The sequence below is a fragment of the Extibacter sp. GGCC_0201 genome (genome assembly GCF_017566055.1).
Taxonomy (GTDB): domain Bacteria; phylum Bacillota; class Clostridia; order Lachnospirales; family Lachnospiraceae; genus Extibacter.
On record NZ_JABFCH010000009.1, the window covers coordinates 1 to 57,671 of the forward strand.

The window sequence follows — 57,671 nt, forward strand, 5'->3', positions numbered from 1 at the left end:
CTCTTTTCAAGAAATCTTCAGGGTCGTTGTCTATTGTTTAATTATCAAGGTGCTTTTGCGTCCCCGTTTGGGTCAGCTCAGATATAGTATCATTTTTTGGCTATAAATGTCAAGTGCTTTTTTATCTTTTTTTAACTTTTTTTAAACAAGCTCTTAACAGATACTATACCTTGTACAATGCAAAGCAGTTTCTACTATATATAATAGTTAAGATACCGCCTGCACAATGGCCATAAAAAACTGTCTGAAACTTTAGTCCCAGACAGCCATTCATGACTAACGGAGAAAGAGGGATTTGAACCCTCGCGCCGGTTACCCGACCTACACCCTTAGCAGGGGCGCCTCTTCAGCCTCTTGAGTATTTCTCCAGCACGGATTATTATACTAAAGGAAACCTGCATTGTCAATGCTTTTTTGAATTCATCCAGTTAATAATATATTCTTTTGCTTCTTTCTTTGTCTTTATTCCATTTAATACACTTAATTCTGTATCTGTAAGATATGAAGTGACTTCTTTCCAATCACTGAATACATATTCATCCATATCGATGCTTTCCAGTATTTCAATGATTCGGGGCGACCATTGCTCCTGTCTGAGCCGCAGATCCGACAGACAATCACATCCGGCTTCCTGAGCTAGATATTCAAGAAAACTTCTCTTTTCCACATCTGTCCCTCCTTTATATGTGAAGAATACTGTTTATAAAAGTAGACTTTTTTGAACAAAAAGCGTAAATTCATTTTATTGTATATGTATTCGCGATTCTTCTGTTTCTCTACAAAATTCTCTTTTTTTTACCGATAATTTTATTATATATGAAGCGTCCAATAAAGTCTACTTTTTTATTCTGTCAGAACTTCTCTCCGCATAGCCGGACCATTTCATAAAGGTGGTATAAGATACGCCGAGCTGCCTGGCTGCCTCCCTGCCGCTTATTTTGCCATATCTCCACCGGCTGTATACTTTATAGAAATTATGGGGCACTTTCTTGTTCGGCCTTCCAAACTTTACACCTCTTGCTTTTGCAGCGGCAATCCCTTCCGCCTGCCTCTGCTTTATGTTTTCGCGCTCCGTCTCGGCAACATAGGATAACAGCTGTAGTACGATATCGGCAATAAGCGTACCAATCAGGTCATTGCTCTTTCTCGTATCAAGAAGCGGCATATCCAGCACTACGATATATATTTCCTTTGATTTGGTCAGATACCTCCACTGGTCCAGTATTTCTTTATAATTCCTGCCTAGACGGTCTATTGATTTGATAACCAGGATATCCTTCTTTTTCAGCCTTCTCAGCAGCTTCTGATATTCAGGACGGTTGAAATCTTTTCCACTTAACTTGTCCATATATATGTTTTCAGGCAACACGGGAAAATGATGCAGCGCAATCATCTGCCTGTCTTCGTTCTGTTCTCTCGTCGATACTCGTACATATCCATATGTCTTGTTCATTCCTTCACCCCACTGATTTTGAAATTGCATACCATATTGAACATTAGTAGTTCAATAAGTATAAATTGATACGTCGACTGTATTAAAAAGAGAGGATGAGCATCCTCTCTTTATAATCTTATCATTACCTTTTTATTTCATTTTCATAAATCGTTTGGCTGACCCACGTTTTTCCTCTTCTGTGATAATCTTATATTATATACCACCATTACTATAATACAATAAAATGATGGAATTACAATACATTTATACTTTTTATAAACTTTTTGCTTCTTTTTGTTCTTTTATGCTCTTTTTTGAAATTTTCTATTGACCCCTTTTCATTTTTTAGATTATAATGATTACAGTGTCAAAAGTCTTTTTGACACGCCTCACAATGAGTATGAAGTGGGGCGGATGCCCCCATGAGAATACGAATTGTGGGAGTGCGAAGCACGTAGTAATCCGTTAATCTGTGGTTAGGGTGTTTTGACACCCTAACCTTATAATTAAAAAAATACATTTAGTCTGGAGAATTTATATGTTAGCATCAGAACGAGAAAAAATGATATTGGAGTATTTGAACTCCAATGAAATAGCTACGACGAGATTTCTTTGTGAGTTGACAGGTGCATCTATTGCCACTATAAGAAGGGACTTGAACCAGATGGACCAGCGTGGGTTATTGAAAAAGACACATGGGGGGGCACAGAGCATCTCTCCCAGGTCTTATCACGGATACCCGAGCCCATCATTAGATTATGACCCATTTTTGAAATCAAAAGAGCAGATAGCGAAAAAAGCGGCCGAGTTTATCTCCACAGGAGACATTATATTTATCGGGGCCGGCATGACATGTAATCTGCTGAGTAAATATATTAATGAAAAGGAAAATATCACTGTTGTGACGACAAATTTGACTGCTGTTATGCAGTTCGTATCCAATCCGAACATCTCTATACTGCTTCTGGGGGGAAATGTGCATATTGGAACGAACCATATCGAGACGCTGGACGAGTATACAGTCCAGGCACTGGACAAGCTCTACTTTGACAAGGTATTTTTTACGGTGGACGGCATAGAGCTTAACAATGGTTATTCTATCATCAGCAGAGCACAGCTGCCGCTTTATAACCATCTGATTTCAAATTCAAAGCTCATCTATCTTCTTGCCGATGAAGGCAAGTTCAACAAGCGTACCTTTACCCATCTGTGCAACTTGGATGAGATACCGAATATTATAACAAACGCCTCTACCGACCAAAAATATATCTCCTATTATAAAGAGCATGAAATCGGTGTGTTTACAGTATAGTCAGACTTCCGTCCCGACACATGACGCAGTTATTCATGCCCGGCAGGCAAAGCGCAATACCGCGGTTGGAGTAAGCTGTCAAAGTGCATGGCGGCAGTTCGTAAGATAAATGGGAGCAAATCGGTGCAATAGGAGTAGCGGGGGACTACGGTTTTACTACGATTGAGAGACTTAAAATAGAGAAGTGTAAAATGCTTGTCTGGAGGAGAAAAACATATCCTCCAGATTTTTTTTGCATTATTCCGATAGGTGAAAAACATTATTCCTATGGCATTGCTATTGTTCCGGAAACAGGGTATACTATTACTTAAAGTGAGGTGCAGAATGATGTATATATCCGTAAAACAGGCAGCAGAGAAATGGGGCATTTCAGATAGACGAGTACGCATCCTGTGCTCGGAAGGTAAAATTTCAGGTGTTATCCGTGAGGGACGTAGTTGGAGGATTCCAGCAGAGGCTGGGAAACCGGAAGATGGACGCTATAAGTCCGCAGAAAATCTTCTTGAGAGCATTGACAGGAAGAAAACGGAATTGGATTCCAGACGTCCCTTGACGGAGGGAGAAGTGGAACGGCTGACAGAGGAATTTGTGGTGGAATATACCTATAATTCCAACGCCATCGAGGGAAATACGCTGACGTTACGTGAAACCGATATGGTGCTGCGCGGCCTGACTATTGATCAGAAGCCCCTGAAGGATCACATGGAGGCGGTCGGGCATAAGGAAGCTTTTGATTTTGTACGGGACTTAGTGAAAGAGCAGACACCGCTTTCGGAGAGTGTTATTAAGCAGATTCATTATCTGGTGTTGGCTGATAAGAGAGAGGATAGAGGTGTTTATAGAAAAGTCCCGGTAAGAATTATGGGGGCAAAGCATAATCCTGTACAGCCGTATCTAATCCAGCCCCAAATGGAGCAACTGCTGGAAGCGTATAGAAACAGCACAGAGCATATCATTCCACGGCTTGCACGGTTTCACATCGAATTTGAAGGCATTCATCCCTTCATCGACGGCAATGGCCGAACGGGACGGCTGCTTGTAAATCTGGAATTGATGAAGGCAGGATATCCGCCGATTGATATTAAGTTTACAGATAGGATTGCGTATTACAACGCCTTTGATGAATACCATGTGAAACACAATTTGGGGGCGATGGAGAAATTATTTGCAGGGTATGTGAATATAAGGTTGGATAATTATCTGGCAATGTTGGAAGGATGAAAAAATTGTGGCGGTTTGGTAGCTACTCATAAAACAGTATCACAACAAACTGAAACAGGGTAGCTGCCATACAGGGTGCAAAGCAAAACGGGCGTATCGTCTAAACGGCGATATGTCCGTTTTGTTACGCAGTAGAACGCCATTTTGAGGGGTATGAGTATAAAACCCTTACCGCCCCTCATTTTGCCTTTGCAAAGCCGCATGAATACAGGATTTTTCAACCCCTATTGCGTGACAGAGAACCCCATAATTTAGAGAGGGCGCAAGCGGTCTTTCCGTTTGCGCCCTCTTGATTACCCTTTAGCAAAGACGGAAACAGCCGTCAAGGACGCGAAGCGCGTAGTTTATCCTTGACGGTTGTTTCTGGCTTTGCTATTTGCTCGGCGGCTGATACTCTAATCGGAACTTCAAAACAGCCATAAGCAGCTTTGCGTTTAACCGTTCTTTCATATCGACATTCCCTCCGCTTAGCCTACCTATGTAGGCTTTGTGTCGTTCCTGTACCGCAAGGAGCGCGGCGGTATCTCCTGCGATTGCTCTTTCAATCACTTCGTAGGGAACAAGGTTGTATTTGCTATTCTTCATCATTCATCTTCTCCATTTCTGTCCGCAACTGTTTCAATGCTGCGTTTTTCTGATAGTTGACGGTTGTGCGCGGCTTTCCCAATAACGCCCCAATCTGCTTATCTCTTAATTGCAGATAATAGCGCATAAGGATAATTTTCCGCCGACGCCCCGATAGGCACAACAAGGCTTTTGCTAACTTCTCGCTGTCAACAATAACCGTCTGCCCGTTGACTGCAAAGGCAGTCGGCTTGTCCTGCAAGACAAAGTATTCATCTACGCTGTGCGGCGCAAAAGAAGTGTTCTCTTGCAAGTATTCATAAGAAATTTCATGCTTTGCCTTGCGTTTCCGCCCCCTGTAATAATTACAGGCTTCATTGTGCAATACGGCTTTGCAAAATGCGTGAAACCGGCGTTCAATACTTTCCCTGTATTCAGTGGATGACATCATGTTCACCCCCTTTCCGTTTGGAATGAGGGCTATAACAAAAACCGCCTGTGCAGCGCAAAACTGAACAGACGGCTATGCTATATGATGTGATAGAGCATTTATGATGATGTGTGAGTTCCTCTTGATAGCCGCAATATCCCGTAGGCAGGAATGGGCTTTTTTTAATTGGCAACCGTTAGGCGGTATAGAGAAAATACAAAAGGACATGTCGATACCTCCTTGATACCGCCATATCCTCAAAAATGGGCGACTTTATCACACCCCCCGCAAATCCAATTTTACAAAAGGAAAACGGCGGCTTTATCTTCATAAAACTGTCGCCTAAGTTGCAATCTGTCAGCAATCGCATAGGTTGTCAAAAAAAGAAAGAGCCGATAACCGCATTTCAAACCTGCGTGTTATCGGCTCTGCGTCTGTGCGTCTGGCTCTTTGATAACTAATATATTCATTTGCTGTACGTTAATAAGAGTTTCCTGTTTGCATTTCGGGCAGTATAGGGGAAAGTTTTTCAGTTCGGTATCGCCCCGTATTCTCAACCTTGTTTTGCTCTGACATATGGGGCATTTTATCCATTCAGTATTCATGCTAAATGCCCCAATCTTGACTAATCATTTGCAGCTTTACCATGTGGGGATAAATCTTACCTGTGTTCATCAGGTCCCCCGGCGTTCCCTGTTCGGCAGCAGAACCGTCTGAAAGCACAACTACTTTATTCGCGCCGCTTACGGTACGCATACGGTGGGCGATAACAAGTACGGTCTTATCCTTTATCAGCCTTGACAAGGCAGCCTGTATCAATGTTTCATTTTCTACATCAAGGCTTGCCGTTGCTTCGTCAAGTAAGATGATAGGAGAATTTTTGAGGAAAGCGCGGGCGATTGAAATACGCTGCCTTTCACCGCCGGACAGTTCGCAGCCGTTTTCACCAATCATACTGTGATAACCGTCCGGGAGCTTTGCCGCAAACTCCTCACAATTTGCCAATCTTGCCGCTGCAATCACTTCTTCATCTGTGGCGTCTTTTCTACCAATTCTGATATTCTCCATGATTGTATTGTTAAACAGCGTCACATCCTGAAACACGATAGAGTACAGCGACAGCAATGTTTCCGGCTCTATTTTTGATATATCCATACCGCCGACAGTAATTTTGCCTTTGCTTATATCCCAAAACCGCGCGGCAAGGCGTGATACCGTAGTTTTACCGCCGCCTGACGGGCCGACCAATGCGGTAACTTCTCCCTGTTTTGCCGTAAAGGACACGTCTTTCAAAACGGTTTCCCCAGTGTTATAAGCAAATCCTACATGGTCGAATACAATGTCATAGCCTTTATTTGTTACATGTTTGCTGCCTGTTTGAATGGGCTGGTCAAGGATTTCGTTCATACGGTTTATGTTCGTTTTGGTGGAGATTACCGCAGCAAGATTTTGTAATGCGCCCTCAAGCGGGGCATACAGCCTTGAAGCTACAAGTAAAAACATAAAGAACAGCGGAATATCAATCTCCCCACGAATAAGTAGAGCTGAGCCTACAAGCGCAACCGTAGCAATCCCGAACTTTAATATCAACGTAGAGGAAACAACGAAAAGGGCAGTCCCAAGCTCTGTTATAATATGCCGCTTTTCCACATTATCAATTTTCTTATCCAGCCCTTTCAGATAACTTTCTTCCGCATTGTTCGCCTTTAAGTCCTGCAAACTCTCGATACACTCCTGTACGCCGCTTTCAAGCGCGACATTTGCCGCTACGGATTTACGGTTAAAGTATTCCTGTATGCGGGCTGAAAAGAATGTAATTGTAAATGCTATCGGCAAAACCCAAACAGCCGCAAGAGCCATACGAAAGTCTATAGCAAACAGACAAATCGCAATCAGCGTTGTTGAAATAAGGGAGCCTGCCAAAGCGGGTACATAATGGGAAAATGCCTGTTCAAGTGTGGCACAATCGCCCATAATGGAGTTTGTTAAATCGGCAAGGTCTTTTTTTCCAAAAAAGGATAAAGGGATTTTGCGGAGCTGCTCTGCTAACGAAATGCGTCTTACTCCGCTTTCCACATAAGTCGCTAAATAGGTGGCGTTATATTGAAACCAAGTTACAACAAAGATAAGGCATAAGCAAACCAAAGCGCCAACCCCATAGAAAGCAATGCGGCTTCCATTTACGCCCCCGTTCATGGTGTCAATGACAAAATTATAGAGCAGCCCCACCGGAAGCATAAAGGATATGTCCTGCAAAACGCAAGCAATACAGCCTTTTATTAAATCGACAGCTCCTTGTCTTGATAACGCAAACCGTCTTTGCAATGTCTTAATCATGCTGTTACCTCCTTTGCAATTTTCCATTCTGCCGCTTCGGAATAATTCCTCCACATTCTTGTAAATACGCCGTTTCTCTCCAACAGCTCATTATGTGTGCCACTCTCGACAATCTCACCGTCTTGCATAACATAAATACAATCTGCACCTGTGATTGACGACAGCCTGTGTGCAATCATGATAACCGTTTTTCCTTTTGAAAGGGCAGACAAAGCCTGTTGTACGCGCACCTCATTGTCGGGGTCTGCAAACGCGGTCGCTTCATCAAGAATTAGGATAGGCGCATTTTTCAAAATTGCGCGGGCAATCGCTATTCTTTGCTGTTCACCGCCGGACAGGTACACGCCGTTTGTACCCACAACCGTATCAATGCCATTCGGTAATTTTTCGATAATATCCAAGCATTGTGCAGCTTTCAACGCATGGGTGATTTCTTCGCGTGTAGCGTCAGGCTTTGCCATACGCACATTTTCCACTATGGACGCTTTGATAAGGCGGCTATTCTGAAAAACAAAGGATACCTTATTCATCAATGTTTCCTTTGGAATATCGCGTATGTCGATATTGCCAATCAGTATGCGCCCTTTTTGCGGGTCAAAAAATCTTGTTACAATATTTGCAAGTGTCGTCTTGCCTCCGCCAGACGCACCTACCAATGCAATCACCTGTCCCGGCGCAACCCGAAGCGATACATCATTCAGCGCGTTTTTTTCTCCGTCATGGCCCAGGCCACCCTCTCTGCCTCCTTCGGAGTCATTCACCTTGTAGCTGTAACTAACGTGTTCTAATGTAATTCCATTGTCTTTAGGGATATTATTCACGCTGCTTTTAGACAATGGCTTTTCGTTTAGCACTTCATCAATTCTGCCTAACGCGTCCCCTACAATCATTGAGTCCTCACTCATAAACATAATTTTTGTGAGTGTTGTACCAATGACAGGAGTAATCACAATATAGAAGATAAGGTTTAGGAGCAGTTCATTTGTTACGCCGCCCCTTGTAAAGAGAATACCTCCAGCAATCAGAAACGCGAATACGCCGTTGATTGCCGTTGTATAGAACATCATGGGCAGACGCAACCCCTTTGTGTACGCAATTACCCATGTTTCGTAATTGTCTATCGCATCTTTGAAGCGTTTGAAAGAAAAGATTGTCTGCCCGAACGTCTTTACTACGGGTACACCCCGTACATATTCAACGGCCTCATTTGACATATCGGAAAGTGAATTTTGGTATTGTTCCATTCTCTGCGCCATGTCTTTTCCGGTCATTTTCATCATAATCAAAAAGCCAAGCACAACGGGAACAAGGCTCAAAAGCCCTAACCGCCAATCGAAAGCAAGCAGTAGAAAGAGCAGCCCTATGGGGGTAACAATCGCTCCCGCTTTGTCGGGGAGCCTGTGTGCGAGATAGGTTTCCGTTGCGGCGCTTGAGGTGTTGACAATCCTTCGCAGATTGCCGCTTCCGTACTTTTCCGTTACCCCCAGCGGCAGGGCTGTAATGTGCCGCATAAGCTCTTTTCGGATATTGGCGGCAACCCGGAACGCGCTCATGTGCGAACACATCAGACCGGCGATATAGACAACAATAGAGAGTACCGCAAACAATACCGCAGACCAACCGTAGCTTGCAATATTCCCCGCCCGTGAGAAGTCCGGGGAAACTTCCAGTATGTCGTGAACAATACGCCATATGTACCAAAATGGCACAAGAGCCAACAGCGCACTCATGACTGACAGTATCCATGAAAGATAGGTCAATATCTTATGCCCTCCGGCATAACCCATCAATCGTGATAAGTTAGACTGTTTTTTCATTGAAAAAAACCTCCTTAATTTTTTTGTGTATGATAAAAGGGCTTATGATAAACCGCAAATATCCAATTTGATAGTTAGCGTTAACTAACTCATGTGTAAAAATTATAGGGCTTATTGCCCCATAATTTTCATCCACCCGGCGGTGTAAAAGGCTCGCATTTCTTTTAGATAATGCTTTGCTTCTTCAAGCGGCATTTCATGTATAATCAATTCAAAAAAAGTGTTGAACATTCCTGTAATCAAGATATGCTCTAACCGTTTATCAATCGAGGAAACCGGCCTGCCCAACCTTTCAAGCACCTTGAAATAATCATGTGTTGCGTTTGTTTCTATTTCCACCATTTCGTCAATCAACTTTGAAAAGCGCGTTCCCTCGGAACAACAAAGAATGAGCTTAAATTCATTCAAGTGTTCATAAGCGTACAAAAGCATTTCATACATACATTCACCGGAAGTAGAGGTAAGATTGTCGGGCTGTTCCTCCGGCGGGATTTCTGCAAATTCTTTTTGCGCCTTGCGAAAGCAATCTAACAGAAAGTTGTAATGTTCGCCGACCAACGCTTCAAATAATTTTTCCTTGCTGTCATAGTAGCCATAAAACGCCCCAGTTGTCACGCCCGCCGTCTTGACAATATTCCGCAAAGAAGCGGACTTAAAGCCTTTTTCAAGAAATTCTTGCATAGCGGCTAAAAATATCTGGTGTAATGTCGTCTGCTCTACTTCATTCATTAACTCACTCCTCGCATATAACAGTGCTATATAACACTGTTATATGATACAGCAAAGAGGGTGCTTTGTCAATAGTTTAAAATTTTTTGCATTATAGAATTGGCATTTTTCGATTTTTCTTGTACTAAGAAGTGAGAAAACTTTTTGAAAAATTTTCTCTGAAACTTTGGCAAAATCGACCCCTGTGGTGTTGTAGGTAGTAAAAGGGTTTTTTCCAAAAAGCTGGCAGAAATGCCGTATGTAAACGTCTTATTAGCGAAAGGGGGCAACGCATGGAAAACAGAAAACGGAACGTGCAAATCATTGTACGGGTAACAGGGGACGAACGGGCGTTGATTGAGGAAAAAATGAAGCAGATACCGACGATAAACCTATCTGCTTATTCCCGTAAAATGCTCATTGACGGGTACATTATTGTTTTAGATTTGCAAGAGGTTAAAGCACATACGGCGCAGCTTCAGAAAATCGGCGTGAATGCCAACCAGATTGCAAGGCGTATCAACGAAACAGGGCGTATTTACGCCGACGACATGGACGAGATAAAGCGGCTCATGGATGAAGTTTAGAGATTGGAGCGTCGGCTGCTTCTGCAATTCAAGGGGCTTACAAAATGAGGGTTTGGGATACTTCCCAACAAGCAAAATGCAGCGGCGACAGACGGGCATTTTACGGGAACGGCTATCCGGTTCCTATGCTTGCTACGAAACTGCAAACCCCGATTTCAAAAGAAAGGACGGAAAGGAATGGAACGGAAACGAATTATGAAAAACGGGCATATCGTGGTAAAAAATCCGCTTGCCTATGAACTACCAAAGCGTGAAGTCGTGATAAAGTCGGGCAGGACGCTCTACCGTTTTACGGGCAGCTATGACGGACAAAGGGCGTTGCCGAGCAAGGTTTTACGGCTTATGGGGCAGGATAATTTACAGAAAGATATTGATAAAAAAGACGGGAGCCGATAAAATGAGAATATGCAATCCTGTATTGGCAGACTGCCCGCCGATAAAGGAGGAACATTCTATGTTAAGGCAGTCTGACAAAATTACCGCCCTCTATTGCCGTTTATCACGCGATGACGAATTACAGGGCGACAGCAACAGCATTGTAAATCAAAAGGCGATTTTAAGTAAATACGCAAAGGAAAACGGCTTCAAAAACACCTTGTTTTTCGTGGACGACGGATATTCGGGTACGAACTTTGAACGCCCCTCGTGGACGGAACTTATTGAAAAGGTCGAGAACGGCGAAGTATCAGCCTTGATAGTCAAAGATATGTCGCGGCTTGGTCGTGATTATCTAAAAGTGGGCTTTTATACCGAAGTCCTGTTTGTGGAAAAGGGCGTTCGGTTTATCGCTATCAATAACGGTATCGACAGTGCGAACCAACAGGACAGCGACTTTACCCCTTTTTTGAACATCATTAACGAGTGGTATGCAAAAGACACAAGCAAGAAAATCCGCGCTGTGATGAAGTCCAAAGGGGAAGCAGGTGAACATCTTTGTACCAACCCGCCCTACGGTTACATGAAAGACGCTGACAATCCCAAACAATGGATTGTGGACGAAGCCGCCGCCGAGGTAGTTAAGCGGATATTTGCTCTCTGCTTAGAGGGGTACGGGCCGTCGCAGATTGCCCGTATTCTGAAAACAGACAGGATAATCACGCCGACTGTTCACTTTCAGCGGACAGGCAGAGCAACGAGAAACACGCCGCCGGACAATCTGTATAACTGGACGGGTGACACCATAGCCGACATTTTAGAGCGTCCAGAGTATCAAGGGCATACGGTAAACTTCAAGACCTACAAGCAGTCGTACAAGAGCAAAAAGACCTGTTACAATCCCAAAGAAAAGCAGCTTGTGTTTGAGAATACCCATGAAGCAATCATAGACGCTGATACATGGGAACGGGTGCAGGAATTGCGGAAGAATAAACGCCGCCCGACGAGGACGGGCAAGACCATTTTGTTTGCTCTACTTCAAGGCTCAAAGGGAAAGAAGTTTGCCCGACGCACTTTATCCGCGCCGTTGTATTGGAACAAGGCGTACTTGCTCATATGCGCCTTGTGATTGCCTGTGTGTCTACCCATGAGGAACGGTTTAGAAAAGCTATGGGGGCGAAACAGAAAGCCGAAGCAAAAAGGGAACTTGCGGCGAAGAAAAGACAGCTTACACAAGCGGAACGGCGCATTGAAGAATTGGACAGGCTATTTAAGCGTATTTATGAAGATAACGCCAACGGAAAACTTTCCGACAGCAGATTTCAAATGCTCTCTGACGATTACGAGCAGGAGCAGGAAGAATTGCGGGAAAAGCTGTTGCAACTGAATGAAGAAATTACACAGCAGGAAGAACAGGCAGAAAACATTGACAGGTTTATCGGTAAGGTACGGAAGTATCTCGATTTGGACGAGCTGACGCCCGCCATTCTGAACGATATGGTAAAGGCGGTATATGTTCACGCTCCTGACAAGTCAAGCGGGCATAGGGAACAGCAGATTGACATTTCCTATGACCTTGTGGGTATACTCCCCGTTTCCTTACTCTATGACCTGCAAAACGGAGAAACGGCATAGCCGAAGCTACGCCGTTTCCCGAAAACAATCCTATGCTGTTTTATGAGTACCGCCCTTTTGGGAATGTTTTTTTCAGAATATTTTGTGTAGACGATGAATAGCGTAGAGATGGAAACTGCAATCTGTGTATCGGGTCTTTTGCTGCCGCGATGACCAAGGTCTTACAGCCGATCAACTTCAGCAATAATCTGGCCACTTCAGGCGCCTTCTTATTCAATAATCGGTAGTTCTCCCATTTTATATATATGCCTGCTAATTCCGCCAGTATAATCCAGGAATACATGTCTTCCCTGTGCACAAGCCTTGCCTCCCGTATAAATCTCCTGGCATTCTTCTACCGTAACGCCCATGGGCTTCTCTACGAAGACATGCTTTCCTGCCAGGAGCGCCTGCCTGGCAGATCATGCCGCAGCCGAGTATGCCTAGCCGAAGACACCGTTTTTCTTTTATATGCAATATCCCGGACCTCCCTTACCTCATCAGCCCCTTTGCAGCCTGGTACAGCTGCTGATATTTCCTGTGCTGTTCTCGGTACATATCCTTCAGGCGTTCTCTCGGCTCATATGTGTCGCCACGAAAGCTGACATATCGCTTTACTCCTTCTTCCGTACTCTCAAGCATCCCCGTTCCGGCACCCGCCAGGATGCACGCGCCAAGACATGCCTGCTCCTTCACTGCGCTCACGCAGATCTCCTTTTCCAGAATATCCGCCTGAATCTGCAGCCAGATAGGACTCGCCGCACCGCCGCCGGATGCGATGATACGGTCTGCCCGAAGGCCCATCTGTTCAAATATCTGCAGAGAATCCTTGAGGGAATATACGACCCCTTCCATCACGCTCCGCACAAAATGCCTCCTGTCATGTATCAGCCGCATACCGAAAAACATGCCGCTGGCTCCCGCATCCATATGTGGTGTCCTCTCTCCTGTCAGATAGGGAAGGTAGAGAAGCCCTCCGGCGCCAGGTTCGGTCTCGGCTGCCGCATCGCCCAGTTCCTGATAGCTTTTTGCTTCAAGAATCTTGTCTTTCAGCCAGTTCATGGACATGCCGCTGCAAAGTGTAGCGCCGAATATGGTATATGCCCGGTTCAAGGCATGGCAGAATGTATGGATGCGCAGCTTTGGATCGTAGATGTCTGTTGCCGAGTAGGCAGAAATCTGCCCTCCTGTACCTATGTTGCTGATGATGAGCCCTTCCTTAACCGCTCCGTTTCCAATGCTCTGGGCCGGCTGGTCCCCGCTGCCGTACACTACCGGTATGCCCTCCGGCAGCCCTGTCTCTTTGGCACATCGCCTGGTGATATATCCTGCGGTCTCTTCTGCTTCATGGACAGGCGGAAATATGCCCTTCGGTATGCCGTATCGTTCGATTATGTCATAAGCCCATTCCCTCTTCCCCGTATCCAGAATGCAGGAGGAAGAAGCATCGGATGCGTCCGCCCCAAGCTCTCCTGTCATACGGAAGCGGATATAGTCTTTCGGCATAAGAATGCTATTAATTTTAGCAAATACCTCGGGTTCTCGTTCTTTCACCCATAGAAGAGAGGGAAATGCAAAGCCGGAGAATGCCCGGTTGTGGAAGATTTCCCCCATCTGACCCATTCCAAGATTTTCATGCATCTGCTTGGCCATAAGGTCCGACCGCTGATCCAGCCAGATGATTGCCGGCCTGAGCACTTCCCCGTCTTTTCCAGTCAGAACGAGACCATGCATCTGTCCGGAAAATCCTACGGCCCGGATGTTCTGGAACATGGACGGGCATTTTGCCTTTAATTCCTGTATCGTATGCTTCACAGCATCCCACCAGACTATCGGAGACTGCTGGGCATACCCCGGCTGCGGGATATTCACGGCATAAGCACATGCCGCAGTATGGACCGGCCCTTCCTCTTCTTCCAGCAGCATAGATTTGACACTTGATGTACCAAGGTCTATTCCTAATATACAAGCCATGATATTTCCTCCTGATCTCAGACAGAAAACGCTGTCTTGTGATACGGACAGCGCCCCCATTCTTTTCTTGCCTCTATCCAAAGATATCCTGGATATAATGAAGCCCCTTCTTCAATTCTGCACTGATGTGCTCTTGTGACACATCAGCCATAAGATTTCTCCATATATTCACATCCCGGCCCACCGGTCCGCCTTTTATGACAAACGGTTCCATGACAATCCGTCCTTCATAACCGATATCCTTTACCGCCTGTCCGACTGCATCCCACGGAACGTTGTCACAAGGTGCGGGAATCTCTCTGTTGTTCTGGCAGACATGCAGATGTGCCAGGCTCTTTCCCGCCTTACGGATTGCATCCGGCGTACTCGTCTCCTCGATACCCATGTGGAACATATCGAGGAGCAGCCGGCAGTTTGAGGAATCCACCTGCCCGATGAACCTGAGCCCTTCCTCTACACTGTTCAGTACAAACTGTTCAAAGCGGTTGACCATTTCGATGGCGTATACGATTCCATAGTCTTCTGCCGTCTTCACACATTCCCTTACAGACGCAAGCGCCAGTTCCCATGTGCGCTCCTTGTCAGGAAGATTGCTGAAATCATAAGGCCAGCTTGAGTAGAGTATTCCGCTTAAAATCTTCCCGTCCAGCATATGGATGGCCTCCAGCATGTGCTTCGTATATTCAATGCCCTTTCTTCTGACTGCAGAATCTTCGCTGGCCATGTCGTATTCCTTAGGGAATCCGATACACCAGCTCATCTCGACACCATACGCTTCTGCACATTTCTTCAATTCGTTCATCTTCTCGATATCCATAGCCGGAACATAGTCGGGCGGAGTGACCTCCAGATTGTCGAAACCGGCCTCCGCTGCCAGACGGATTCTCTCTTTCATATCCACATCCCACTCATTTCCCCATACGGCGTAGTGGATTCCATATTTATGCTTCATATCAGAATTACCTCCTTAGTGGTTTGCCTTGTACTTATTCTTCAGCGCATCGATGATGACTGCAATCATAATCATCGAACCGCCCGCCGTATTGATTAGATACGGGTTGATGCCAAGGATATTAAGTCCTACCTGGAATAATGTGATGAGCAACACTCCGCCCAGGACCCCATTCACCTTACCGACACCGCCCGTCAGGCTGACACCTCCGATGACCGCCGAGGCCAGGGCATACATCTGCATATTGTCACCGAACGAAGCGGGCACCGCCCCCATGTAAGCGGAATACATCCATCCGGCGAGGGCGCATAGCCCGGAAGAGATGACAAAAGCCATGATTTTGACCCAGTCCACATTGATGCCGCTCGCCTTCGCACAGCTGATATTGCCGCCCACGGCAAAGAGGCTCCGTCCAAATGTAGTCTTGTTCCAGAGAAAGCCGATGCACAGGAATACGAAGACGAGCAGAACAGACATAAGCGGTATGCCTGCGATGTTTCCTTTGCCTACATAGTTGTATTCCTGCGGGAAATTGGTAAATGTACGGCCCGCTGTAAGCGCGAGCAGACCTCCCATGAGAATCAGGTTCATAGCAATCGTCTCGATGAGAGAGGCGGCCTTGAGTTTTGTGATAATAAGGCCGTTGACCAATCCGATAAGGCATCCGAAGATTAATATAAAAATGACGGCAAGCCACCACGGAAGGATATTGTTCTTCATCAGATACGTGCCAAGCCCTGCTGAAAATGCCATGCTTCCCACGATAGAGAGGTCTATCTCGCCAAGCAGCAGCACATGGGCAAGCCCGACGGTCATAATGCCGAGAGCCGATGCCTGTATCATAATATTCTTGATAATGGTCACGGTAAAGAACGCCGGCTGGTAGATTCCCATCACGATCAGTGATATGACAAGCAGGAACCATACGATATTATTGCTCAGCAGCTCTATCATATTTCCTTTGTAGTTTTTATGTTTCATCTGTCTGACGCTCCTTTCAGCGAATCCCGGATATCTGTAATCTCTTCCACGGTGAGATTCTCATTTGCAATCTGTCTGACAAACCTGCCCTTATGGAAAAAGCAAATCTCGTCGCAGATCCGCAGCATTTCTGAATAATCACTTGTATGATATACGATGGATATCCCTTCTGCCGCCAGTTCATCTACCAGGCTCAGAATCTCTTCCCTGCTCCCGATATCGATGCCGATGGTAGGCTCATCGAGAAGCAAAAGCCTCGGTTCCGTACAGAGGGCTTTTGCCAGGACTACTTTCTGCTGGTTCCCCCCGCTCAGCGTCCTGGTAGGCTCTTTGGCATTCTGTGCCTTGATTTCCAGACGGTTATAGTATTTCATCGTATTTTTCAGTTCCAGCTTATCCCGGATATACCCCATCCGGCTCAGCTTGTCCTTCATGACGCAGATACTGATATTGTGCAGGATAGACATGTCCTGTACGAGCCCTTCCGCGTGCCTGTCAAAAGGCACATACATGATTCCATGCCGGATAGCGCTTCTCGTGTCCTTCACCTGTATGTCCCTTCCGCTGCCGTCTTTAAGCGAGCCAAAACGCAGCGGCGTCAGTCCGCCGAGCACCCTCAGCATTTCACGAGCCCCTGACTCGGGGAACCCTACGAAGCCTACAACCTTGCCCGGGTACATCTTCATCGAGACATGGTCCACACAGTCTGCCACGAGTTCCCGGCACTCGATCGTACAGGGGCCTTGGGGCTGCTTCAGGTTCTTCTTCCTGCAGAACAGGTCTACGCTTTCCCCGATAATCATCTTAGACAGTTCCAATTCCGTCTTCCCCTCTTTTAGGCTGATGGAACCTGCATATCCGTCTTTAAATACAGTGATATTGCTGCAGATTTTCAACACTTCATCCAGATAATGGGATATGAATATGAAGCTGACCCCTTTTGCGCTCATCTCTTCAATGAACTGGAACAGATTATTGCGTTCTTCCTTAGTAAGCGATGTGGTAGGTTCATCGAGTATAATCAGCTTCGCTTCACTGAACAAAGCCCTTATGATATTTAATTTCCGCTGTTCCACGAGACTCAGCTTTCCTGCCTTCGTCTGCGGGGATACGCTAAGGCCGTATACGTCCAGCACTTCTTCTGCCATATCGTTCATCTTCCTCTTGTCTACCGTGCCATTCTTTTTCTTAGGCCACACACCGATGAATATGTTCTCTGCTACCGAGAATTCCGTAACAATTGATGAATGCTGCGGTACGAGGAAGAGGCCCGACTTCTGCCTGTGCAGGACAGACTCCTTATCGATATTCCTTCCTTCAAAGATGACTTCCCCCTGATAATCTTCAATCAGACCGGTGATGATATTTACAAATGTACTTTTTCCCGCCCCGTTCTTACCGACAAGCCCGTGGATTTCACCTTCCTCAACCTGAAAATCAATTCCGTTCAGGACTTGCTTGGTATGAAAACTTTTACATATATTTTTCGCTTCCAGCAACAATGTCTTCATCTCCTTATGAATGGAATGAGCATATGACAATCTGCCACATGCTCATCCAAACTGTGTTAATTACCTACTTGGCTTCCAGCATGACCCATCGGGATTAATACTCGATACCGAGAACATCCGCTGAATAACGGCCGGAATTGTTCGGATCCTGTGCATTGTCTTTGTCTATCTTGTGAGTTGGAAGGCTGATCCATGGGCCTTTCCATTCTGTCGCATCTTTAATCTCGGTGCTGTCCCAGGAGAACTTGAAGTAGGAATCCTTAGCTTCATATGTATCCGGCAGGTCTTTGCCTTCAAAGATATACTTATCCATCATTTCCAGACAGATTGCTGCAACTGCGTGCCAGTCAAGGTTGACTGTACCATCCATATAACCTTCTGAGATACGGTCCAGAGCTGCCGGTTCCCCGTCCAGCGATACCATGATGATATGTCCGTCCTCTCCGACTTTCTTAAGCTTCCCGGCCGCTTCTACCGCCTCATATACACCGTAGAAAGCATTGTCACATGGAGCATGTACCGCATCGATATCCTCGTTTGCCGCCAGCGCGTTGGAAGCCGCGTCCTGAGATAAGAGGCGGTCTCCCTTGCCGCTTGCCTCGATGACTTCAATATTCGGATATTTTTCCATCACATCGTCGAAGCCCTGTTTTCTTTCCTGCATGACCTGGCTTGCCAGATCTCCGAATACATTCAGGACTTTACCTTTTTCTTCCCCGTTTTTCTCTTTCAGCTTGTCGACGATGATTTCTGCTGCCTGCTGTCCTGCCATAAGGTTGTCACAGTCCACTGTGATATCGATATCTCCTCCGGTAATCGGCGTATCATATACGCCAATCGGGATGTCCGCGTCATTTGCCTCCTTCACGCAGTCAATCAGGCTCTCTGAGTCGATTGCCGTGACGATGATTGCCTTAGGGTTCTGGGTGAGGACAGTCTTAAACTGCTCCACCTGTTTGGAGACGTCGTTCTCCGCATTCAAGATCTCATAGTCACAGTCAAGGTCGCCTGCATATTTGTCAAAGGCTTCCTGCATGGCCGCCCATGCATAGTAGTCAAGTCCCTTGTGCAGAAGATATATCTTTCCATCCTTGTCCTCGCTGCCGCTCTTGGCATTCGCAGAATCGTCTTTCTTCTCCTCCTTTGCTCCACATCCGATTACCATAGCCGCTGTCATTGCCACACAGAGAAGCACACTCAATAATCTCTTTTTCATACTTGTTCCTCCTTCTTTAGATGAGATGATTTGTTTTTGATCGAACACGATTGCAAGGAAATTATATGGGAATCATTTTCAATCGTTTTCAATCATTTATTTTAATTTAAATTACCACACTTTTGTATTATTGTCAATTATTTTTCTCTTTTTTGATTGTTATTTATTCATTTTATTGACTTATCAATCATAACATGATAAAATAAGCTCAAAATTTATCATTCCCTTAAAGGAGGTTTATATTTATGAGTCGTAGCATGAAGCAAGTTGTTTTACATGAAACGAAATCATTTGCTTTTCAGAATGTGGAAATGCCTGTACCAGGCGAAGGGCAGGCACTGCTCAAGATGAAGGCCATCGGAATCTGCGGGTCAGATATCCATACTTATTTTGGAAAGCATCCATTTGTACATACCCCTATCGTCCTTGGACATGAAGCGAGCGGCGAGATCGTATCCTTCGGCCCGGGGGCACATGACGGCCTGAAAGAGGGAGACCGCGTGGTCATACGTCCTCAGCGTACGTGCGGCAGATGCCGTCCCTGCAGAGAAGGGCGCTACAATATCTGTGAAAGCCTGAACGTGCTCGGATGTCTGAGTACCGGAGGCTCTTCCGAATATTTTGCTGTGGAGCATTCTATTCTATATAAGATACCAGACACGCTCTCCTTCGCTGAGGGAACGGTACTGGAGCCTCTGGCCGTCGGTGTCCACGCGGTAAAGCGGGCCGGGGATCCGGCGGGCAAGAATATACTCGTCTGCGGTGCCGGAACAATCGGCAATGTAGTGGCCCAGGCGGCCCGGGGCCTTGGTGCCCGAAATGTCATCATCACTGATATCTCGGAATATAAGCTGGACCTTGCACGAACATGCGGCATCTCCAACTCCGTCAATGTAAAAGACGCTAATCTCCGTGAATCGGTGGACAGGATTCTAGGCGGGGAGCAGCTCGACCTTATCCTGGAGTGCTCTGCCGTGGAGTCTGTATTAAACGATGCAATAGATATCGCACCGAAAGGCATCAGTATCGTTATCGTCGGAGTATTTGAGGACATGCCGAAGGTTGACATGGCAGCCGTACAGGACCGGGAGTATGCGCTGCTTGGCACCCTCATGTATACCCATGAAGATTATGTCGATGCCATCCGCCTCGCAGGGGAACAGAAAGCGGATTTAAAGACACTGATTACAAAGACGTACCCGTTTGAACAGTATGCAGAGGCTTTCCAATATGTAGAAAACAACAGGGCAACGGCACAGAAAGTTATCATTGAGCTCTAAAGGAGGAAGAAAGGGAGGAAGGAACATGGATACGAAGACTTACACACAGCAGGAAATGGCATCTTATATTGATCATACGCTTTTAAAGCCCGATGCATCGAGGGACGATATCTTACAGATCTGCCGGGAGGCAGTGAAGTACCGCTTTGCATCCGTATGTGTCAATCCGTCATGGATTCCGCTTGTATCAAAGCAATTGAAAGGGACAGGGGTAAAAACATGCTCTGTCATCAGCTTTCCGCTTGGAAGCGAGACGCCTGAGATGAAAGCGATGGAAGCTTCCTATGTCATCGGCCAGGGTGCGGATGAAGTGGATATGGTCATCAATATCGGTGCGGTCAAATCCGGCGACTGGGAACTGGCGGAAAGAGACATCCGGGCTGTGACAGACGTAAAGCGTCATGCGCTTGTCAAAGTAATCATCGAGACCTGCCTCCTGACAGAGGACGAAAAGGTGAAGATCTGTAAGATTGCCAGACAGGCCGGAGCAGACTACGTCAAGACTTCTACCGGCTTCTCAAAGGGCGGGGCGCTTGCCTCGGACGTGGCGCTGATGCGAAGGACTGTCGGACCGGACACAGGCGTAAAGGCATCCGGCGGTATCCGCACCCTGGAAGACGCACAGAATATGCTGGCAGCAGGCGCTACCCGCCTCGGTGCCAGCGCGGGAATTGAAATTATCAGCTCACTTGCTTAAGGAGGCGACATCATGGAACAAAATCTGAAACAATACTCTGCAAGAATCCGTACGGTACTTCTAAAGCTTTTGAAAGCGAAAAACGGCGGCCATCTCGGCGGATCCATGTCCATCGTAGAAGTGCTCTGTGTATTGTATGGCAGGCAGATGAAGTATAATCCCCGGGATCCGGGATGGGAAGAGAGGGATCTTCTCGTCCTGTCCAAAGGCCACGCGGGACCTGGGCTCTATGCCGCCCTCTGCACAGCAGGCTTCTTTAAGGAACGAAAGCTATACTCCCTGAATGACGGAGGCACCTGCTTTCCATCCCATCCGGACAGGGCGAAGACACCGGGCGTGGATGCGACGACCGGTTCGCTCGGGCAGGGGACATCTGTCGCGGCCGGCCTCGGCTACGGACTGAAGCTTCAAGGATCCGACCGCTATGTATATCTTATCACAGGAGATGGAGAACTGAACGAAGGGCAGTGCTGGGAGGCTTTCCAGTTTATCGCGCATCATAAGCTTAACAATGTCATTGTGCTCATCGACAATAATAAACGGCAGCTTGACGGATACACGGCTGATATCCTTAACCCATATTCTATCGAGGATAAGATGAAGGCATTTGGCTTCTATACCGAGACGGTGCGCGGAAATGATGAAGAAGCCATCTCACATGCCATCGACCGTGCAAAAGCGGTAGAAGGCTCGGCGGTCTGCATTGTCCTGGATACGATCAAGGGACAGGGGGTCACGTATTTTGAAGAGATGGAATCCAACCATTCGGTGAAATTCAATGAGCAGGACTGTCTGGAGGTGGATGCCGCACTAACCAGCCTCGCTGCGGATTATGGATTGGAGGAATTATAATGTGGAGATTATGTAAGGAGACGGAAGAAAAGAGCAGGGAGCTGCGGCAGATATTCACTGAGACGCTTAAGGAGATGATATCCGAAAACGATAAGATTCTGGCTTTGGAAGCAGATCTGGGCGGAGCGTCCGGATTTCTGGACATCAGGCAGTCGCATCCCGCACAGTTTCTCGACGTGGGCATTGCGGAGGCCAATATGATCGGCGTAGCCGCAGGGCTGTCTATGCTCGGTTATATCCCATACGTGCATACCTTTGCACCGTTCGCCTCCCGCAGAGTAGAAGATCAAATCTTCCTTTCCGGTGCCTATGCCGGAAATACAATGAATATCTACGCTTCCGACCCCGGCGTCTGCGCGGCCACTAACGGGGGAACCCACACTTCGTTCGAGGACCTGGCTTTCATGCGGGCCCTGCCGGAAGCACTTGTCTTCGACCCGGCTGACGATGTACAGCTTCGATGGCTCGTACGTAAGCTGGCCTCCCATAAGGGCGTGCACTATATCCGCACAAGCCGGAAGTCTGCGGACCGGATATATGAGGAAGGTTCCACTTTTGAAATCGGAAAAGGAAACATATTAAAGGAAGGCACTTCTGTCCTGCTCATCGCTATGGGCGAAGTGCTCGGCGATGCTCTGAAGGCGGCACGGGAGCTTGCCCAGGACGGCATCTCTGTAGAGGTCGTCGACATGTTCACGGTCAAGCCTCTGGACACGGAACTGATACAGCGGGAATCCCGTGGAAAGCATCTTGTCGTCACCTTTGAAAACCACAGTGTCATCAACGGGCTCGGGTCTGCCGTATCCGATGTGTTGTCCGAGGCAGGGGCAGGTATTCCCTTAAGAAAAATCGGGGTAAACGACCAGTTCGGGCAAGTGGGAAGCATTCCGTACCTGAAAGAAGCCTACGGGCTGACAAAAGAACATGTCAAAGCGGTGATAACCGGGTATTTTAAAAATTAGGCTGGCTGCACGCTGATTGAGGATAACATGGCAGAATCACAAAATGCCAGTTCAAAACCGTGTGTGCCCTTGTAAACTGACGCTAAGAACATTGCAAACAAAAGGCCTCTGAGGGGAAACCGTTCAAGTTTTCTTCCCTCAGAGGTCTTTTTATAACAGTGTCAGTCCTCCAGTTCATACAGCCGTGCGGCGTTGCGGTACATGATGTCCTCTATCTCTTCCTCCGTCAGCAACGGCCATCCGCAGCGTCTGTTTATCTCGTTGAATCCGGTGCGGACTTTTTGGATGTGGCCTCGTATCTCGACCGAAGGATCTGCAGAAAACGGATAATTGTCCGGCGCCACAAAATCAGTGGCGAACATAATCTTATCGAGTACACCGTATTCCCTGGCCTGTACGAGGTTCCACGCAATCGTCATCTCTCTGTCGTAGGCCATGGATAGGTCTGTATACATCCGGTCTGAGTTGGCCATCAGGATGAACAACTGCTCCGTGTGCGGATACCCCATATGTTCGACTACTATCTTCATCTTCGGAAAGTCCATCATCACGTCATTTAGATGTTCCGGCCTGTAATATTTCATCGGGGCAAAGTAAGGAGGACATTCGCTCATTGCCGAGTGATGGTACTGGACGACAATGCCATGCTTCTGTGCCAGCTGATAGAATGGATAGACAGTCTTGTCATTGGCATTGTAATGCCCGCACGGAGGCGTGAGCAGCACGCCACGGATCCTGCCGTTTAAGACATCATCCTCAAACTTATCAAAAGCTGCCTGGTTGAAGCGGTTTATTTTGTCAATCGGCTCCACGCTCCCAAATGGAATGATAAAGTCTGGATATCTGCCATAGGCTTCCTGAATGTAGTTTTCACCCATATCTGTATTCCAGATCCGGTACATGGCCTGACCCATGGCAACTACCTTCTCTATTCCCATGTCCTTCCACATCTTAACCAGCTCATCCAGATCCATGTTCTCAGGGATGCGCCAGTTATCAAGCCACTGGTATCTTTCCTTATCAAAGTTTTCTTTTCTGATCAAATGCATATGAGCATCAATAATCATCCTTCATGCCTCCTTTGCTGATACTTATTGATCTTCGTTCCACTAGAAATTGTAATCGTCTACGGTATCCTTATCGAATTCCAGCACTGCATTGAACGTAATGTTCGTTCCGATTACAGATGAGTCCGGATATCCTTCCACAGTATCCCCTTCTTTATATTCTTTTCCGTCCGCCAGACAGCTGTATACGATATTGACCGCTTCTTTTCCAAGGGTCATTACATCCCACAGGCACCCTACTACATTCAGATTGTCTTTCTTCATATATTCTTTGATATTGTTCGGCTGCTCTGCGCCATATACGATCACTTCGCTTCTGCCGGATGCGTCCACTGCCTGTGCAGCACCCAGAAGTCCCGGTGTAGCGATGACGGCGATGAGGTCCAGATCTGGGTTGGCCGTCAGCAGATCCTGGCAGAGCGCGTACGCTTTCTGCTGGTCGCCGCCGTGATACACCGTAGGCATCACCTGGATATCAGGGAATTCGTTCTTCAGGACATCCTGAAGGGCCTCTTCCTTAAGCGTGAGGGAAGTCGCGGTCATATTACCGTTTACGACACCGACCTTGCCTTTTCCTTCCAGCATATCACCGATGGTCTTGCCCATCTGTTCCCCGTATATCTTGTCTCCGCACATGTTGATGAAATACTCGCGGGCTGTTTCGTCTACCACGTCATCATCCCATGTATATACACGGATTCCTGCATCCATAGCCTCTTTCAGCACCGGAACGAGTGCCTCTCCGTCTGCCGGGCATATGAGCAGCGCGTCCGTGTCTCCTCCGCTGATGAGGTCCTGTACCAGGTTCACCTGCTTGGACGCATCAAGCTCTGACGGTCCGATATAATCCAGCGTGATGCCCAGTTCGTCTGCCTGTTCTTTGGCCGCGTTATAATAGGATTCGAAGATAGGCATACCCATGACCTTTGGCATCATGACTACCTTAAGGTCCTCTGCCTTCTTTGTCTCTGCGGAACCGGACTTGCTGTCCTTATCGCCCGCTCCGCCTCTTGTACATCCGGCAAGCCCGAATACGAGAGCGAATGCCAGAATGACTGCCGTCAACTGTTTTACTTTTTTCATAGTTCTTCCTCCTTACATTGAGTTGGTTTGTTGTTTATTTTGACCGCTTATCATCCGTCTCTCCTTCAGTTTTCCGGAAAACTGCCGGATGAGCAGGACGGCAAGCAGGACAATCCCTATGAGCATCTGCCGTTTCAGAGAAGATATCTTATTCAGGTTAAGCCCGTTTCCCAATATTGCGAAGACGAGCACACCGATAATCGTGCCGGAGACTTTGCCGCTTCCTCCTGCCAGGTCGGTCCCTCCAAGCATGACAGCCGCCACGCCTTCGAACATATAGCTGGCCCCCGCGTCGGCTCTCGCCGTCGCAAGCCGGGAGGTCACGACGACGCCCGAGAGCCCGGCCAGAAGCGCTGCAGATGCGTAGCAGAGGATTATCGTCATCTTAACGTTGATACCGGCGAACCGGGAACCGACCGGCCCTGATCCGATCAGGTACACCTTCCGTCCGAACCGGCCCTTGTTCATCACGACAGACATAAGGATGACCAGGCCTGCCAATAGAAAGAGCTGGAGTGGAATCCCTGCCAGGTACCCTTGCCCAAGCATCAGAAATCCTTCCGGGAATCCTGAAATCGCGTCCCCCTTGGACAGTGCAAGCGCGATGCCCTGATAGAGTGTCATCGTTCCAAGCGTCGCCAGCATGGGCGCTATCTTAAGCTCTCCTACGAGCCAGCCGTTAAAGAGGCCAGCAAGAAGGGCCGCCATCAGGCTTAGCAGCACCGATGTCCAGATATTAAGGCCGCCCTTGAACAATACGCCTACCATGACCGACGTCATGCCAATCATCGCAGAGCTGGACATGTCGAATCCTCCGGTCAATATGACGAGCATGATGCCAAGGGATACGATGCCAAGTTCGCACATCTGCTGAAGAATCCTCATTAAGTTGCCAAATGCCAGGAATTCCGGTGTCGTCACACTAAGAAATATGGTCAGGCCCAGAAATACGATCAGAAGCAGTCTGTCATTTCCATCGAATGTTTTTGCTATTTTCTTCATCTGTATTCCCCCCGTTCTCTTTTCGTGTTGACCGCATCTATGATGACCGGTAAGACGATGCATATTCCGTTCAGTATGTTCTGCCAGTAGGCCTGTACGTGGGCCAGTACAAGTGCATTCTGTATGAGCCCCAGAAGCAGGACACCAAGCAGCGTGCTCAGCACATTTCCCTTTCCTCCGTTGATGCTTGTACCTCCAAGCACGACACTGGCGACGATCGTCATCTCCAGCCCGTTTGCCGCCGTCGGAAGGATGGCGCCGCTTGGTGAGAAATAGACGATTGCAGCTATACCGGTGAGCGCGCCCAGAGAGGCGAATACGAAGATATATACTTTACTCAGACTGACCCCCATCCGGACGGCAGCCGTTTTATTGCCCCCTACCGCATAGATCTGGCGCCCCATCTTCGTATACCGGAGTATGAGATGCATCGATAGCGCCGCCACAGCAAGTATGTAGATGCTGATGGGAATCCCAAGCCATTTACCAGTACCAATGGTCAGGAAGTATTTGGGCAGACCCATCAGCCAACTTCCCCGTGTCCAGTCCAGTATGAATCCACGGAAGATATTCATCATAGCCAGCGAGACGATGATGGGAGGCAGATTCGTCCTGGCAACAAGCGTTCCATTGACACCTCCGAGCAGGCTCCCAATTATGAGAAATGCCAGAAACATCGTGAATACGTTCAAGACCTGCATCTGCATAAGCTTCCCCGCCAGCACGCCGACCGTGACAAGCTGAGCAGACACGGATATATCGATGCCGCCTACGATGAGGACTGCCGTCATCCCCACTGCCATGATGGCATTAGCCGCATTGGTGGATATGATATTGATAAGGTTGAACGGTGTCAGGAACTGAGGATTGATCACCGTTGTAATCGCTGCGACTATCAGAATTGCTATCAGGAGCGTCGTCTCCCGCTTTGCAAATAATTTCTTCATCTCAAACCCCTTTCCGCACATCAGAGCGCTTTCTCCAGAATCTTTTCCTGCGTAGCCTCTTCCGCCTTCATTTCACCGACGATTCTGCCCTTCTTCATGACGACGATTCGGTCAGATACTTTTAGAATCTCAGGAAGTTCGGAAGATATGACAACGACACCCATCCCTCTTCCGGCCAGATTCCTCAGAAGCCTGTGGATCTCTGTCTTAGCTCCGATATCGACACCGGCCGTCGGTTCATCTACGATAAATATCTTCGGGTCCGTGGACAGCCATTTTCCGACTACTACCTTCTGTGCGTTTCCCCCAGACAGGTTTTCGATATTCATCTCCGGCAGCCTTGGCCGGATGTCCAGCTTCTCCATATTCTCATCTACAAGCTCGTCTTCCTTCTTCTTGTCAAGAAGGCTCATCTTACCGGTTATCTTATCCAGAACCGTGGCAGTCAGGTTGGCCCTCACGCTCTGCTTAACGATTATGCCCTGGGTCAGACGGTTCTCCGGAAGATATGCGAGCCCTTTCTTTATGGCACTCTGAGGATTGCCGATCTCCGTCTTCACCCCGTTCAAGAACAATTCTCCTGTATCAGGTCTCGTAATGCCAAACACGCTTTGAAACAGCTCGCTCCTTCCGGCACCTACAAGACCGGTAAGTCCCACTACTTCCCCTTTGTAAAGTGTAAAATCTATGTCCGCAAAGTTTCCTTCTTTGGAATACCCTTTCAGTTCCATGAGCTTATCATGGCGGTCCACTGGCTTCTTTTCCTCTATCTCATCGATTTTTCTGCCTACCATATGGACGACCAGCTTGTCCTCAGACATCTCTTCCGTCCGGAAGGTCCCGATATAGTTTCCGTCCCGGAGAATGCTGATCCGGTCAGATACACGGAATACCTCTTCAAATTTGTGGCTGATATACAAGATGGAAATGTTCTTTTTTCTCAGCATTTCAATAATATCATAAAGCTTATCTACCTCACCGCTTGACAGTGACGCGGTCGGCTCGTCCATGACTATGACCCTGGACTCAAAGTATACTGCTCTTACTATCGCCACCATCTGCTGTACGCCGATGCTTACATCTTCCAGCCTCTTCCTCGTATCTATCTCAATATCCAGAAGCTTCATGGCCTCCCTCGCCACCTTTTCCTGGCGTCTGTGGCTGATGAGCCTTTTATTATCCTTTCCCATGCAGATGTTCTCTGCTATGGAAAGATTCGGGTACAGGCTGATATCCTGATAGATGATAGATATTCCCTGCCGGATAGCAGAATACGGATCTGTGATGGTCTCTTTGGTCCAGCCAAGCCTGATCTTCCCGCCTTCATCCGGGTGGTACACCCCGGCAAGTATTTTTATCAATGTAGATTTTCCGGCTCCATTTTCACCGACAAGGGCGTGTACTTCTCCTTCTTTTAATTCCAGGTTTACATCATTTAATGCCTTTACACCGGGAAATGTCTTGCTGATATGTTCTAATTGAACTGCAATTTTATCCGCCATTGCTTCACTCCCTTTCCTCTATGGCACGTCATTATGCTTCCAGCGCGAACATCTCTTTCCTGTCCAGCAGGAACGGGAACATCACTGCGTTATAGCCGCTCATAGGAAGCACATCCTCATGGAGTGTGATGCCAAGTGTCTCTCTCATGAACTGCTGACGTTCCATTATTCTTGCATATACTTCCGGGTATCGGGACTTCAGCTCGCTTCTGAGCAATTCATCCGCAATTACGACCGTATCCTCGCAGATGGCCGTCATCACAGGCTGGTTCATACAGGCTACGATATCGCACTGGAAGTGGAGTCCGCTGCCCAGCTTAAGCTGTGACTTTTCACTTACCGGAGAATTGCTCCACTCATCCATACCGATACAGTGCCCGGGATTCAGGCCGACTCCAAACTTTTCCGACCCTACGTACCGGTGCACAGTTTCAAATATCTCTCCGCCTGTCGCTCCTTCTGTCACTGCGCTATACCATGCGGCAATCGCATGCCAGTAATTTTCATAAAATCCGTCAAACTCTTTTCTCTCTTCTTCTCCGAGCTTATCATACCCGGATGCCCCCATTCCGGATCTGGCGCACATAGATCCCCTTGTGGAATAAGAGATGGTCATCGGACTGCCATCCTCAAGCACCGAGAAGTCATCTGGACTCTTAAGTCCAAGGCTTACCGAACGTCTGCCGGCCAGTATATTAGCAAAGGTCATGCTCTCCCGGAGGTCTGCTCCTGACTGGCGTGAGATTTCCATCTCGCTCATTCCTGCCCTTGCACTTCTCAGCATTTTTCGAACACGGTTGGCAGCAGTTACAGACTGGTACTCGATAAACGCAATCTCGTTGGCGTCCCGCACTGTCATGCGCAGCCCGTCCGGAAGTCCCGTCAGCTCTCTTGTAAAGTCAGTTACCTGATCTTCCCCCGCAGCCTTATGAAGGGAGCGGACGATATAATAAGGGACATCGAACGTGTATGCTTCTTTGTCCTCGATTGCTTTCTCATAATATTTGTAACCGGCAAGACCTATCTGGCATCCTCTGCGTATGCCGATTGCCTCCATCATCTGTGACAGGGTGCTGCTGTTGTTGCGCGGCTGGCCCTGCAGGCTGAAGTTGCCATAATACAGCCGCTCCACTTCGTATGGGATGATGTAGCTGTAAGCCATGCCTTCATTACCTACCAGAATCCAAGTCTTCCCGTCCTTCCTGACGATGAGGAGCGTCTCTTCGAACCGGCAGTCATACCTGGTGAAATATTCTATATTTGCAAAATGTTCCCTGTCTCCATATAGTACTGCAAAGTCCAGATTCTTCTCCTGGATCCGTCTTGTAAGAAAATCCTTTCTTTTCTGATATACGCTGTCCTCCAGACGTACAGGCTTTACCTGTTCTTCATTTAGAATCCCTTCTGGGGTTTTTATCCTTACTACTCTGCTCATGTCGTTCTCCTCCTGCATGTTGACTATTAAACGTTTTATTTTTAGTGTCGTGAAGTGTATATGCTCTTATATGGCCGTCTCTACTTGCAAAAGAATATGGAATCATAAGCTTTTCCTGTTGATTTCCGCTCTACCCGCCTACATTTGAATACGGTATTTTCTATCTGGTGATCCGGATTGCTTATCTTAGCCAGCAGCTCCTCGATTGCCAGCTCTCCCATCTTCTTAAGCGGCATCTCCATCGTCGTCAGATTCGGTACGACAGCCTTTGACACGATGCTGTTATCGACGCCCATCACGGAGATATCCTCTGGTACCCGGTACCCGCTCCCCTGAATCTGCTCTATCATGCCGACCGCCATATTGTCATTGCCGCAGATAACAGCGGTGGGGGGCTCCGGCAATGCCAGCAGCTCCTTCGCGCAGCGCCGTCCGCTTTCTATTGTAAAATCCCCGTCCCTTACATATTCTTTATTCATTTGGAACTCATACTTGGTGATAGCCTTGATATATCCCCGGTATCTCAGGCGGATGTGCTGCTGATCACTCTTTACATCCACGAACGCGATCTTCTCGTGCCCGAGTGCCGCCAGATAATCCACCATACCGACCGTCATCTCTTCATTGTCAAACAATATACATGCGTGGTTCGTAAAATCGCTCCCGTTTTCCAGCAGGACATACGGAAAATCTTCTTTGAGGAAAAGCTTCAGCAGATTCTTTGACACTTCCCACGCCGACAAGATTGCCGCGCCGTCGATGATACGGCCCTGTATGCAGTCTTTCATATACCCCAGCGTATAATCTTCCTCCCCTACCTGGCCAATCTTGATCTGCAGATTATATCTTGTCATATGCAGACGGTCGTTGACGGCCTGTATGAGAGGCAGCTGATGCAGCCATGTAGAATCTCCGATTTCTCGTTCTGACAGTATGTATAGCAGAATCGTATTCGTCCTTCCGCTCGCCAGCCGCTGCGCCATCGTATTGGGAGTAAAGTGCAGGATCTTTATAGCATCCTCAATCCGCTCTTTGTTCTTCGGCTTCACCCCTTCCGGATTATTCAGATAATTAGAGATGGTGCCGACTGCCACGCCGGCTAATTTTGCCACATCCCGCAGTGTTGGATTATTCTTGCTCATACGTCACCCCTGCTGTTTCACTTGAACTAGTACAATTTGATTATCCTATACAGATATCCGAAATGATATTGGTAATTATTGGTCTTATCTGCTGTAAGTATGAACCGGTTCATTTACAACTTTAATTCTAATGTTGGACATGTTCATTTGCTATTGGCGAAAGCACATAATTTACTTTTTTATTTTTATCACATATCACAGTATCGTCTTTGTGAGCCGTCCATTTTAAGCCGACCGGTTGACATGTGCCGGGCAGCTCTATAATATGGGGCTCAGACAGAGACATCTGTTACTATTTCTCATAATGATAGGAGGTAATTGGATGAGCATCCGTATGAATGGTTATTTAGAAAGCAAAGATAGAAAAAGGAGGGCGCCGGTCTATACGATGGATAACGGGAAGATATGTGTGAGCATCTGTTCCTATGGAGGGTATATAACCTCCTTACAGGTGCCGGACCGGAATGGGACCTGTGGTGACATCGCCCTTGGATTTGACAATCTGGATGATTATGAACGTACTACCTTTGCCCCTTGCGGGATTGTGGGCAGATATGCCAACCGGATAAAGAACGGGAGGTTCTTAATAGGCGGTAAGGAGATCCAGGTTGCCCGAAACGACGGCTTTCATCATCTTCACGGCGGAAAAAAAGGATTCCACCGTTACATGTGGAATCCTTCTGTATGTATGGATGACAGCGGACAGGAATATGTCCGGCTGGAACGTCTGAGCCCGGACGGTGAAGAAGGCTTCCCCGGCAACCTGTCGGTCTCTGTCCATTTTGCCTTAAATAAACAGAACGAGCTTTCCATTCGCTTTCTGGCGGTCAGTGACAGAGATACGGTATGCAGCCTTTCAAACCATATGGCACTGAATCTGGATGCGTGCCGTTCCTCCACCTGTCTGGACCACCGGCTGAAGATATATGGCAGCTCCTTTGCACCTGCCGGCGATGATGGCATTCCAACGGGCCAGGTGCTATCCACCAGTCATACGAACATGGACCTGGGGACGGAACAGCCCATAGGTACGCAGATTGATATGCCTTCCGCATTTACAGAGACTTTCGGCGGCTATGACCATAACTGGTTCCTGGACGGCGGCACCCACCTGAAGCCCTGCCTCTTGCTCACCCATCCGGGCAGCGGGCGTACGTTAGAGTGCTTCACTACCATGCCCTGTGTCCATGTCTATACTGCCAACTCTCTCAACGGCAGCGAGACAGGCAAATATGGCGTTACGTATAAGAGGCACTGCGCCCTCTTCACCGAGACACAGTATGCGCCTGACAGTGTGAATCATCCGGAATGGGCACAGCCTTTCTTAAAAGCAGGGGAACTGTATGACCATACGACTGTCTATCGGTTTTCCTCGCCATGCCTTACAGAAGGCAGCTGAGTTTAGGATCTTGTTCCTGTATCGTCTTCTGGATAGCATCCTTGACCTGTTCGGCTATCTCGGTCGTCTTCATATCCTTATACTCGTCATAGCAGAGCGGTTTTAAAAAATGGACCTGGACGGTCACCGGCTTCGTCGTACTAGAGTCGAACGGGACGAACGAATCGATAAGGGCAACCGGAACAATCGGACATCTTGCCTTTGTGGCTGCCTTGAAGCTGCCTCCCTTGAACGTCTGCACTTCATTACCATTTCTGGAGCGGGTGCCTTCCGCAAAAATAAGATAGTTCCTTCCGTTCTTTACCTCATCGGCAACGTCGATGATAACCTGCATTGCCTGTCGGACATCGTCCCGGTCAATCATATATGCCTTCATACACGCGAATACCTGCTTCAGGAACTGGATATTGGCAACTTCTTTTTTCGCCACGACAGAAAATGGGCGCGGGCAGGCCTGTATGATTGCCAGTACATCATATAATCCCTGATGGTTGGGAAAGAACATAAATCCATCTTTTTCCGGTATGTTTTCTTTTCCGTGTACTTCAATCGTAACATTTCCGCCTTTGTTTGCGCGGGTCGTTATGAATTTCAGCATTTCAAATCGTTTTTCTTCCGAATACTTGTCCACATGGGAGGCATAATAACATAACTTGACCCACATAAATGGTACGAGGAAGATATTCCTGCATACCATAAGCAATATTCTCTTCATTATCTTTCATACTCCTTAATAGCAGTTTCGTACAGATTATTACCTTCACAGTCCGCTACGACGATAACCGGAAAGTTCTCCACGGTCAGCTTACGTATGGCTTCCGTCCCCAGATCATCGTATGCTACGACTTCAGACTTTTTGATACATTTGGAAAGCAGTGCCCCGGCACCGCCCACCGCCGCAAGGTAAACACTTTTGTTTCTTACGATAGCATCCAGTACCTCTTTGCTCCTTTTTCCCTTTCCAATCATGGCACCGAGCCCCATGTCAAGAAGCCTTGGGGTATATCTGTCCATACGGCTGGCAGTCGTAGGTCCGGCTGAACCGATGGTTCGTCCTTCTCGCGCAGGCGACGGTCCCATATAGTATATGACTTGGCCTCTGACATCAACAGGAAGTTCTTCGCCAGCGGATAATGCCTCATCCATCCTCTTATGGGCAGCGTCCCTTGCTGTATATATTGTCCCGGACAGATAGATATATTCCCCCGCGCGAAGTGTTCGGGCAGCCTCTCTTGTTATCGGCGCTTTAATATGCTTTTCCATCATAATATATTTCCTTTCACGTACTTTGTATTAGCTTATAATTCCCTGATTACATGTCTGTTCACATGGCAACATATATTGACCGCCACAGGCAGGCCCGCGATGTGGGTCGGGTAAGTATTTACATGGACCGCAAGTGCTGTCGTCGTGCCTCCAAGGCCGCCGGGCCCGATGCCAAGGCCATTAATCCTATGCAGCAGCTCTTCCTCCAGTTCCGACACCCAAGGAATGTCTGCGTGTGAGCCGACCTCCCTCGTTAGTGCCTCTTTGGACAGAAGTGCACATTTCTCGAAAGTGCCTCCTATGCCGACTCCGACTACCATCGGGGGGCAGGCGTTCGGTCCTGCGTCTCTGACAGCAGTCAAGACCGCATCTCTCACCCCGTCTAATCCGTCCGCCGGCTTCAGCATAAAGACGCGGCTCATATTCTCGCTGCCAAATCCTTTCGGAGCAACCTTCACAGTAACCTTATCCCCAGGCACGATACTGTAGTGGATGACTGCCGGGGTATTGTCCTTCGTATTCTCTCTGATGACAGGGTCGCCTACCACGGATTTGCGGAGGAATCCTTCCATATAACCCCTTCGCACCCCTTCGTTTACCGCCTCCTCAAGGCTTCCGCCCGTAAAATGGACGTCCTGTCCTGCTTCTATGAATACGACCGCCATGCCAGTATCCTGGCAGATAGGAATCATGTCATCCGCCGCAACCTTCAGATTCTCCTGCAGCTGCTCCAGAATCTGCTTCCCAAGCGGGGCCTCCTCGCTCTCAGCCGCCTCTTTCATCGCTATATCCATATCCTTCGACAGAAAATGGTTCGCTTCTATACACATCTCTTTGATATTATCAATAATAATACCTACGTCAATTGTACGCATGATTTACCTCCCGGTTTAAAATTGGATCGTTTTCACTTGTTATAGTATAAAGGTTTTAACGCCACATGTCAAAATCGGGGACAGGGCAAAATCGGGTTGGGGACGGGGGAAATTGAAATTTCCCCCGTCCCCAACCCGATTTTGCCCTGTCCCCGATTGAACTTTTCCACAAGTAACGCTATAATATGACCAAGAGATTTAGAAAATTTTACATATATGAAATGGGAGGGTTATAACATGACTACTGATATCAACATGGAGCTGCTGCAAAAGGACGCTGTGGATATCTTTCATTCCGGGTTCGCCTGTTCGGAATCTATCATCTATGCAATCAAAAAGCACTTTGAACTCGATATGTCTGATGACGCTATAGCGATGAGCTCCGGTTTCCCCTGGGGGCTCGGAGGCGGCGGATGTATCTGCGGCGCGCTTGCCGGAGGTACGATGTGTATCGGATATTTCTTTGGACGGACCACACCAGGCGATGAAAAGATTAACCGTTGCTTTGAGCTGACTAATGAGCTGCACGACTACTTTAAGTCGACCTGCGGCGGTACATGCTGCCGTGTCCTGACACGGGGGATGGAGCGGAATTCTCCTGAGAGGAAGGCTCAGTGTACGCAGTTTGTAGCCGACACGGTCAAGAAAGTTGCTGAGATTATAATCCGAGAGTTATAGTCTCCTTTAACAATACCGCCATAGAAAGGAACAGGGAGTGAAAACCGGTAAGAACTTAAGAAAAAAGATAAGGCGGGTAGATGTCCAGGTGTCTATCTTGATTATTATTACAACTATATTCTGTTCCTCTATCATATTCCACATAGGATATATTCTGGCATACAGGGACATGATACGGAATCTTGAGGAGAGAGTCACTGCTATTCACGACTATCTTGAAGACAGCCTGGACAAAAATACCTTCCGTGATATCAATACGAAGGAAGACATGGACAAGCTTTCCTATATCTCCATGAAGAAGGTGCTGGAAGACGTCAAGATGTCAACAAATGTCCGCTATCTATATACAGCCAAGAAAGACAACAGCGGAAATTTTATCTATGTCATAGACGGACTGGATTATAAAGCCGCAGATTTTCGTTATCCTGGAGATACGATAGAGCATGAGATATATGAAGACATGGAACGCGCACTGAATGGAGAAATCGTATTGCCTGATGATATTAAACAGACAGACTGGGGGAACATATTTATTACATATTTCCCCATACACGATAAAAATGAGGTTGTCGGCGTGCTTGGCATCGAGTTTGAAGCGGCTCATCAGTATGACACCTTCCACAAGATGAAGCTGTTTCTGCCGTTTATCATCCTCATTACCTGTATAGTCGGAACAGCCGCGGCAGTCCTCGTCTTCCGGAGAGTATCAAATCCGGCCTATAAGGACTTGGCCAATACGGACCATCTGACAGAGCTTAAGAATCGCAATGCCTTTGAAACGGACTTGAACAATCTGGATGCCAGGATAAAAAAAGACGGGATAGGCATCGTCATCGCTGACCTCAACAGACTGAAGCTCGTCAACGACCGGTTAGGCCACAGCACCGGCGATGTGTTTATACTGACAGCTGCCAGGGCCATACAGTCTGCGATTACAAAAAACAGTACAGCCTACCGGCTTGGGGGCGATGAATTTGTCATCCTCTTCTGGGATACGGATGCAGGAGAGATGAAAAGCTTCGTAGAAAATGTCAACAGCAGGCTGGCAGAGCTTTCGGCAGAACTTGCACTGGAAATCCCCCTGACGCTTTCCATTGGCTATGAACTGTTCCATCCTGAAAAAGATAAAAATCTAATGGATCTGTTCAAACGGGCGGATGCCGCCATGTACAGACAGAAAAAAGAATTTCATAATAATGAAGCAATATAAAAGCTGCCCCTTTATAGGGGCAGCTTTCTTATGAAAATTATTATGTTGACATAAATGTAAATCTGTGTTTTAATACATATGTAGTTAATTAGTCAAGTAATTAACCAAATAAGATAGGAGGGATAATATGAAGCAGGAACTAGACCAGGAAAAGCCCATCTTCATACAGATTGCAGAAACCATAGAAGATGGCATATTGACCGGGGCTTTCCACGAAGAGGAACAGATTCCTTCCATTACGGAATTCTCCGTTAATTATAAAATTAATCCGGCGACAGCACTAAAAGGAATTAATCTACTAGTAGACGAATCAATCTTATTTAAAAAGCGGGGTGTGGGAATGTTTGTATCAAATGGGGCCGTACAGAGATTAAAGGATAAGAGGCAGAGTCAGTTTTATGACAGCTATATCTGTAAGCTGATAGAGGAAGCCAAAAGGCTAGGTATTACAAGTGAAGACATTATCGCGATGATCGAAAGGGGATTTGTAAAATGAAAGGAATAGAGATTAAAGGCATTTCCAAGACTTTTAAAGACACAAAAGCTTTGGCTGACGTAAATATTCAACTAGAAGAGGGTAAGATCTACGGTCTTTTAGGGAGAAACGGGGCAGGCAAATCTACGCTTCTGAATATCATCAATAACCGGATATTCCAAGATGAGGGAACCGTGACGCTAGACGGCGAGCCTGTGAAAGAGAATGAGCAGGTGCTATCCCGCTTTTTTCTGGTGAATGAAAATAATCTGTATCCAGAGGGAATGAAAGTGAAAGAAGCCTTCTTCTGGGGCAAAGAATTCTATCCTGATTTCGATATGGAATATGCAAATAAGCTGTGCAAAGTATTCGAGCTACCTAAAAAAAGGAAAATCAAAAACTTATCTACCGGCTATCAGTCTATATTTAAGAATATCATGGCTCTTTCCGTCAATGTTCCATATGTATTTTTAGACGAACCTGTCCTTGGACTGGATGCATACCACAGAGATCTGTTTTACAGGCTTCTTATCGAGAAGTATGCCCAAAACCCATTTACCGTGGTAATTTCAACCCATCTGATTGAAGAGGTGACTAATATTGTGGAACATGTCGTTATTATAAAAAACGGACAGATTATCAAAAATGAATCAAGAGATGATATTCTGAACGGCGGCTATTGTGTATCCGGTCCGGCTACGATGGTCAATGCATATATATCAGGCAGGGAAACGATTGGGGAAGATACGATTGGGGGCCTGAAAACCGTATATCTTCTAGGTAGGCCGGATGATGTACTCCCTGACGGACTGGAGATATCGTCCATGGATCTGCAGAAATTATTTATTCAGCTGACAGGCGTATAAGGAGGGAATTAGAATGAAAAAAGCACTGAGATATCAGTTATCAGACTTAAAACTTGTGTTTATCTGTTATTTTGCCATCTTATTATTCATTTTTGCAGCAGGCTTCATCGGTCTAAGTCTCGTAAAGATTAATATTGGAAGTGGATCTGTATCTATAGGAATGAGTGGCGCATTCGTATGCCTGATAACAGGCATCAGCATGTTCAGCGAGCACTTCCTCATGCTGATACAAAATGGTTTCAGCAGGAACATATATTTTAAAAGCAGCCTTTGTACGATAGGCATATTCAGCGTCGTTTTTGCCATTGCAGAGGGGCTTATGACTAAGTTGATTCAGATTGCGGCACTATCCTATAAAAATATAAAGGTTAATACTTCCATCCAGATGATTTTCCCTTCTCTCCATGAGAAGCTGGACGGGACAGCGGGATTCTTGATGAACATGCTGCTGACTGCTCTCATGACAGGATGCCTTTTTCTGCTTGGCTATCTTGTGGCAGGCATCTTTTACCGGCTTCCTAAGCACTTCAAGACACCCTTTGCAATCTGCCTGCCGGTAACGTTATTTATCATACTGCCATTAATCTGCGGGTTATTCCCATCAGCCTGGAATACATTTGTAGATATTCTTTTAACCGTTATGGGAATTAACTCCAATAATCTAATTCTTACTTACCTGTCCTTTATCATTACTTTTATACTATTATCTGCGGCAAGCTTCGCTGTCGTAAGGCGGGCAGAAGTAAAATAACATAATATACGAAAAAGGGGGAACCTGAACTACTGGTTCCACCTTTTACTACTTACTGCTCTTTTGTGTTTTCTTCCTGTTCTTCTTCCGTATCTTCATCGTCCCCTTTACGGACCTTTGCAATGCTTGCAACCGTATCCCCGTCAGGCAGGTTGATAAGCCGTACTCCTGATGTCACACGGCCAAGAGAGGATATGTTATCACATTTCATGCGGATGATGATGCCGCCTGTGTTGATGATCATAATCTCATCATCTAAATCTACTGCTTTTACACCGACGACGTTACCTGTCTTTTCCGTAATCTTATAGCATTTTACACCTTTTCCGCCACGGTTCTGGCTTGTGAACTCTTCCATCTCCGTACGTTTTCCCATACCTTTTTCAGATACGATAAGCAAGTGCGTTCCCTGAGAATCCAGCTGCATGCCGATGACCTCATCACGGTCTGCCAGGTTCATTCCCCGTACTCCCATAGATGTCCTGCCTGTGGAACGTACATCTCTCTCATTAAAACGGATGCACTGACCATATTTGGTCACAAGGATAATATCACGTTCATTGTTCGTATACTTGACCTCTATGAGCTCATCCTCTTCCCTGAGCGTGATTGCTGCAAGTCCGGTCTTGCGCACATTGGCATAATCTTTTATCGGAGTCTTCTTGACGAGTCCCTTCTTTGTAGACATGAAGAGATATTCGCCCTCTTTATATTCTTCAATCGGAATCACTGCCGTAATTTTCTCTTCCGGCATAAGCTGCAGAAGATTGATGATTGCGGTCCCTCTTGAGGTCCTGCCTGCTTCGGGAATCTCATATGCCTTGAGACGGTATACACGGCCTGTATTGGTGAAGAACATGATATAATGGTGCGTATTCGTCATAAAAAGTTCTTCTACATAGTCCTCTTCCAGTGTCTGCATACCCTTGATGCCTTTGCCGCCCCTGTGCTGTGCCTTGAACGTGTCATTAGACATACGTTTGATATAGCCAAGCTTTGTCATTGTAATGACTACATCCTGTCTCGGTATCAAATCTTCCATAGAGATGTCAAATTCATCAAAGCCGATAGATGTCTTTCTTTCATCTCCGTATTTATCCCGGATTACGATAATCTCTTCTCTTATGACGCCAAGCAGCAGCTTTCTGTCTGCAAGGATTGCTTTCAGTTCTCCTATCTTTTTCATGAGTTCTTTATACTCATTTTCAAGCTTCTCCCTTTCCAAACCTGTCAGGGCACGCAGACGCATGTCCACGATGGCCTGTGACTGTACGTCGGATAAGCCGAAGCGTTCCATCAATTCAGCTTTTGCGGCCTGGACATTGTCTGAACCTCTGATGATTCTGATAACCTCATCAATATTATCAAGAGCTATCAGCAATCCTTCCAGGATATGTGCACGTTCTTCTGCTTTGTTTAGCTCATATTTTGTACGCCGTGTCACGACTTCTTCCTGATGCTGCAGATAATAATTCAGCATATCAAGAACATTCATGACTCTCGGCTCGTTGTTGACAAGGGCAAGCATGATTACGCCGAACGTATCCTGCAGCTGCGTATGCTTATACAGCTGGTTCAGTATAACATTTGCATTGGCATCCCGCCTCAGTTCGATACAAACACGCATACCTTCCCTGTTTGACTGGTCGCTCAGATCGGTAATTCCATCAATCTTCTTATCACGTACCAGTTCTGCAATCTTTTCAATGAGACGGGCTTTATTGACCATGTATGGAAGTTCTGTCACGATAATACGGCTCTTTCCGTTTGGCATCGTCTCGATGTCGGTCACCGCGCGGACGCGGACTTTTCCACGGCCGGTCCGGTATGCTTCCTCTATGCCTCTTGTGCCGAGTATCATTCCTCCGGTCGGGAAATCGGGACCTTTTATCACCTTAAGTATATCCTCAATCGTCGTCGCTTCATTATCTTCTATCTCGTCATCGATGATTTTGACAACTGCATTGATAACTTCAGCCAGATTGTGTGGCGGTATATTCGTGGCCATTCCGACCGCGATACCGGATGTACCGTTGACGAGCAGATTGGGGAATCTGGCAGGAAGTACCGCCGGTTCCTTTTCTGTCTCGTCAAAATTCGGTATAAAGTCTACCGTGTCTTTGTTGATATCTGCAGTCAGTTCCATCGATATCTTGCTCAGCCTTGCCTCCGTATAACGCATGGCAGCTGCGCCGTCACCGTCCACCGAACCAAAGTTGCCGTGTCCGTCCACGAGCGGATATCTTGTAGTCCATTCCTGGGCCATATTGACAAGCGCTCCGTAGATGGAACTGTCGCCGTGTGGATGGTATTTACCCATCGTATCACCCACGATACGGGCACATTTCCTGTGCGGCTTATCCGGGCCGTTGTTCAATTCAATCATGGAATAGAGAATCCTTCTCTGTACCGGCTTCATGCCATCTCTTACATCCGGCAGTGCACGTGATGCGATTACGCTCATGGCATAGTCGATATAGGAGGTCTCCATCGTCTTTTTCAAATCCACTTCATGGACTTTATCAAATATATTATCTTCCATCGTTTACCTCCTACACGTCCAGATTCTGTACATATTTTGCATTTTCTTCTATAAACTCGCGTCTAGGTTCTACTTTATCACCCATAAGAGTTGTAAATGTAAGGTCGAGCTCAGAAGTGGTCTCATCATCCATCGTCACACGGAGCAATATGCGGTGTTCAGGATCCATGGTCGTCTCCCAGAGCTGTTCTGCATCCATTTCTCCAAGTCCTTTATAACGCTGTATCTTGTTGCTCCCGTCTCGGCCTACTTCTTTTAGTATTCCGTCCAGTTCTTCATCGCTGTATGCATACCATACCTTCTTGTTCTTCTCCAGCTTATAGAGCGGCGGCTGTGCAAGATATACGTAACCTTCTTTGATCAGATCAGGCATAAAACGGTAGAGGAATGTCAACAATAAGGTACTGATATGTGCACCGTCTACGTCGGCATCTGTCATGATGATAATTTTATGATAACGTAGTTTTGATATATCAAAGTCATCGTGTATTCCTGTACCGAATGCAGTGATCATGGCTTTGATTTCCGCATTGGCATATATCTTATCTAGTCTCGCCTTTTCTACATTCAGTATCTTTCCGCGCAGGGGAAGTATGGCCTGTGTTCCTCTGTCACGTGCCGTCTTTGCAGATCCGCCCGCGGAATCACCCTCTACGATGTAGATTTCACAGTTTTTCGGGTCTTTGTCAGAACAGTCTGCAAGCTTCCCTGGCAGCGACATGCTGTCAAGGGCAGATTTTCTTCTCGTCAGATCCCTTGCCTTTCTTGCTGCTTCCCTTGCCCGCTGTGCCATGACTGATTTTTCAACCGTCATCTTCGCCACGGACGGATTCTGCTCAAGGAATACTTCCAGCTGGCTGCTGACGACACTGTCCACAGCGCCTCTTGCCTCACTGTTGCCAAGCTTCTGTTTCGTCTGTCCCTCAAACTGCGGATCTTCTATCTTTACGCTGATGATTGCAGTGAGCCCTTCTCGTATATCTTCACCTGACAGGTTTGGTTCACTGTCTTTCAGCAGCTTATTTTTTCTGGCATAATCATTAAACGTCTTTGTCAGCGCATTACGGAAACCGACGATATGGGTGCCGCCTTCCGGGGTGGTTATATTGTTGACAAATCCATATGTGTTGTCACTGTAAGAATCGTTGTGCTGCATTGCCACTTCTACAGCCACATTATTTACGAGCCCTTCACAGTAGATGATATTTTCGTAGAGCGGCGTCCTGCTCCGGTTCAGATATTCGACAAACTGCTTGATACCGCCTTCATAGTGGAATACCTTCTCCACAGGCTCGTCCTCCGGCCTGTCGTCGCGCAGGACGATCTTTAATCCTTTTGTGAGGAAGGCCATCTCTCTGAACCTCTGTTTTAGTACATCATAATCAAATATGGTCTCCTCAAAGATAGTATCATCCGGAAGGAACGTTACCTTCGTACCTGTCTTATCTGGTCCACATTCACCTATGACTGCCAGCTTCTTTGCAACTTTGCCGCGTTCATAGCGCTGCATATATACTTTACCTTCACTATAGATTTCAACTTCCAGCCAGTCTGACAGAGCATTTACAACAGAAGCACCTACACCGTGGAGGCCTCCGGATACTTTGTATCCTCCGCCGCCGAATTTGCCGCCTGCATGTAGTATGGTGAATACGACTTCAACAGCGGGCAATCCTGCCTTGCTGTTGATTCCCACAGGAATACCGCGGCCGTTATCCACAACCGTTACAGAATTATCTTGATTTATCATTACGTATATGGTATCGCAGAATCCTGCCAGGGCTTCATCAACTGCATTGTCCACAATCTCATAGACAAGATGATGGAGTCCACGTGCTGATGTACTGCCGATATACATACCGGGCCGTTTTCTGACAGCTTCCAGACCTTCTAATATCTGAATTTCGTCCGCGCCATATTCGTGCTGCACCTTTTCTGTACTCATTCTAATCCTCCTAGTTCTCTTTTGCTACTTGTCCGTCCTGGACATGAAATACTTTGTTTATAGAAAAACGATGATTCACAAACTCATCCACACCGGTACACGTGATTAACGTCTGTATATCATGAATACTATCTAATAAATAGTTTTGCCTGTGTTTGTCAAGTTCAGACAATACATCGTCAAGTAATAGCACAGGGGTATCATGTATCGACTGTCTGACCAGCTCGATCTCTGATAGCTTGAGCGACAGCGCGGCAGTCCGCTGCTGTCCCTGGGAACCGAACCTGCGGATATCAAGGTTCCCGGCCATAAAGCATATGTCATCCCTGTGGGGCCCTACTGAAGTGCTTTTTATCTTCATGTCCCGTTCCCTATTTTTGGACAGAGCCTGCTCAAGCGTAAGGTTCCCGATGCTCGGCTCATAAATCAAATGAATCTCTTCTCTTTGTCCTGTCAATTTTTTGTGTATATTAGAAATTATTTTGTTTATTTCATTTACGAACTGTTTTCTTCTATCCATAATCTTGTTACCGTATTGGATGAGTTGGATTTCCCATACATCCAACGTTTCCATTAGATTTCTCTGTTGGGTGATATCTTTTAACAAATGATTTCTCTGATTTACGATACGATTATAATTAGATAAATTATTAAGATATACCTTATCAAGCTGTGATAATTCAAGATCTATGAATCTTCTTCTCTCCGATGGCCCGTTTTTTATGATGTTCAGGTCTTCGGGAGAGAAAAATACGATATTGATGATTCCGAACAGTTCGCTTGCCTTACGTATGGGAATCTTATTGATTGCAATTCCCTTCGGACTGTTTTTCTTCAGATGCATGTCGATCTGATACGTAATACCGTTTTTTTCCACAACTGCCTCTATATGTGACTCTTCCTGCCCAAATTGAACCAGATCCCTGTCTTTTGTTCCTCTGTGGGATTTGGTCGTACCTGATAGATATATAGATTCCAGGATATTGGTTTTTCCCTGTGCATTGTCCCCATAAAAGATATTTGTAGCATCATCAAACTCTAGTTTTAAAAGATCATAATTTCTAAAATTCTTTAACTTTAAAGATTTAATCTTCAATTTTTATTTCTTCCCCGTCAAATGTTACCACATCGCCGGCATGGAGCTTTCTTCCACGGCGGGTATCTGTCTCTCCATTGACCCGGACGAGACCGTCCTGGATCGCTTCTTTGGCCTCAACGCCGGAATCCACCAGGCCTGCAGCCTTGAGCGCCTGTCCAAGCTTGATGAATTCTTCTCTCAATTTTATACTCTGCATATTATTTTCCTTACTTGCAATGTTGTGCTTATTGATTATGCTGCATTAAAATTTACCGGCAGAATCAGATAGATATAGTTCTCCCCGTCGTCTTTTATGAAACATGGAGCTTTTGCATTCATGAGATAAAGTGTGACTTCTTCATCATCGATGACACGAAGCGCATCGATAAGAAACTTCGGATTAAATCCGATAAGAAGATCCTTCCCTTCTTTTTCAATCACTATCTCCTCGTTCATAGAGCCGATCTGCGACTTGATCTTCAGCTCCATGATCTCGTCGCCAATATTGATGATAATCGGCTTCTTATCTCCTTCTTTTACGAGAAGCGTCGCCCTGTCGATACAACTGAGCAGCTCTCTCTTGTTGATTCTCACTTTTGTCTCATAATCGCTGGAAAGCATCTGGTCAATCTTGAAGTATTCGCCTTCTATGAGCCTTGAGACTACGATTGTCTGGTCAAACTCAAATACAATATGGTTATTCGTGTATGAGATATTCACCATGCTTTCTGCCTCTCCGGAAAGTATCTTGCTCACTTCCGTAAGGGTCTTGCCTGGTACGACTAGCTTCTTGTCTGCGACTTCATTTCTCAATTCTATCTTGCGGATAGATATTCTGTGTCCATCAAGAGATACGACTCTTAAGATACTGTCTTTTATCTCGAACAGTTCACCAGTCATTAATTTGTTGCTCTCTGTATCGGCAATTGAAAAGATAGTCTGCCGGATTACTTCTTTCAAAGTAAACTGTGATATTTCTATCGACTCCTCTTTCTCTATAATTGGCAGGTATGAGAACTCTTCTCCTGGCTTTCCTGACAGATCGAACTTTGCCTTTTCACAGGTAATGACTGTCTGAAGATTTGCATCCGTTTCGATTACGATATCATTGTCCGGAAGTTTTCTTACGATTTCTGAAAAGATTTTTGCATCGATAGCAATCATCCCACGTTCTGCAATCTCTCCCTCTATCTCTGTCTGTATTCCCAGTTCCATATCATTTGCTGTCAATTTGATAATGTCAGTAGTAGCATCAATAAGGATACACTCCAGTATTGGCATTGTCGTCTTAGAAGGGACAGCTTTGGATACGATGCTGACTCCTTTTACAAGGTTTGATTTGCTGCATATAATCTTCATGTGTATAACTCCTTTCGTGCGGCGCTAATATATAAATATATAAAAGATTTCCGTATTCTTCTTATTAGGGGCTGTGGAAAAGAGGATAACCATCCTGAGCCCTCTGGCTGCCATTGTTTTGGCATCTCATAACTGTGTGGAATGTGACGGGGTTATATGTGGATGCTGTTTGGATAACTTTTTCGTAATTCACTATTTTATTTCTGCAACAAGAGATATCCATAGGTTGTCCACAATTTTATTAACATTAAGCCGGATTAATTTTCTTCTTTATGATGCTTACCGTATTCGATAACGTTTCATCAGTCGTGACTTCTTTTGTTATCTTGTCAACTCCATGCTTTACTGTGGAATGGTCTTTCCCTCCCAGGAAGATGCCGATTGATTTCAATGGCGTGTCTGTCATGGAGCGGATAAGATACATCGCAATCTGCCGTGGGTTGGATATGTCTGCATTTCGTTTATTGCTTTTCAAATCGACGATGGATACGCCGAAATGCTCGGAAACGATATCAAGTATGAGTTCGGGCGTCACTTCCCTGTTGTTTTTGGAGGATATGATATCTTTCAGAGCTTCAGAAGCTAGGGTGATATCTATCTCAGTGGCATTGTTATTCAGCTTGTACAGCGCTATCAGCTTATTCAGGGAACCTTCCAGCTCCCGGATGTTTGTCTTTATATTAGTAGCGATATATTCGATGACATCCTGAGGTATATTATATTTTTCCAGTTTGTCGAGTTCGATCTTCTTCTGAAGGATTGCCATCCTTGTCTCATAATTCGGAGCCGAGATATCCGCGATAAGCCCCCACTCGAACCGGGTGCGTAGCCGTGCCTCCAATGTCTCGATATCCTTGGGAGGCTTATCACTTGAAATGATAATCTGTTTTCCAGAAGTATGGAGATGGTTGAACGTGTGGAAAAATTCTTCCTGGGTACTTTCTTTTCCTATTATAAATTGTATGTCGTCTATCAGAAGAACATCATTATTTCTATACTTGTCGCGGAACTTTGACATGGCCGACTCATTGCCGGCCGTCTTACCATTCTTCAGTGCGTCAATCAGCTCATTTGTAAACGTTTCGCTCGTTACATACAGGACCTTCTTCTTTGGACTATTTTCCAATATAAAATGTGCGATTGAATGCATGAGATGGGTCTTTCCCAATCCTACGCCTCCGTATAGGAAAAGAGGATTGTATACTTCTCCCGGTGATTCCGCTACCGCCAGGGAAGCCGCATGGGCAAAGTTGTTGTTGCCGCCTACGACAAACGTATCGAAAGTGTACTTTGGATTAAGCCCGGCCTTCTCGGCTGCGGACTTCGACTTTTTCTTCTGGCTCGCTTCAATGGCCATATTCTGAATCTCATCGATTCTTTCATCATCTTCAGATAAGAATATAACCTCATATTCCGTTCCCGTAATCTCTGCAATACAGACTTTAAGAGGGAGCAGATACTTCTTTTCGATATATTCCACACTTGCATTCATATTGACAAGTATGAATACCGTGGTTTCTATAACGTCATAAACCTTTAAAGGCTGGATCCATGTAGAGAAAGATACGTTGGACAACCCATGCTCGATTCTAAGATGCTCTATAATCTCCTGCCATTTTTCCTTCACAATGTTCATTCCGGTAAACTCCTAATCTTTCCATTTAAAAGGGTTTTAAGCATAAACCCGTTCTTTACATTTTACATCAAAATCACTATTTAAGCAACGATTATTCATGTGGATAACTTTATCATAAGCAGAAAATACCACATACACGGTACAAAAAGCGAAAAAAACTTGTATATCCACAGTCTATCCACCTAAAATCCACAGGTTATCCACAAAATGTGGATAATATGGAAAATAATTGGGGACGGGGGAAATTGAAAAAACCTCCGTCCCCAATTAAAAAAAATGACAAAATCTTAGCTTTTGCTTGACGTACAGGCTTTTTTTTAATATAATCTTAACTGATGTCTTTAGAAATATGTGGGAGTATATCCCTTGTAAAATATAAGGAGGTGGATATCAATGAAAATGACATTCCAGCCAAAAAAGAGACAGAGAGCTAAAGTTCATGGTTTCAGATCAAGAATGAGCACAGCAGGTGGAAGAAAAGTGCTTGCAAGCAGAAGAGCAAAAGGAAGAAAGAGATTATCAGCGTAGGCCGCATATATGTGGCCTTTTCTTCTCTAAAAATTGGGAGATCCACTGTATGAAATATTCCGAATCTTTAAAGAAAAATAAGGATTTTCAGACTGTCTATAATAATGGTATTTCTTATGCGAACAAGTATCTTGTAATGTATGTGATGGAAAATCATACGAAGAAGAACAGGTTAGGTATTTCAGTAAGTAAAAAAGTAGGAAATAGTGTAGTGCGACACAGATTGACGAGGTTAATCAGGGAAAGTTATCGACTACAAGAAGATAAGTTCAGATGTGGATTGGATATGATTGTGATAGCAAGAATAGGCGCTAAAGAAAAGAACTACAAAGAAATCGTCAGCGCATTGCTCCATCTAGGACATCTTCATGAAATTATAGATGTGGGAAGCAATTCCCATTAGTGGGGTGACATATTATGAAAAGAATTCTGCTTGGATGTATCAGATTCTATAGGAAATATCTTTCAGGACTCAAGCAATATTCCACATGTATCTATTTTCCTACATGTTCCGAATATGCAGTTGAGGCAATTGAAAAATATGGAGCATGGAAAGGAAGTCGTCTGGCCATCTGGAGAATACTGCGTTGTAATCCATTTGCAAAGGGTGGATATGACCCCGTACCCTGATAATTTATATTAATCGTATTTACAATGGAGGAAGAAAGAATGACAGCAGCTGCTTTATTAACTACTGCAAACTGGCCTATCGTAGGACAGATTGCGTGGTTACTCGGTAAAGTAATGAACTTTATCTACACAGTGTTAGATAACGTATTGCCATCGGATAACGGCCTGGTGGGCTTATCTATTATATTTTACACAATAATCGTATATACAATTATGCTTCCGTTTACTATCAAGCAGCAGAAAACAGCAAAGATGTCTTCTGTCATGAACCCTGAAATCCAGGCAGTTCAGAAGAAGTATAAGAATAAAAAGGATCAGGCTTCTATGATGAAGCAGCAGGAAGAGATTCAGCAGGTATATGACAAGTATGGAACATCCATGACAGGCGGATGCCTTCCCTTATTGATTCAGATGCCACTGCTGTTTGCACTGTATCCGGTTATCTATGATATGAAGAATTACGTTCCAGCCATCAAAAATGCGGCGGTAGATGTGAATAAGTTTATTACGATACCGGATCTTACACTGTCACCTGTCCAGATGATAAAAGAAAGTGGTTCCTTCGGCATAGCTCCTATCATCATAATTATAACTGCCATACTGCTCCCTATTCTGTCAGGCCTTACACAGTTTCTCAGTATCAAGCTTTCACAGTCTATATCAGGCCAGCAGATGGACAAGGATAATCCGATGGCAGGAACGATGAAGACGATGAACATGACGATGCCGATATTCTCAGTATTCATGGTATTTACATTATCTTCAGGTATTGGCGTCTACTGGATTATAAGTGCAGTAGTACGGTGTGTTCAGCAGGTACTTATCAATAAGCACCTGGGCAAAGTGTCGGTTGAAGATATTATTGAGAAAAATAAAGAAAAAGCAGCTGAGAAGCGTCAGAAGAGAGGCGAGAAAGCTGAAAAAATAAATACGATGGCTCAGACAAATACGAGAACTCTTAAAGATTCTGCAAACCGCGGCACTTCAGGTCTGACAGAAAAAGAAAGAGAAGAGAAAGTAGCAAAGGCACGTGATAATGCTGGAAACGCTAAGGAAGGAAGTCTGGCGTCTAAGGCAAACATGGTTAAAAAGTTTAACAAGAATGATTAGGGGGCATGGGTTATGGAATATATTACTGTATCGGCAAAGACGCTGGATGACGCAATTACAGAGGCTTTAATCCAGTTAGGCGTGACAAGTGACCAGTTGGATTATGAAGTAATTGAAAAAGGAAGTGCAGGCTTTCTTGGTATCGGAATGAAACAGGCAGTAATAAAAGCCCGCAAGAAGATAGCAGAGCCTGTAAAAGAAGAACCTGTTGAAGAGACAAAACCGGAAGTGCCAGTTAAAAAAGAAAAGGCAGAAGTAAAAAAAGACTTTAAAAAAGATTATAAAAGAGAGATAAAGAAAGAAAAGGCTCCTGTTAAAATAAAAGAGGAGAAGCCGGCTGCAGAGAAAAAAGAAGCTGATCTTGCTAAGGTTGAACAAGAGACCATCGCAGCGTGTGAGAAATTCATATATGATGTATTGCAGGCCATGGATATGGAAGGTGTAAAAGTGACATCAACGGTTGACAAAGAAGGTGCACTGAGCATAAACATGGATGGTAAAAATATGGGTATACTCATAGGTAAGCGCGGACAGACACTGGACTCTCTTCAATATCTCACAAACAGAGTTGCCAATAAGACACAGGACGGTTATGTAAGAGTAAAGCTTGACACAGAGGACTACAGGCACAGAAGAAAAGAAACTCTGGAAAACCTTGCAAAGAATATAGCAAGTAAAGTAAAAAGGACAAGAAGAACCGTATCTCTTGAGCCGATGAACCCTTATGAAAGAAGAATAATCCACTCAGCTTTACAAGCAGATTCCGCAGTATCCACACATAGCGAAGGTGAAGAGCCTTATAGAAGAGTAGTAGTTACATTAGTACGTAAGTAAATAAAAAGAAAAAATAGGGGTTGAAATTGCCCCTATTTTTTGTATATTTTCATAGGGGTCAGACCCCTAACGCTAAAGGGGTCTGACCCCTATGAAAACGGAGGTAATTGTTGTGAAAACTCAAACTATTGCGGCAATATCTACAGCAATGTCTGATTCTGGTATTGGTATAGTCCGCATGAGCGGTGATGAGGCTTTTATGATTGCGGATAAGATCTATGAGGGAAAGAATGGCAAACAGCTTTCATCCCAGAAGTCGCATACGATACATTATGGCTTTATCAAGGATGACAATGGGCCTGTAGATGAAGTGCTTGTCATGATTATGAGAGGTCCTCACAGTTATACAGGGGAGGATACGGTGGAAGTTAACTGCCATGGCGGGATCTATCTTGTCAAGCGTGTTCTTGAAATTATGATTGAAAATGGGGCGAGGCCCGCGGAGCCAGGTGAATTTACAAAGCGTGCCTTTCTCAATGGCAGGCTTGATTTGTCCCAGGCTGAAGCTGTTGGAGATTTGATTGCCTCTCAAAATGAATATGCGTTGAAAAGTTCAATAGGTCAGTTGAGAGGAAATGTAAAGTCAAAAATAAGTGATATTAGAAATAAAATAATTTACCATACGGCTTTTATTGAGACTGCTTTAGATGACCCAGAACATATCAGCGTCGACGGCTATGGCAAGGAGCTAAAGGGCACTGTTGCTGAACTTCTGTCAGAGATTGAGAAACTGCTTTCTACATGTAATGATGGGAGGATAATTAAGGAAGGCATAAAGACGGTCATCGTCGGTAAGCCGAATGCTGGCAAGTCTTCGCTTCTTAATGCACTGGTAGGTGAAGAGAGGGCTATCGTGACGGAGGTGGCGGGAACGACCCGTGATATATTGGAAGAGCACATTAATCTTCAGGGCATTTCACTTAATATAATAGATACCGCAGGTATCAGGGAGACGGATGATATCGTGGAACGGATTGGGGTAGACAAGGCAAGGCTACATGCTGATGAAGCAGATTTGGTTATCTATGTGATCGATGCCTCGGCTCCGCTTGACGAGAATGACACGCAGATAATAAAAATGATAGCTGGAAAACCTGTTATTATCTTGCTAAATAAGTCAGATTTAGATATGATGATTAATAAGGAAAAAGTAATAGATGCTTATTATGCAATAAATCCTGCAAATAATGAATGTGATGAAAGTAGAGAAATTCAAGTAATAGAAGTATCAGCGAAGAATCTATGTGGCATTAATGATTTTGAAGAAGTAGTAAAAGATATGTTTTTTGAAGGAAATCTTTCATTTAATAATGAAATATATATAACTAATGTGAGACATAAGGCTGCGCTGCAGGATGCCCGTAACTCTTTACTAAGGGTTATAGAGTCGATTGACAGCGGGATGCCCGAAGACTTTTACTCAATTGATCTGCTAGATGCTTATGAGTCTCTTGGCAGCATTACCGGGGATACGATGGGAGAAGATTTGGTAAATGAGATATTCAGCAAATTCTGTATGGGAAAATAGAGATAAATACGATATTGTGGTTATTGGCGCAGGGCATGCAGGATGTGAAGCTGCACTTGCATCTGCCAGGCTTGGATTCCAGACAATTGTTTTTACGGTGAGCGTAGACAGCATAGCATTGATGCCGTGTAATCCTAATATTGGAGGAAGCTCCAAAGGACACCTTGTGAGAGAGATTGATGCACTTGGTGGAGAGATGGGAAAAGTGATTGACCAGACTTTTATTCAGTCTAAGATGCTAAATAAGTCAAAGGGTCCTGCCGTACACTCCCTCCGGGCACAAGCTGACAAACTGCGTTACAGCAATACGATGCGCCAGGTGCTAGAGAGACAGGAAAGGCTGGAAATAAAGCAGGCAGAAGTAGTAAATATATTAACTGAAGGCAATAAGGTGACAGGAGTACAGACTTATTCAGGTGCCATCTACCGGTGCAGAGCTGTTATCCTCTGTACAGGGACGTATCTGAAAGCACGCTGCGTATACGGTGATGTAAGCCAGAATACAGGGCCGAATGGACTTCAGGCGGCAAACTATCTGACGGAATGCCTGAAGGATCTTGGTATTAAGATGTATCGCTTTAAGACAGGAACTCCGGCCAGGATTGACAGAAATACAGTCGACTTCAGCAAGATGGAAGAACAGTTTGGTGATGAAAGAATTGTACCTTTTTCATTTACTACTGCTCCAGAAGATATACAGATTGACCAGGCATCATGCTGGCTGACTTACACAAATGACAAGACGCACGAGATTATCAGGAAGAACCTCGACAGGTCTCCTTTATATTCTGGAATGATAGAGGGAACAGGTCCGAGATATTGTCCATCCATTGAAGATAAAGTTGTTAAGTTTGCAGATAAGGACAGGCACCAGGTATTCATCGAGCCCGAAGGACTAGAGACGAACGAAATGTATATAGGAGGCATGTCAAGCTCCCTTCCGGAAGACGTACAGTATGCCATGTACCGGACTGTGCCCGGGCTTGAGCATGTGAAGATCGTAAGAAATGCTTATGCAATCGAGTATGACTGCATCGACGCAAGGCAGCTGAAACCTTCGTTAGAATTTCGTTCGGTTGAAGGTCTGTTCAGCGGCGGGCAGTTTAACGGCAGTTCGGGCTATGAAGAAGCAGCGGCACAAGGACTTGTGGCAGGTATCAATGCATCTCGGATGCTACAGGGCAAGGAACCGATGATCATAGATCGTTCACAGGCGTATATTGGTGTGCTGATTGACGACCTGGTCACAAAAGAAAGCCATGAGCCGTACAGGATGATGACGTCACGTGCTGAGTACCGGCTGCTGCTCCGGCAGGATAATGCAGACCGGAGGCTTACTAGAATAGGCTACGAGATGGGCCTGATAGAAGAAAAACGTTACAACAGGTTCCTTCTTAAGGAAAGATTGATTGCTGGCGAAATAGATCGGCTGCTTCATACGCACGTGGGTGTAAATGAGAAGGTGCAGGATTTACTTTCCACATATGACAGTACCCCTTTGAATTCAGGCACTACTCTCGCAGAACTTATACGCCGGCCCGAACTTTCGTATGATATACTGGAACCGATTGATAAAGGCCGTCCAATTATGCCAAAAGATTTACAGGATGAAGTTATAGAGCAGGTCAATATATCTATCAAATATGAGGGATATATCAGGCGCCAGGAAAAACAGGTAGAACAGTTCAAGAAGCTGGAGAAGAAAAAGATACCGGAAAATATCGACTATGACGAGGTGAAAAGCCTACGCATCGAGGCGGTCCAGAAATTAAAGGAATACCGTCCTGTATCCATTGGACAGGCTTCCAGGATATCTGGCGTATCACCGGCAGATATATCAGTGCTATTAGTGTATCTTAATGCATAGGAGCTTATAATGAATAATATATTAGAGTCAAAACTGCAAGAACTTAATATTACACTTGATGAAAATCAGTCAGAGCAGTTTCATATTTTCTATAATCTGCTTACAGAGTGGAATAAGGTTATGAATCTGACTGGTATTACAGAATATGAGGAAGTAGTTGAAAAGCATTTTTTAGATAGTCTTGCTATAGTTAAAGCTGTCGATTTACAAAAAGTTCAAAACATCATAGATATCGGTACAGGAGCAGGATTTCCGGGCATACCTTTGAAAATCGCATATCCCCAACTGGATGTGACGTTATTAGACTCCTTGAATAAGAGAGTACGTTTTTTAGATACAGTTATAGAAAATACTGGTCTTAATGGAATCAAAGCCATGCATGGGCGTGCGGAAGATTATGCGAAACAGACAGAATATAGAGAGAACTATGACCTTTGTGTTTCACGGGCTGTCGCAAATCTGGCTACTCTATCAGAGTATTGCATACCTTATATACGGACAGGGGGTATATTTGTTCCGTATAAATCGGAGGATGTAGAAAATGAAGTTGAACATTCTAAAAAAGCCATTTCCTTATTAGGTGGAAATATCAAAGACATAGTAAAATTTCAACTTCCAGGAACAGATATAGGCAGGTCGTTTATAATTATAGAAAAAACTAATATAACTCCTAAGAAATATCCACGTAAAGCAGGTCTGCCAACGAAAGAGCCGTTAACATAATTTATATTGTATTAAAAACAACCTATGAACAAACAGTACATGTTCATAGGTTGTTTTTTGTATATCGCTACTCTTCTATTCTTCCGTTGACAACAGTATATTAATCTGTTCAAGAAATTCGTGTGAATGTTCTAACTGAGGTAGATATTTACTGTCATCCATTTCGATTATCTCAATGGATGGTAGTATATCTTTATACGCATCGGCAAAATCAAAATTATCTGGATTAGATTTTCCTGTTATTATATATATGCTGTTAGATAATGATTCCAGACAATGAGGAATATTTATAGTTGTATAATATCCTGACATACTTGCGAATAGATATTTTGATGACGCATTTCCAGAGTGGGCACTTTCATAATATGTGCTCACTATGTTTTCTTCTATGTTATCAAAATCATAATAATAATCCATTTGGAACAATGCTTGGATATCACTTCGTTTCGTGAGCATGTTATAAACAAAAGTACCTATTACAGGAGTATTTATCAACAAGCTTAGACATTTACTTCTTTTTGTAGGTATTTTGCCAAGAAGTTCTATACTGGCTGGGTTGACTAATACAATCTGATCTACTATTGAATTATCATTTTGACATGCAGCTAAAACAAAAGAACCAGATTCACCCGTTGCTATTACATCCGTCTTATCTCCTATTACATGTTTTATAAAATCAGTAATAAGCTGCACATACATATAATTAGTATAAGTCAGATTTGGTTTATCTGAGCGGCCGCAGCCTAATAAATCTATACTAAAGACAGTATGATTCTTCGATAATTGATCAATCACCTTATTCCATTCAAATGCAGAACTGTAAGTAGTTAAATCATGTATGAGAAGTATAGGTTTGCCTTCTCCTTTTTTTGTATAGTAAATCTTGCCAAATCTCCATTCATAATAAGAACCGGATGGATTTGTCAATAAATCATCCAGTGTGGCAGAAAAGTATATAAACTTATTTATCATATGTAATGTAACAGCAGACACCCCAGCCAACGCAGATACCGCAGCAAATTTCTTTTTCCAGCTCATATAAACCCCACTTTCTTTTAAAACAACGCCCCTTGATTTGCTTTTAAATAGCTTATTAACTCAAAGGATAATTATATTATATAGGACTATTATCCATAAGAGTATTATACTACATTAAAGTTCATATATAAAGCTAAAAAGTAAAAATGTTTCACGTGAAACATCGTATTTAGCAGTACCATTCAAATATAAATACAAAATCTTACGTCCAGTTAAAAACGTTTATTACATAATAATATCTTTTCTAATTAAAAATATATTAATTCATTAAAAAAATAACTACACTTCTATCTACTACATTAGAAAAAAACAAAAATGACTATAATAATTAAAATTAAATGTTTCACGTGAAACATTTAGTAGATATAATGTTGAAAAGGTGGTATACTAAGTCTATGCAAAAAAAACAGAAAGGTGATTAAAATGGGAAGAGTTATAGCCATTGCCAACCAAAAAGGTGGTGTTGGAAAGACTACAACAGCAATTAATCTATCCGCTTGCCTGGCAGAAAAAGGACAAAAAGTTCTTGCGGTAGACATGGACCCTCAGGGTAATATGACAAGTGGTCTCGGTTTAGATAAAGAATCAGTTGACAAAACTATTTATGATTTGATTATCGGAAACGCTGATGTAGATGAGGTTTTACAAGAAGATGCACTTGAAAATCTTGATATATTACCTACCAGTATAGATTTATCTGCTGCTGAAATAGAGCTTATAGGTGTGGAAGAAAAAGAATTTATTGTCAGAGATGCAATTAAGGACATAAGGGATAATTATGATTATATTATAATTGACTGTCCACCATCATTAAGTATGCTTACGATTAATGCAATGACTACAGCAGATACAGTTTTAGTCCCTATTCAATGTGAATATTATGCCCTGGAGGGATTAAGTCAGCTAATACATACTGTTGAACTAGTCAAGGAACGCCTTAATCCGGAACTTGAGATAGAAGGAGTCGTATTTACCATGTACGATGCACGTACCAATCTGTCACTTCAAGTTGTAGAAAATGTAAAGGACAACCTTCAGCAGGCCATATATAAAACAATCATACCACGTAATATACGTCTGGCTGAGGCTCCGAGCTACGGTATGCCTATAAGCCAGTACGATCCGAGGTCTGCGGGTTCTGAAAGTTATATGAAGCTGGCAGATGAAGTTATGAATAAAAAATAATTAATTTGGAGGACGATATGGCAGTAAAGAAGAAAGGCCTTGGGAAAGGGCTTGACAGTTTGATTCCTGATAAGCCTTTAAAGGCAACTATGACCAATGCCGGCAACCCCTCGGAGGATAATAAGTCGGGTTCGGGGGAACGGATGATGAAAATTAATATGGTAGAGCCGAACAGAGAACAGCCGCGTAAAAATTTTGAAGAAGACGCACTGCTCGAACTGGCCGATTCCATAAAACAATTTGGTGTACTACAGCCACTTCTGGTCAGAAAAAGGAAAGATTATTATGAAATAATAGCAGGCGAAAGAAGATGGAGAGCGGCTAAGATGGCCGGCGTAAAAGAAGTACCTGTTATTATAAAAGACTACACAGAGCAGGAAATAGTTGAAATCTCTCTTATTGAAAATATTCAAAGGGAAAACCTGAATCCAATTGAAGAAGCTATGGCATTTAAAAAACTATTGGAAGAGTTTGACTTAAAGCAGGATGAAGTAGCAGAGAGAGTTTCAAAAAGCAGGACGGCTGTAACTAATTCGATGCGTCTCCTTAAGCTGGATGAAAAAGTGCAGCAGATGATTATTGATGATATGATATCTACAGGTCATGCAAGGGCACTCTTGGCAATAGATGATTATGAACAGCAGTATATGCTGGCAAACAAAATATTTGATGAAAAGCTTAGTGTGCGTGAGACAGAAAAGCTAATTAAAGAAATAAAAAATCCGAAAAAGCTGAAGGAAAAGAAAATAATAGAAAACCAGTTCATATATACAGATCTGGCTGATAAACTAAAAGAAGTAATGGGAACCAAAGTAAGTATAGCATCTAAAGGAAAAGGTAAAGGTAAGATTGAGATAGAATATTATTCAGACAGCGAATTAGAACGTGTGTTCGATTTGATGATGAGCGTCAACAAAGGAGAATAGTGATATATGGAAAGTAAGATACTGAATGCGTTGGGAATAGATCCGGCTTTTATCTTCATCTTTATGTTGATATTGTTTATCGTATTGTTTATATTATATGTAAATGTCACTATGAAGTATAACCGGTTAAAAAGCAGTTACGCAACGTTTATGAGAGGAAAAGATGGCAAAACTTTAGAAGAAGGATTTAAGGACAAGTTTGCAGAGATTGACACCATA

At 45.0% G+C, this 57,671-nt stretch carries 58 protein-coding genes, 1 tRNA gene and 1 pseudogene (1 of these 60 running past the window's edge); 27 read left to right on the forward strand and 33 right to left on the reverse strand.

Annotation, left to right across the window (positions count from 1 at the left end; all coding sequences use genetic code 11):
- Window positions 1-280: 280 nt before the first annotated feature.
- The 3 genes from HJV72_RS07680 to HJV72_RS07690 all read right to left on the reverse strand — a co-directional run bounded on the left by HJV72_RS07680 (window position 281) and on the right by HJV72_RS07690 (window position 1,453).
- Window positions 281-368: transfer RNA gene (locus tag HJV72_RS07680), tRNA-Ser, on the reverse strand.
- A 35-nt stretch (window positions 369-403) separates the two neighbouring features.
- A complete protein-coding gene (locus HJV72_RS07685; RefSeq protein ID WP_208070059.1) occupies window positions 404-667 on the reverse strand; it encodes a hypothetical protein in 264 nt (87 codons plus the stop codon).
- A 168-nt stretch (window positions 668-835) separates the two neighbouring features.
- Entirely contained in the window at window positions 836-1,453 is a 618-nt protein-coding gene (locus HJV72_RS07690) for a recombinase family protein (protein ID WP_208070060.1), read from the reverse strand.
- Window positions 1,454-1,973: 520 nt separating this feature from the next.
- On the opposite strand from HJV72_RS07690, the gene HJV72_RS07695 reads away from it, so the two are divergent.
- Both HJV72_RS07695 and HJV72_RS07700 read left to right on the forward strand, forming a co-directional pair.
- Window positions 1,974-2,747, forward strand: coding sequence for a DeoR/GlpR family DNA-binding transcription regulator (locus HJV72_RS07695; RefSeq protein ID WP_208070061.1), 774 nt, complete (start codon window positions 1,974-1,976; stop codon window positions 2,745-2,747).
- 327 nt (window positions 2,748-3,074) lie between these two features.
- A complete protein-coding gene (locus HJV72_RS07700; RefSeq protein ID WP_208070241.1) occupies window positions 3,075-3,968 on the forward strand; it encodes a DNA-binding protein in 894 nt (297 codons plus the stop codon).
- Window positions 3,969-4,340: 372 nt separating this feature from the next.
- Here HJV72_RS07700 and HJV72_RS07705 read toward each other — a convergent pair whose 3' ends face one another.
- The 6 genes from HJV72_RS07705 to HJV72_RS07730 form a co-directional block, all read right to left on the reverse strand.
- Complete coding sequence (locus tag HJV72_RS07705) at window positions 4,341-4,556, reverse strand: helix-turn-helix domain-containing protein (RefSeq protein ID WP_208070062.1); 216 nt, start codon at window positions 4,554-4,556, stop codon at window positions 4,341-4,343.
- Window positions 4,543-4,983 carry an RNA polymerase sigma factor gene (locus tag HJV72_RS07710; protein WP_208070063.1) on the reverse strand — a complete coding sequence of 147 codons (441 nt, stop codon included), beginning with the start codon at window positions 4,981-4,983 and terminating at the stop codon, window positions 4,543-4,545. The genes HJV72_RS07705 and HJV72_RS07710 overlap by 14 nt, the downstream gene beginning before the upstream one ends.
- A 398-nt stretch (window positions 4,984-5,381) precedes the next feature.
- The gene (locus HJV72_RS07715; protein ID WP_208070064.1) at window positions 5,382-5,567 is read right to left on the reverse strand and encodes a cysteine-rich KTR domain-containing protein; all 186 of its coding nucleotides are present in this window, start codon (window positions 5,565-5,567) and stop codon (window positions 5,382-5,384) included.
- 1 nt (window position 5,568) lies between these two features.
- Window positions 5,569-7,299, reverse strand: a complete 1,731-nt coding sequence (locus HJV72_RS07720) for an ABC transporter ATP-binding protein (protein ID WP_208070065.1) — start codon at window positions 7,297-7,299, stop codon at window positions 5,569-5,571.
- The gene (locus HJV72_RS07725; RefSeq protein ID WP_208070067.1) at window positions 7,296-9,116 is read right to left on the reverse strand and encodes an ABC transporter ATP-binding protein; all 1,821 of its coding nucleotides are present in this window, start codon (window positions 9,114-9,116) and stop codon (window positions 7,296-7,298) included. Before HJV72_RS07725 ends, HJV72_RS07720 begins: the two co-directional genes overlap by 4 nt.
- A 111-nt stretch (window positions 9,117-9,227) precedes the next feature.
- Complete coding sequence (locus HJV72_RS07730; RefSeq protein ID WP_208070069.1) at window positions 9,228-9,845, reverse strand: TetR/AcrR family transcriptional regulator; 618 nt, start codon at window positions 9,843-9,845, stop codon at window positions 9,228-9,230.
- A 272-nt stretch (window positions 9,846-10,117) separates the two neighbouring features.
- On the opposite strand from HJV72_RS07730, the gene HJV72_RS07735 reads away from it, so the two are divergent.
- From HJV72_RS07735 to HJV72_RS20490, 4 genes are all read left to right on the forward strand, one after another.
- Window positions 10,118-10,411: a plasmid mobilization protein gene (locus HJV72_RS07735; RefSeq protein WP_208070070.1), complete on the forward strand. Its 294-nt coding sequence runs from the start codon at window positions 10,118-10,120 to the stop codon at window positions 10,409-10,411.
- 177 nt (window positions 10,412-10,588) lie between these two features.
- Window positions 10,589-10,807, forward strand: a complete 219-nt coding sequence (locus HJV72_RS07740; protein WP_208070071.1) for a hypothetical protein — start codon at window positions 10,589-10,591, stop codon at window positions 10,805-10,807.
- Window positions 10,808-10,865: 58 nt separating this feature from the next.
- Entirely contained in the window at window positions 10,866-11,915 is a 1,050-nt protein-coding gene (locus HJV72_RS07745) for a recombinase family protein (RefSeq protein WP_442899293.1), read from the forward strand.
- Window positions 11,903-12,421, forward strand: coding sequence for a DUF4368 domain-containing protein (locus HJV72_RS20490; protein WP_442899294.1), 519 nt, complete (start codon window positions 11,903-11,905; stop codon window positions 12,419-12,421). The genes HJV72_RS07745 and HJV72_RS20490 overlap by 13 nt, the downstream gene beginning before the upstream one ends.
- Before the next feature lie 40 nt (window positions 12,422-12,461).
- Here HJV72_RS20490 and HJV72_RS20130 read toward each other — a convergent pair whose 3' ends face one another.
- The 7 genes and pseudogenes from HJV72_RS20130 to HJV72_RS07780 form a co-directional block, all read right to left on the reverse strand.
- The gene (locus HJV72_RS20130) at window positions 12,462-12,719 is read right to left on the reverse strand and encodes a hypothetical protein (protein WP_208070072.1); all 258 of its coding nucleotides are present in this window, start codon (window positions 12,717-12,719) and stop codon (window positions 12,462-12,464) included.
- A 25-nt stretch (window positions 12,720-12,744) separates the two neighbouring features.
- A pseudogene (locus HJV72_RS20315) lies at window positions 12,745-12,807 on the reverse strand (Gfo/Idh/MocA family oxidoreductase); the annotation flags it as partial.
- Between the two features lie 85 nt (window positions 12,808-12,892).
- Window positions 12,893-14,374 (reverse strand): xylulokinase, encoded by a 1,482-nt coding sequence (xylB, locus tag HJV72_RS07760; protein ID WP_208070073.1) that lies wholly within the window; start codon window positions 14,372-14,374, stop codon window positions 12,893-12,895.
- A 73-nt stretch (window positions 14,375-14,447) separates the two neighbouring features.
- Window positions 14,448-15,326: a D-psicose 3-epimerase gene (locus tag HJV72_RS07765; protein ID WP_208070074.1), complete on the reverse strand. Its 879-nt coding sequence runs from the start codon at window positions 15,324-15,326 to the stop codon at window positions 14,448-14,450.
- Between the two features lie 15 nt (window positions 15,327-15,341).
- Window positions 15,342-16,307: an ABC transporter permease gene (locus tag HJV72_RS07770; protein WP_208070075.1), complete on the reverse strand. Its 966-nt coding sequence runs from the start codon at window positions 16,305-16,307 to the stop codon at window positions 15,342-15,344.
- A complete protein-coding gene (locus tag HJV72_RS07775) occupies window positions 16,304-17,806 on the reverse strand; it encodes a sugar ABC transporter ATP-binding protein (protein ID WP_208070076.1) in 1,503 nt (500 codons plus the stop codon). Before HJV72_RS07775 ends, HJV72_RS07770 begins: the two co-directional genes overlap by 4 nt.
- A 106-nt stretch (window positions 17,807-17,912) precedes the next feature.
- Window positions 17,913-19,034 (reverse strand): sugar ABC transporter substrate-binding protein, encoded by a 1,122-nt coding sequence (locus HJV72_RS07780; RefSeq protein ID WP_208070077.1) that lies wholly within the window; start codon window positions 19,032-19,034, stop codon window positions 17,913-17,915.
- A gap of 245 nt (window positions 19,035-19,279) precedes the next feature.
- Between HJV72_RS07780 and HJV72_RS07785 the strand changes: the two genes are divergently transcribed.
- Genes HJV72_RS07785 through HJV72_RS07800 form a run of 4 tightly spaced genes read left to right on the forward strand, consistent with a single transcriptional unit; the run spans window position 19,280 to window position 22,825 of the window.
- Complete coding sequence (locus HJV72_RS07785) at window positions 19,280-20,314, forward strand: zinc-dependent alcohol dehydrogenase (protein WP_208070079.1); 1,035 nt, start codon at window positions 19,280-19,282, stop codon at window positions 20,312-20,314.
- A 25-nt stretch (window positions 20,315-20,339) separates the two neighbouring features.
- A complete protein-coding gene (deoC, locus tag HJV72_RS07790) occupies window positions 20,340-21,011 on the forward strand; it encodes a deoxyribose-phosphate aldolase (protein WP_208070081.1) in 672 nt (223 codons plus the stop codon).
- 12 nt (window positions 21,012-21,023) lie between these two features.
- On the forward strand, window positions 21,024-21,863 hold the full coding sequence (locus HJV72_RS07795) for a transketolase (protein ID WP_208070083.1): 840 nt from the start codon (window positions 21,024-21,026) through the stop codon (window positions 21,861-21,863).
- Window positions 21,863-22,825: a transketolase family protein gene (locus HJV72_RS07800; RefSeq protein ID WP_208070085.1), complete on the forward strand. Its 963-nt coding sequence runs from the start codon at window positions 21,863-21,865 to the stop codon at window positions 22,823-22,825. Before HJV72_RS07795 ends, HJV72_RS07800 begins: the two co-directional genes overlap by 1 nt.
- A 161-nt stretch (window positions 22,826-22,986) precedes the next feature.
- On the opposite strand, the gene HJV72_RS07805 is transcribed toward HJV72_RS07800, so the two are convergent.
- The 7 genes from HJV72_RS07805 to HJV72_RS07835 form a co-directional block, all read right to left on the reverse strand.
- The gene (locus HJV72_RS07805; protein ID WP_208070087.1) at window positions 22,987-23,892 is read right to left on the reverse strand and encodes an amidohydrolase family protein; all 906 of its coding nucleotides are present in this window, start codon (window positions 23,890-23,892) and stop codon (window positions 22,987-22,989) included.
- 42 nt (window positions 23,893-23,934) lie between these two features.
- Window positions 23,935-24,975, reverse strand: a complete 1,041-nt coding sequence (locus HJV72_RS07810; protein WP_208070089.1) for an autoinducer 2 ABC transporter substrate-binding protein — start codon at window positions 24,973-24,975, stop codon at window positions 23,935-23,937.
- A 12-nt stretch (window positions 24,976-24,987) separates the two neighbouring features.
- On the reverse strand, window positions 24,988-25,977 hold the full coding sequence (locus HJV72_RS07815) for an ABC transporter permease (protein WP_208070091.1): 990 nt from the start codon (window positions 25,975-25,977) through the stop codon (window positions 24,988-24,990).
- Window positions 25,974-26,924 carry an ABC transporter permease gene (locus HJV72_RS07820; protein ID WP_208070094.1) on the reverse strand — a complete coding sequence of 317 codons (951 nt, stop codon included), beginning with the start codon at window positions 26,922-26,924 and terminating at the stop codon, window positions 25,974-25,976. The genes HJV72_RS07815 and HJV72_RS07820 overlap by 4 nt, the downstream gene beginning before the upstream one ends.
- A gap of 20 nt (window positions 26,925-26,944) precedes the next feature.
- The gene (locus HJV72_RS07825) at window positions 26,945-28,426 is read right to left on the reverse strand and encodes a sugar ABC transporter ATP-binding protein (RefSeq protein WP_208070097.1); all 1,482 of its coding nucleotides are present in this window, start codon (window positions 28,424-28,426) and stop codon (window positions 26,945-26,947) included.
- A 31-nt stretch (window positions 28,427-28,457) separates the two neighbouring features.
- Window positions 28,458-29,861: a hypothetical protein gene (locus tag HJV72_RS07830; protein ID WP_208070099.1), complete on the reverse strand. Its 1,404-nt coding sequence runs from the start codon at window positions 29,859-29,861 to the stop codon at window positions 28,458-28,460.
- A gap of 80 nt (window positions 29,862-29,941) precedes the next feature.
- Complete coding sequence (locus tag HJV72_RS07835; RefSeq protein ID WP_208070101.1) at window positions 29,942-31,003, reverse strand: LacI family DNA-binding transcriptional regulator; 1,062 nt, start codon at window positions 31,001-31,003, stop codon at window positions 29,942-29,944.
- A 322-nt stretch (window positions 31,004-31,325) separates the two neighbouring features.
- On the opposite strand from HJV72_RS07835, the gene HJV72_RS07840 reads away from it, so the two are divergent.
- Window positions 31,326-32,402 (forward strand): aldose epimerase family protein, encoded by a 1,077-nt coding sequence (locus HJV72_RS07840; protein WP_208070103.1) that lies wholly within the window; start codon window positions 31,326-31,328, stop codon window positions 32,400-32,402.
- On the opposite strand, the gene HJV72_RS07845 is transcribed toward HJV72_RS07840, so the two are convergent.
- The 3 genes from HJV72_RS07845 to HJV72_RS07855 are packed head-to-tail and all read right to left on the reverse strand — an operon-like array spanning window position 32,386 to window position 34,543.
- Entirely contained in the window at window positions 32,386-33,117 is a 732-nt protein-coding gene (locus tag HJV72_RS07845; protein ID WP_208070105.1) for a lysophospholipid acyltransferase family protein, read from the reverse strand. The two genes, HJV72_RS07840 and HJV72_RS07845, sit on opposite strands and share 17 nt — an antisense overlap.
- Window positions 33,117-33,665 (reverse strand): Fe-S-containing hydro-lyase, encoded by a 549-nt coding sequence (locus HJV72_RS07850; protein WP_208070243.1) that lies wholly within the window; start codon window positions 33,663-33,665, stop codon window positions 33,117-33,119. Before HJV72_RS07850 ends, HJV72_RS07845 begins: the two co-directional genes overlap by 1 nt.
- A 35-nt stretch (window positions 33,666-33,700) precedes the next feature.
- A complete protein-coding gene (locus HJV72_RS07855) occupies window positions 33,701-34,543 on the reverse strand; it encodes a fumarate hydratase (RefSeq protein ID WP_208070107.1) in 843 nt (280 codons plus the stop codon).
- Window positions 34,544-34,780: 237 nt separating this feature from the next.
- On the opposite strand from HJV72_RS07855, the gene HJV72_RS07860 reads away from it, so the two are divergent.
- The 5 genes from HJV72_RS07860 (at window position 34,781) to HJV72_RS07880 (ending at window position 38,523) form a co-directional block, all read left to right on the forward strand.
- The gene (locus HJV72_RS07860) at window positions 34,781-35,221 is read left to right on the forward strand and encodes a C-GCAxxG-C-C family protein (protein WP_208070109.1); all 441 of its coding nucleotides are present in this window, start codon (window positions 34,781-34,783) and stop codon (window positions 35,219-35,221) included.
- Window positions 35,222-35,258: 37 nt separating this feature from the next.
- The gene (locus tag HJV72_RS07865) at window positions 35,259-36,431 is read left to right on the forward strand and encodes a GGDEF domain-containing protein (protein ID WP_208070111.1); all 1,173 of its coding nucleotides are present in this window, start codon (window positions 35,259-35,261) and stop codon (window positions 36,429-36,431) included.
- 127 nt (window positions 36,432-36,558) lie between these two features.
- Window positions 36,559-36,927, forward strand: a complete 369-nt coding sequence (locus tag HJV72_RS07870) for a GntR family transcriptional regulator (RefSeq protein ID WP_066571248.1) — start codon at window positions 36,559-36,561, stop codon at window positions 36,925-36,927.
- Complete coding sequence (locus tag HJV72_RS07875) at window positions 36,924-37,772, forward strand: ATP-binding cassette domain-containing protein (RefSeq protein ID WP_208070113.1); 849 nt, start codon at window positions 36,924-36,926, stop codon at window positions 37,770-37,772. Before HJV72_RS07870 ends, HJV72_RS07875 begins: the two co-directional genes overlap by 4 nt.
- Before the next feature lie 13 nt (window positions 37,773-37,785).
- Window positions 37,786-38,523 (forward strand): hypothetical protein, encoded by a 738-nt coding sequence (locus HJV72_RS07880; RefSeq protein WP_208070115.1) that lies wholly within the window; start codon window positions 37,786-37,788, stop codon window positions 38,521-38,523.
- A gap of 52 nt (window positions 38,524-38,575) precedes the next feature.
- Here HJV72_RS07880 and gyrA read toward each other — a convergent pair whose 3' ends face one another.
- From gyrA to dnaA, 6 genes are all read right to left on the reverse strand, one after another.
- Window positions 38,576-41,065 (reverse strand): DNA gyrase subunit A, encoded by a 2,490-nt coding sequence (gene gyrA / locus HJV72_RS07885; RefSeq protein ID WP_208070117.1) that lies wholly within the window; start codon window positions 41,063-41,065, stop codon window positions 38,576-38,578.
- Between the two features lie 10 nt (window positions 41,066-41,075).
- Complete coding sequence (gene gyrB / locus HJV72_RS07890; RefSeq protein WP_066571239.1) at window positions 41,076-43,010, reverse strand: DNA topoisomerase (ATP-hydrolyzing) subunit B; 1,935 nt, start codon at window positions 43,008-43,010, stop codon at window positions 41,076-41,078.
- Between the two features lie 10 nt (window positions 43,011-43,020).
- Window positions 43,021-44,106 (reverse strand): DNA replication/repair protein RecF, encoded by a 1,086-nt coding sequence (gene recF / locus HJV72_RS07895; RefSeq protein WP_066571237.1) that lies wholly within the window; start codon window positions 44,104-44,106, stop codon window positions 43,021-43,023.
- Entirely contained in the window at window positions 44,096-44,305 is a 210-nt protein-coding gene (locus HJV72_RS07900) for an RNA-binding S4 domain-containing protein (RefSeq protein ID WP_066571235.1), read from the reverse strand. The genes recF and HJV72_RS07900 overlap by 11 nt, the downstream gene beginning before the upstream one ends.
- A gap of 35 nt (window positions 44,306-44,340) precedes the next feature.
- Window positions 44,341-45,447 carry a DNA polymerase III subunit beta gene (gene dnaN, locus HJV72_RS07905; RefSeq protein ID WP_066571233.1) on the reverse strand — a complete coding sequence of 369 codons (1,107 nt, stop codon included), beginning with the start codon at window positions 45,445-45,447 and terminating at the stop codon, window positions 44,341-44,343.
- Window positions 45,448-45,694: 247 nt separating this feature from the next.
- Complete coding sequence (gene dnaA, locus HJV72_RS07910) at window positions 45,695-47,083, reverse strand: chromosomal replication initiator protein DnaA (protein ID WP_066571231.1); 1,389 nt, start codon at window positions 47,081-47,083, stop codon at window positions 45,695-45,697.
- Window positions 47,084-47,476: 393 nt separating this feature from the next.
- On the opposite strand from dnaA, the gene rpmH reads away from it, so the two are divergent.
- The 8 genes from rpmH (at window position 47,477) to rsmG (ending at window position 54,303) form a co-directional block, all read left to right on the forward strand.
- Complete coding sequence (rpmH, locus tag HJV72_RS07915) at window positions 47,477-47,611, forward strand: 50S ribosomal protein L34 (RefSeq protein WP_004607108.1); 135 nt, start codon at window positions 47,477-47,479, stop codon at window positions 47,609-47,611.
- A gap of 49 nt (window positions 47,612-47,660) precedes the next feature.
- Window positions 47,661-48,014: a ribonuclease P protein component gene (gene rnpA / locus HJV72_RS07920; protein ID WP_066571226.1), complete on the forward strand. Its 354-nt coding sequence runs from the start codon at window positions 47,661-47,663 to the stop codon at window positions 48,012-48,014.
- Between the two features lie 14 nt (window positions 48,015-48,028).
- Window positions 48,029-48,241 (forward strand): membrane protein insertion efficiency factor YidD, encoded by a 213-nt coding sequence (gene yidD, locus HJV72_RS07925; protein WP_082912647.1) that lies wholly within the window; start codon window positions 48,029-48,031, stop codon window positions 48,239-48,241.
- 39 nt (window positions 48,242-48,280) lie between these two features.
- Window positions 48,281-49,351, forward strand: coding sequence for a YidC/Oxa1 family membrane protein insertase (locus HJV72_RS07930; RefSeq protein ID WP_243765574.1), 1,071 nt, complete (start codon window positions 48,281-48,283; stop codon window positions 49,349-49,351).
- 12 nt (window positions 49,352-49,363) lie between these two features.
- Complete coding sequence (gene jag, locus HJV72_RS07935; protein ID WP_208070121.1) at window positions 49,364-50,185, forward strand: RNA-binding cell elongation regulator Jag/EloR; 822 nt, start codon at window positions 49,364-49,366, stop codon at window positions 50,183-50,185.
- A 91-nt stretch (window positions 50,186-50,276) separates the two neighbouring features.
- Window positions 50,277-51,713 (forward strand): tRNA uridine-5-carboxymethylaminomethyl(34) synthesis GTPase MnmE, encoded by a 1,437-nt coding sequence (mnmE, locus tag HJV72_RS07940; RefSeq protein ID WP_208070123.1) that lies wholly within the window; start codon window positions 50,277-50,279, stop codon window positions 51,711-51,713.
- A complete protein-coding gene (gene mnmG, locus HJV72_RS07945; RefSeq protein ID WP_208070124.1) occupies window positions 51,679-53,580 on the forward strand; it encodes a tRNA uridine-5-carboxymethylaminomethyl(34) synthesis enzyme MnmG in 1,902 nt (633 codons plus the stop codon). Before mnmE ends, mnmG begins: the two co-directional genes overlap by 35 nt.
- Window positions 53,581-53,589: 9 nt before the next feature.
- Entirely contained in the window at window positions 53,590-54,303 is a 714-nt protein-coding gene (gene rsmG / locus HJV72_RS07950; RefSeq protein WP_066571218.1) for a 16S rRNA (guanine(527)-N(7))-methyltransferase RsmG, read from the forward strand.
- Between the two features lie 75 nt (window positions 54,304-54,378).
- Here rsmG and HJV72_RS07955 read toward each other — a convergent pair whose 3' ends face one another.
- Complete coding sequence (locus tag HJV72_RS07955) at window positions 54,379-55,341, reverse strand: alpha/beta fold hydrolase (RefSeq protein WP_208070127.1); 963 nt, start codon at window positions 55,339-55,341, stop codon at window positions 54,379-54,381.
- A gap of 423 nt (window positions 55,342-55,764) precedes the next feature.
- Between HJV72_RS07955 and HJV72_RS07960 the strand changes: the two genes are divergently transcribed.
- The 3 genes in view from HJV72_RS07960 to HJV72_RS07970 are tightly spaced (at most 17 nt apart) and all read left to right on the forward strand, a layout consistent with a single transcriptional unit that may run on beyond the window.
- Window positions 55,765-56,526 carry a ParA family protein gene (locus HJV72_RS07960; RefSeq protein ID WP_066581137.1) on the forward strand — a complete coding sequence of 254 codons (762 nt, stop codon included), beginning with the start codon at window positions 55,765-55,767 and terminating at the stop codon, window positions 56,524-56,526.
- Window positions 56,527-56,543: 17 nt separating this feature from the next.
- Window positions 56,544-57,452, forward strand: a complete 909-nt coding sequence (locus tag HJV72_RS07965) for a ParB/RepB/Spo0J family partition protein (RefSeq protein WP_208070129.1) — start codon at window positions 56,544-56,546, stop codon at window positions 57,450-57,452.
- A 6-nt stretch (window positions 57,453-57,458) separates the two neighbouring features.
- Window positions 57,459-57,671, forward strand: the 5' end (the start) of a protein-coding gene (locus HJV72_RS07970; RefSeq protein ID WP_066571215.1) for a DUF4446 family protein. The gene runs 330 nt beyond the window's last position; the window shows 213 of its 543 coding nt (coding positions 1-213); it begins with the start codon at window positions 57,459-57,461; the stop codon falls past the right edge of the window.

Bases quoted from the DNA above. Each gene is read 5' to 3' on its own strand.
- HJV72_RS07770 (WP_208070075.1), bottom strand. From the start codon at position 16,307: ATGAAACATAAAAACTACAAAGGAAATATGATAGAGCTGCTGAGCAAT.
- rnpA (WP_066571226.1), top strand. From the start codon at position 47,661: ATGAAATATTCCGAATCTTTAAAGAAAAATAAGGATTTTCAGACTGTC.
- HJV72_RS07720 (WP_208070065.1), bottom strand. From the start codon at position 7,299: ATGATTAAGACATTGCAAAGACGGTTTGCGTTATCAAGACAAGGAGCT.
- HJV72_RS07965 (WP_208070129.1), top strand. From the start codon at position 56,544: ATGGCAGTAAAGAAGAAAGGCCTTGGGAAAGGGCTTGACAGTTTGATT.
- HJV72_RS07860 (WP_208070109.1), top strand. From the start codon at position 34,781: ATGACTACTGATATCAACATGGAGCTGCTGCAAAAGGACGCTGTGGAT.
- yidD (WP_082912647.1), top strand. From the start codon at position 48,029: ATGAAAAGAATTCTGCTTGGATGTATCAGATTCTATAGGAAATATCTT.
- gyrA (WP_208070117.1), bottom strand. From the start codon at position 41,065: ATGGAAGATAATATATTTGATAAAGTCCATGAAGTGGATTTGAAAAAG.
- jag (WP_208070121.1), top strand. From the start codon at position 49,364: ATGGAATATATTACTGTATCGGCAAAGACGCTGGATGACGCAATTACA.
- HJV72_RS07830 (WP_208070099.1), bottom strand. From the start codon at position 29,861: ATGAGCAGAGTAGTAAGGATAAAAACCCCAGAAGGGATTCTAAATGAA.
- HJV72_RS07695 (WP_208070061.1), top strand. From the start codon at position 1,974: ATGTTAGCATCAGAACGAGAAAAAATGATATTGGAGTATTTGAACTCC.
- HJV72_RS07870 (WP_066571248.1), top strand. From the start codon at position 36,559: ATGAAGCAGGAACTAGACCAGGAAAAGCCCATCTTCATACAGATTGCA.
- HJV72_RS07955 (WP_208070127.1), bottom strand. From the start codon at position 55,341: ATGAGCTGGAAAAAGAAATTTGCTGCGGTATCTGCGTTGGCTGGGGTG.
- HJV72_RS07930 (WP_243765574.1), top strand. From the start codon at position 48,281: ATGACAGCAGCTGCTTTATTAACTACTGCAAACTGGCCTATCGTAGGA.
- mnmG (WP_208070124.1), top strand. From the start codon at position 51,679: ATGAGATATTCAGCAAATTCTGTATGGGAAAATAGAGATAAATACGAT.
- HJV72_RS07745 (WP_442899293.1), top strand. From the start codon at position 10,866: ATGTTAAGGCAGTCTGACAAAATTACCGCCCTCTATTGCCGTTTATCA.
- HJV72_RS07710 (WP_208070063.1), bottom strand. From the start codon at position 4,983: ATGATGTCATCCACTGAATACAGGGAAAGTATTGAACGCCGGTTTCAC.
- HJV72_RS07805 (WP_208070087.1), bottom strand. From the start codon at position 23,892: ATGATTATTGATGCTCATATGCATTTGATCAGAAAAGAAAACTTTGAT.
- rpmH (WP_004607108.1), top strand. From the start codon at position 47,477: ATGAAAATGACATTCCAGCCAAAAAAGAGACAGAGAGCTAAAGTTCAT.
- HJV72_RS07960 (WP_066581137.1), top strand. From the start codon at position 55,765: ATGGGAAGAGTTATAGCCATTGCCAACCAAAAAGGTGGTGTTGGAAAG.
- HJV72_RS07725 (WP_208070067.1), bottom strand. From the start codon at position 9,116: ATGAAAAAACAGTCTAACTTATCACGATTGATGGGTTATGCCGGAGGG.
- HJV72_RS07900 (WP_066571235.1), bottom strand. From the start codon at position 44,305: ATGCAGAGTATAAAATTGAGAGAAGAATTCATCAAGCTTGGACAGGCG.
- HJV72_RS07875 (WP_208070113.1), top strand. From the start codon at position 36,924: ATGAAAGGAATAGAGATTAAAGGCATTTCCAAGACTTTTAAAGACACA.
- HJV72_RS07810 (WP_208070089.1), bottom strand. From the start codon at position 24,975: ATGAAAAAAGTAAAACAGTTGACGGCAGTCATTCTGGCATTCGCTCTC.
- HJV72_RS07835 (WP_208070101.1), bottom strand. From the start codon at position 31,003: ATGAGCAAGAATAATCCAACACTGCGGGATGTGGCAAAATTAGCCGGC.
- xylB (WP_208070073.1), bottom strand. From the start codon at position 14,374: ATGGCTTGTATATTAGGAATAGACCTTGGTACATCAAGTGTCAAATCT.
- HJV72_RS07785 (WP_208070079.1), top strand. From the start codon at position 19,280: ATGAGTCGTAGCATGAAGCAAGTTGTTTTACATGAAACGAAATCATTT.
- dnaA (WP_066571231.1), bottom strand. From the start codon at position 47,083: ATGAACATTGTGAAGGAAAAATGGCAGGAGATTATAGAGCATCTTAGA.
- HJV72_RS07840 (WP_208070103.1), top strand. From the start codon at position 31,326: ATGAGCATCCGTATGAATGGTTATTTAGAAAGCAAAGATAGAAAAAGG.
- HJV72_RS07855 (WP_208070107.1), bottom strand. From the start codon at position 34,543: ATGCGTACAATTGACGTAGGTATTATTATTGATAATATCAAAGAGATG.
- HJV72_RS07800 (WP_208070085.1), top strand. From the start codon at position 21,863: ATGTGGAGATTATGTAAGGAGACGGAAGAAAAGAGCAGGGAGCTGCGG.
- HJV72_RS07730 (WP_208070069.1), bottom strand. From the start codon at position 9,845: ATGAATGAAGTAGAGCAGACGACATTACACCAGATATTTTTAGCCGCT.
- rsmG (WP_066571218.1), top strand. From the start codon at position 53,590: ATGAATAATATATTAGAGTCAAAACTGCAAGAACTTAATATTACACTT.
- HJV72_RS07825 (WP_208070097.1), bottom strand. From the start codon at position 28,426: ATGGCGGATAAAATTGCAGTTCAATTAGAACATATCAGCAAGACATTT.
- dnaN (WP_066571233.1), bottom strand. From the start codon at position 45,447: ATGAAGATTATATGCAGCAAATCAAACCTTGTAAAAGGAGTCAGCATC.
- gyrB (WP_066571239.1), bottom strand. From the start codon at position 43,010: ATGAGTACAGAAAAGGTGCAGCACGAATATGGCGCGGACGAAATTCAG.
- HJV72_RS07700 (WP_208070241.1), top strand. From the start codon at position 3,075: ATGTATATATCCGTAAAACAGGCAGCAGAGAAATGGGGCATTTCAGAT.
- HJV72_RS07740 (WP_208070071.1), top strand. From the start codon at position 10,589: ATGGAACGGAAACGAATTATGAAAAACGGGCATATCGTGGTAAAAAAT.
- HJV72_RS07690 (WP_208070060.1), bottom strand. From the start codon at position 1,453: ATGAACAAGACATATGGATATGTACGAGTATCGACGAGAGAACAGAAC.
- HJV72_RS07880 (WP_208070115.1), top strand. From the start codon at position 37,786: ATGAAAAAAGCACTGAGATATCAGTTATCAGACTTAAAACTTGTGTTT.
- HJV72_RS07705 (WP_208070062.1), bottom strand. From the start codon at position 4,556: ATGATGAAGAATAGCAAATACAACCTTGTTCCCTACGAAGTGATTGAA.
- HJV72_RS07765 (WP_208070074.1), bottom strand. From the start codon at position 15,326: ATGAAGCATAAATATGGAATCCACTACGCCGTATGGGGAAATGAGTGG.
- HJV72_RS07850 (WP_208070243.1), bottom strand. From the start codon at position 33,665: ATGGAAAAGCATATTAAAGCGCCGATAACAAGAGAGGCTGCCCGAACA.
- HJV72_RS07845 (WP_208070105.1), bottom strand. From the start codon at position 33,117: ATGAAGAGAATATTGCTTATGGTATGCAGGAATATCTTCCTCGTACCA.
- HJV72_RS07795 (WP_208070083.1), top strand. From the start codon at position 21,024: ATGGAACAAAATCTGAAACAATACTCTGCAAGAATCCGTACGGTACTT.
- HJV72_RS07735 (WP_208070070.1), top strand. From the start codon at position 10,118: ATGGAAAACAGAAAACGGAACGTGCAAATCATTGTACGGGTAACAGGG.
- deoC (WP_208070081.1), top strand. From the start codon at position 20,340: ATGGATACGAAGACTTACACACAGCAGGAAATGGCATCTTATATTGAT.
- HJV72_RS07715 (WP_208070064.1), bottom strand. From the start codon at position 5,567: ATGAATACTGAATGGATAAAATGCCCCATATGTCAGAGCAAAACAAGG.
- HJV72_RS07815 (WP_208070091.1), bottom strand. From the start codon at position 25,977: ATGAAGAAAATAGCAAAAACATTCGATGGAAATGACAGACTGCTTCTG.
- HJV72_RS20490 (WP_442899294.1), top strand. From the start codon at position 11,903: ATGCGCCTTGTGATTGCCTGTGTGTCTACCCATGAGGAACGGTTTAGA.
- mnmE (WP_208070123.1), top strand. From the start codon at position 50,277: ATGAAAACGGAGGTAATTGTTGTGAAAACTCAAACTATTGCGGCAATA.
- HJV72_RS07820 (WP_208070094.1), bottom strand. From the start codon at position 26,924: ATGAAGAAATTATTTGCAAAGCGGGAGACGACGCTCCTGATAGCAATT.
- HJV72_RS07780 (WP_208070077.1), bottom strand. From the start codon at position 19,034: ATGAAAAAGAGATTATTGAGTGTGCTTCTCTGTGTGGCAATGACAGCG.